Source organism: Rhizobium sp. 01T444, assembly GCF_056398305.1.
In genome coordinates, this window is record NZ_JBFTPD010000010.1 from 113,236 (window position 1) to 170,906 (window position 57,671).

50 protein-coding genes, 1 tRNA gene and 1 pseudogene (1 of these 52 running past the window's edge) are annotated in these 57,671 nt (G+C 60.1%); 25 read left to right on the top strand and 27 right to left on the bottom strand.

The genetic code is table 11. The features are described from left to right. Positions 1 to 1,220, bottom strand: partial view of an MFS transporter gene (locus AC1DTN_RS16050; RefSeq protein ID WP_477921684.1) — the 5' portion only. The gene continues 412 nt to the left of window position 1, outside the view; the window shows 1,220 of its 1,632 coding nt (coding positions 1–1,220); the start codon lies at positions 1,218 to 1,220; its stop codon lies beyond the left edge, outside the window. A gap of 246 nt (positions 1,221 to 1,466) precedes the next feature. Here AC1DTN_RS16050 and rimP point away from each other — a divergent pair, with 246 nt between their 5' ends. From rimP to AC1DTN_RS16100, 10 genes are all read left to right on the top strand, one after another. After that, positions 1,467 to 2,072 (top strand): ribosome maturation factor RimP, encoded by a 606-nt coding sequence (gene rimP / locus AC1DTN_RS16055; RefSeq protein ID WP_113320489.1) that lies wholly within the window; start codon positions 1,467 to 1,469, stop codon positions 2,070 to 2,072. 60 nt (positions 2,073 to 2,132) lie between these two features. Beyond that, a complete protein-coding gene (nusA, locus tag AC1DTN_RS16060; RefSeq protein WP_037100404.1) occupies positions 2,133 to 3,737 on the top strand; it encodes a transcription termination factor NusA in 1,605 nt (534 codons plus the stop codon). After that, entirely contained in the window at positions 3,737 to 4,423 is a 687-nt protein-coding gene (locus AC1DTN_RS16065) for an RNA-binding protein (protein ID WP_113320488.1), read from the top strand. Before nusA ends, AC1DTN_RS16065 begins: the two co-directional genes overlap by 1 nt. 102 nt (positions 4,424 to 4,525) lie before the next feature. After that, complete coding sequence (gene infB, locus AC1DTN_RS16070; RefSeq protein WP_477921686.1) at positions 4,526 to 7,291, top strand: translation initiation factor IF-2; 2,766 nt, start codon at positions 4,526 to 4,528, stop codon at positions 7,289 to 7,291. Positions 7,292 to 7,366: 75 nt separating this feature from the next. After that, positions 7,367 to 7,768, top strand: coding sequence for a 30S ribosome-binding factor RbfA (gene rbfA / locus AC1DTN_RS16075; RefSeq protein ID WP_113320486.1), 402 nt, complete (start codon positions 7,367 to 7,369; stop codon positions 7,766 to 7,768). 12 nt (positions 7,769 to 7,780) lie between these two features. Beyond that, positions 7,781 to 8,713 (top strand): tRNA pseudouridine(55) synthase TruB, encoded by a 933-nt coding sequence (truB, locus tag AC1DTN_RS16080; protein ID WP_113320485.1) that lies wholly within the window; start codon positions 7,781 to 7,783, stop codon positions 8,711 to 8,713. 84 nt (positions 8,714 to 8,797) lie between these two features. Then, entirely contained in the window at positions 8,798 to 9,649 is an 852-nt protein-coding gene (locus AC1DTN_RS16085; protein ID WP_477921688.1) for an alpha/beta fold hydrolase, read from the top strand. 150 nt (positions 9,650 to 9,799) lie between these two features. Next, positions 9,800 to 10,069: a 30S ribosomal protein S15 gene (rpsO, locus tag AC1DTN_RS16090; protein ID WP_477921690.1), complete on the top strand. Its 270-nt coding sequence runs from the start codon at positions 9,800 to 9,802 to the stop codon at positions 10,067 to 10,069. Positions 10,070 to 10,402: 333 nt separating this feature from the next. Next, entirely contained in the window at positions 10,403 to 12,553 is a 2,151-nt protein-coding gene (gene pnp / locus AC1DTN_RS16095; RefSeq protein ID WP_113320483.1) for a polyribonucleotide nucleotidyltransferase, read from the top strand. Between the two features lie 131 nt (positions 12,554 to 12,684). Next, complete coding sequence (locus AC1DTN_RS16100) at positions 12,685 to 13,701, top strand: class I SAM-dependent methyltransferase (RefSeq protein ID WP_477921691.1); 1,017 nt, start codon at positions 12,685 to 12,687, stop codon at positions 13,699 to 13,701. A 46-nt stretch (positions 13,702 to 13,747) separates the two neighbouring features. Here the strand turns inward: AC1DTN_RS16100 and fabI are convergent, their stop codons facing one another. Genes fabI through fabA form a run of 3 tightly spaced genes read right to left on the bottom strand, consistent with a single transcriptional unit; the run spans position 13,748 to position 16,354 of the window. Next, entirely contained in the window at positions 13,748 to 14,554 is an 807-nt protein-coding gene (gene fabI / locus AC1DTN_RS16105; RefSeq protein ID WP_113320481.1) for an enoyl-ACP reductase FabI, read from the bottom strand. Between the two features lie 5 nt (positions 14,555 to 14,559). Next, a complete protein-coding gene (gene fabB, locus AC1DTN_RS16110; RefSeq protein ID WP_477921693.1) occupies positions 14,560 to 15,792 on the bottom strand; it encodes a beta-ketoacyl-ACP synthase I in 1,233 nt (410 codons plus the stop codon). Positions 15,793 to 15,838: 46 nt separating this feature from the next. Beyond that, positions 15,839 to 16,354, bottom strand: coding sequence for a 3-hydroxyacyl-[acyl-carrier-protein] dehydratase FabA (fabA, locus tag AC1DTN_RS16115; protein WP_477921695.1), 516 nt, complete (start codon positions 16,352 to 16,354; stop codon positions 15,839 to 15,841). 303 nt (positions 16,355 to 16,657) lie between these two features. Here fabA and irrA point away from each other — a divergent pair, with 303 nt between their 5' ends. Continuing rightward, positions 16,658 to 17,077 carry an iron response transcriptional regulator IrrA gene (gene irrA / locus AC1DTN_RS16120; RefSeq protein ID WP_113320479.1) on the top strand — a complete coding sequence of 140 codons (420 nt, stop codon included), beginning with the start codon at positions 16,658 to 16,660 and terminating at the stop codon, positions 17,075 to 17,077. Positions 17,078 to 17,080: 3 nt separating this feature from the next. Here irrA and AC1DTN_RS16125 read toward each other — a convergent pair whose 3' ends face one another. Continuing rightward, the gene (locus AC1DTN_RS16125; protein WP_007814141.1) at positions 17,081 to 17,716 is read right to left on the bottom strand and encodes a trimeric intracellular cation channel family protein; all 636 of its coding nucleotides are present in this window, start codon (positions 17,714 to 17,716) and stop codon (positions 17,081 to 17,083) included. 113 nt (positions 17,717 to 17,829) lie between these two features. On the opposite strand from AC1DTN_RS16125, the gene AC1DTN_RS16130 reads away from it, so the two are divergent. Further along, positions 17,830 to 18,303, top strand: coding sequence for a hypothetical protein (locus AC1DTN_RS16130; protein WP_113320580.1), 474 nt, complete (start codon positions 17,830 to 17,832; stop codon positions 18,301 to 18,303). Positions 18,304 to 18,424: 121 nt separating this feature from the next. Here AC1DTN_RS16130 and AC1DTN_RS16135 read toward each other — a convergent pair whose 3' ends face one another. From AC1DTN_RS16135 to AC1DTN_RS16145, 3 genes are all read right to left on the bottom strand, one after another. Then, entirely contained in the window at positions 18,425 to 19,147 is a 723-nt protein-coding gene (locus tag AC1DTN_RS16135) for a YoaK family protein (protein ID WP_310379935.1), read from the bottom strand. 171 nt (positions 19,148 to 19,318) lie between these two features. Beyond that, positions 19,319 to 19,394 (bottom strand) — tRNA-Ala (locus tag AC1DTN_RS16140). 148 nt (positions 19,395 to 19,542) lie between these two features. Next, positions 19,543 to 19,923, bottom strand: a complete 381-nt coding sequence (locus AC1DTN_RS16145; RefSeq protein ID WP_113320477.1) for a TIGR02300 family protein — start codon at positions 19,921 to 19,923, stop codon at positions 19,543 to 19,545. A 275-nt stretch (positions 19,924 to 20,198) separates the two neighbouring features. Here AC1DTN_RS16145 and aroA point away from each other — a divergent pair, with 275 nt between their 5' ends. The 4 genes from aroA to rpsA all read left to right on the top strand — a co-directional run bounded on the left by aroA (position 20,199) and on the right by rpsA (position 24,388). Continuing rightward, on the top strand, positions 20,199 to 21,551 hold the full coding sequence (gene aroA / locus AC1DTN_RS16150; protein WP_477921697.1) for a 3-phosphoshikimate 1-carboxyvinyltransferase: 1,353 nt from the start codon (positions 20,199 to 20,201) through the stop codon (positions 21,549 to 21,551). A gap of 1 nt (position 21,552) precedes the next feature. Next, entirely contained in the window at positions 21,553 to 21,858 is a 306-nt protein-coding gene (locus AC1DTN_RS16155; RefSeq protein ID WP_477921698.1) for a hypothetical protein, read from the top strand. 4 nt (positions 21,859 to 21,862) lie between these two features. Further along, positions 21,863 to 22,507, top strand: a complete 645-nt coding sequence (cmk, locus tag AC1DTN_RS16160) for a (d)CMP kinase (RefSeq protein ID WP_439016982.1) — start codon at positions 21,863 to 21,865, stop codon at positions 22,505 to 22,507. A 177-nt stretch (positions 22,508 to 22,684) separates the two neighbouring features. After that, positions 22,685 to 24,388, top strand: a complete 1,704-nt coding sequence (rpsA, locus tag AC1DTN_RS16165; protein ID WP_037100373.1) for a 30S ribosomal protein S1 — start codon at positions 22,685 to 22,687, stop codon at positions 24,386 to 24,388. Positions 24,389 to 24,529: 141 nt separating this feature from the next. Here rpsA and AC1DTN_RS16170 read toward each other — a convergent pair whose 3' ends face one another. The 3 genes from AC1DTN_RS16170 to AC1DTN_RS16180 form a co-directional block, all read right to left on the bottom strand. Then, entirely contained in the window at positions 24,530 to 26,056 is a 1,527-nt protein-coding gene (locus AC1DTN_RS16170; protein ID WP_477921700.1) for a hypothetical protein, read from the bottom strand. Between the two features lie 218 nt (positions 26,057 to 26,274). Further along, positions 26,275 to 26,901, bottom strand: a complete 627-nt coding sequence (locus tag AC1DTN_RS16175; protein ID WP_007814121.1) for a ribonuclease D — start codon at positions 26,899 to 26,901, stop codon at positions 26,275 to 26,277. 122 nt (positions 26,902 to 27,023) lie between these two features. Further along, the gene (locus AC1DTN_RS16180; protein ID WP_113320472.1) at positions 27,024 to 27,233 is read right to left on the bottom strand and encodes a SlyX family protein; all 210 of its coding nucleotides are present in this window, start codon (positions 27,231 to 27,233) and stop codon (positions 27,024 to 27,026) included. A 170-nt stretch (positions 27,234 to 27,403) separates the two neighbouring features. Here AC1DTN_RS16180 and uxaC point away from each other — a divergent pair, with 170 nt between their 5' ends. Together uxaC and AC1DTN_RS16190 are read left to right on the top strand one after the other, a co-directional pair. Further along, entirely contained in the window at positions 27,404 to 28,819 is a 1,416-nt protein-coding gene (gene uxaC / locus AC1DTN_RS16185) for a glucuronate isomerase (protein WP_477921704.1), read from the top strand. Continuing rightward, positions 28,816 to 30,273 (top strand): mannitol dehydrogenase family protein, encoded by a 1,458-nt coding sequence (locus AC1DTN_RS16190; RefSeq protein WP_477921706.1) that lies wholly within the window; start codon positions 28,816 to 28,818, stop codon positions 30,271 to 30,273. The genes uxaC and AC1DTN_RS16190 overlap by 4 nt, the downstream gene beginning before the upstream one ends. 82 nt (positions 30,274 to 30,355) lie before the next feature. Here AC1DTN_RS16190 and AC1DTN_RS16195 read toward each other — a convergent pair whose 3' ends face one another. The 7 genes from AC1DTN_RS16195 to AC1DTN_RS16225 all read right to left on the bottom strand — a co-directional run bounded on the left by AC1DTN_RS16195 (position 30,356) and on the right by AC1DTN_RS16225 (position 39,086). Then, a complete protein-coding gene (locus tag AC1DTN_RS16195) occupies positions 30,356 to 32,806 on the bottom strand; it encodes a GcvT family protein (protein WP_477921708.1) in 2,451 nt (816 codons plus the stop codon). Further along, positions 32,807 to 33,682, bottom strand: a complete 876-nt coding sequence (locus AC1DTN_RS16200; RefSeq protein WP_477921710.1) for a phosphotransferase — start codon at positions 33,680 to 33,682, stop codon at positions 32,807 to 32,809. Positions 33,683 to 33,750: 68 nt separating this feature from the next. After that, positions 33,751 to 34,827 (bottom strand): ABC transporter ATP-binding protein, encoded by a 1,077-nt coding sequence (locus AC1DTN_RS16205; RefSeq protein WP_113320467.1) that lies wholly within the window; start codon positions 34,825 to 34,827, stop codon positions 33,751 to 33,753. Between the two features lie 16 nt (positions 34,828 to 34,843). Beyond that, a complete protein-coding gene (locus AC1DTN_RS16210) occupies positions 34,844 to 35,917 on the bottom strand; it encodes a Gfo/Idh/MocA family protein (RefSeq protein ID WP_477921712.1) in 1,074 nt (357 codons plus the stop codon). A 36-nt stretch (positions 35,918 to 35,953) separates the two neighbouring features. After that, positions 35,954 to 36,841, bottom strand: coding sequence for a carbohydrate ABC transporter permease (locus tag AC1DTN_RS16215; protein WP_376776552.1), 888 nt, complete (start codon positions 36,839 to 36,841; stop codon positions 35,954 to 35,956). Continuing rightward, positions 36,834 to 37,793 carry a carbohydrate ABC transporter permease gene (locus tag AC1DTN_RS16220; protein ID WP_007814102.1) on the bottom strand — a complete coding sequence of 320 codons (960 nt, stop codon included), beginning with the start codon at positions 37,791 to 37,793 and terminating at the stop codon, positions 36,834 to 36,836. The genes AC1DTN_RS16215 and AC1DTN_RS16220 overlap by 8 nt, the downstream gene beginning before the upstream one ends. 6 nt (positions 37,794 to 37,799) lie before the next feature. Next, positions 37,800 to 39,086 (bottom strand): ABC transporter substrate-binding protein, encoded by a 1,287-nt coding sequence (locus AC1DTN_RS16225; RefSeq protein WP_477921714.1) that lies wholly within the window; start codon positions 39,084 to 39,086, stop codon positions 37,800 to 37,802. Positions 39,087 to 39,293: 207 nt separating this feature from the next. Between AC1DTN_RS16225 and AC1DTN_RS16230 the strand changes: the two genes are divergently transcribed. From AC1DTN_RS16230 to AC1DTN_RS16250, 5 genes are all read left to right on the top strand, one after another. Then, positions 39,294 to 39,968 (top strand): TetR/AcrR family transcriptional regulator, encoded by a 675-nt coding sequence (locus AC1DTN_RS16230; protein ID WP_477921716.1) that lies wholly within the window; start codon positions 39,294 to 39,296, stop codon positions 39,966 to 39,968. A gap of 133 nt (positions 39,969 to 40,101) precedes the next feature. Then, positions 40,102 to 41,250, top strand: a complete 1,149-nt coding sequence (locus AC1DTN_RS16235; RefSeq protein WP_477921718.1) for a Gfo/Idh/MocA family protein — start codon at positions 40,102 to 40,104, stop codon at positions 41,248 to 41,250. 3 nt (positions 41,251 to 41,253) lie between these two features. Further along, the gene (locus tag AC1DTN_RS16240; protein WP_477921720.1) at positions 41,254 to 42,417 is read left to right on the top strand and encodes a dihydrodipicolinate synthase family protein; all 1,164 of its coding nucleotides are present in this window, start codon (positions 41,254 to 41,256) and stop codon (positions 42,415 to 42,417) included. Positions 42,418 to 42,447: 30 nt separating this feature from the next. After that, positions 42,448 to 43,278: a sugar phosphate isomerase/epimerase family protein gene (locus AC1DTN_RS16245; RefSeq protein WP_477921722.1), complete on the top strand. Its 831-nt coding sequence runs from the start codon at positions 42,448 to 42,450 to the stop codon at positions 43,276 to 43,278. A gap of 148 nt (positions 43,279 to 43,426) precedes the next feature. Continuing rightward, entirely contained in the window at positions 43,427 to 44,701 is a 1,275-nt protein-coding gene (locus AC1DTN_RS16250; protein ID WP_477921724.1) for a Gfo/Idh/MocA family protein, read from the top strand. Positions 44,702 to 44,707: 6 nt separating this feature from the next. On the opposite strand, the gene AC1DTN_RS16255 is transcribed toward AC1DTN_RS16250, so the two are convergent. The 3 genes from AC1DTN_RS16255 to AC1DTN_RS16265 are packed head-to-tail and all read right to left on the bottom strand — an operon-like array spanning position 44,708 to position 48,609. Then, complete coding sequence (locus tag AC1DTN_RS16255; protein WP_477921726.1) at positions 44,708 to 45,718, bottom strand: hydroxyacid dehydrogenase; 1,011 nt, start codon at positions 45,716 to 45,718, stop codon at positions 44,708 to 44,710. Further along, the gene (locus tag AC1DTN_RS16260; RefSeq protein ID WP_477921728.1) at positions 45,715 to 47,571 is read right to left on the bottom strand and encodes a DUF2264 domain-containing protein; all 1,857 of its coding nucleotides are present in this window, start codon (positions 47,569 to 47,571) and stop codon (positions 45,715 to 45,717) included. The genes AC1DTN_RS16255 and AC1DTN_RS16260 overlap by 4 nt, the downstream gene beginning before the upstream one ends. 9 nt (positions 47,572 to 47,580) lie before the next feature. Beyond that, entirely contained in the window at positions 47,581 to 48,609 is a 1,029-nt protein-coding gene (locus AC1DTN_RS16265) for a LacI family DNA-binding transcriptional regulator (protein ID WP_477921729.1), read from the bottom strand. A 159-nt stretch (positions 48,610 to 48,768) separates the two neighbouring features. Between AC1DTN_RS16265 and AC1DTN_RS16270 the strand changes: the two genes are divergently transcribed. Beyond that, a complete protein-coding gene (locus AC1DTN_RS16270) occupies positions 48,769 to 50,055 on the top strand; it encodes an ABC transporter substrate-binding protein (protein WP_477921731.1) in 1,287 nt (428 codons plus the stop codon). A 64-nt stretch (positions 50,056 to 50,119) separates the two neighbouring features. Here AC1DTN_RS16270 and AC1DTN_RS16275 read toward each other — a convergent pair whose 3' ends face one another. From AC1DTN_RS16275 to AC1DTN_RS16295, 5 genes and pseudogenes are all read right to left on the bottom strand, one after another. Further along, complete coding sequence (locus AC1DTN_RS16275) at positions 50,120 to 51,094, bottom strand: glycosyl hydrolase (RefSeq protein ID WP_113320456.1); 975 nt, start codon at positions 51,092 to 51,094, stop codon at positions 50,120 to 50,122. 7 nt (positions 51,095 to 51,101) lie between these two features. Next, positions 51,102 to 51,624: pseudogene (locus AC1DTN_RS16280) on the bottom strand (DUF995 domain-containing protein); the annotation flags it as partial. A gap of 10 nt (positions 51,625 to 51,634) precedes the next feature. Continuing rightward, the gene (locus AC1DTN_RS16285) at positions 51,635 to 53,518 is read right to left on the bottom strand and encodes a glycosyltransferase family 2 protein (protein ID WP_477921734.1); all 1,884 of its coding nucleotides are present in this window, start codon (positions 53,516 to 53,518) and stop codon (positions 51,635 to 51,637) included. Further along, complete coding sequence (gene galE / locus AC1DTN_RS16290; protein ID WP_477921736.1) at positions 53,515 to 54,498, bottom strand: UDP-glucose 4-epimerase GalE; 984 nt, start codon at positions 54,496 to 54,498, stop codon at positions 53,515 to 53,517. Before galE ends, AC1DTN_RS16285 begins: the two co-directional genes overlap by 4 nt. 1 nt (position 54,499) lies before the next feature. Beyond that, positions 54,500 to 55,519: a UDP-glucuronic acid decarboxylase family protein gene (locus AC1DTN_RS16295; RefSeq protein WP_477921738.1), complete on the bottom strand. Its 1,020-nt coding sequence runs from the start codon at positions 55,517 to 55,519 to the stop codon at positions 54,500 to 54,502. Positions 55,520 to 55,895: 376 nt separating this feature from the next. Between AC1DTN_RS16295 and AC1DTN_RS16300 the strand changes: the two genes are divergently transcribed. Further along, positions 55,896 to 56,216 carry a hypothetical protein gene (locus tag AC1DTN_RS16300; RefSeq protein ID WP_477921740.1) on the top strand — a complete coding sequence of 107 codons (321 nt, stop codon included), beginning with the start codon at positions 55,896 to 55,898 and terminating at the stop codon, positions 56,214 to 56,216. A gap of 4 nt (positions 56,217 to 56,220) precedes the next feature. Here the strand turns inward: AC1DTN_RS16300 and AC1DTN_RS16305 are convergent, their stop codons facing one another. Next, positions 56,221 to 57,003, bottom strand: coding sequence for a helix-turn-helix transcriptional regulator (locus AC1DTN_RS16305; RefSeq protein WP_007818235.1), 783 nt, complete (start codon positions 57,001 to 57,003; stop codon positions 56,221 to 56,223). Positions 57,004 to 57,671 lie beyond the last annotated feature (668 nt).

Sequence of the window (57,671 nt, forward strand, 5' to 3'; positions counted from 1 at the left end):
AGATTGAGCGAGGCGAAAGCCGGCATGGAAAAGCGCAGGCCGATCACGACTCCAAGCAGCAGGACCGCAGCCGACATCAGCAGTGCATTCGAAAGACCATACCGGTCGGCGGCAACACCCCAGAGCCAGCTTCCACCGGCAATACCGCCGAAGGTGACGGTCTGGTAGAGCGACAAAGCGCGCCCGACCACCCAGCGCGGCGTCGAAAGCTGGACGATGATATTGAAGAGCGAAAGCGCCGAAACCCAGCAGGCACCGGCTACAAGCAGCCCGGCCGAGGTGAGCACGGCACTTGGGCTGAGAGCTGCGATCACGGCGCTGAGTGCAAAGCCTGTAAAGGCCAAGCGGATGATCGTCTCACTGGAGAACATCTCGCGCAGACTGGTGCTCAGGATGGCGCCACCGATCGCGCCGACGCCGAAGGCGCCGAGCATGAAACCATAGGTCAGCGGCCCGCCAGAGACGAGATCGAGCGCGACGACCGGCAGCAGCGCCTGGATAGAACTTGCACCGATACCGAATATCAGCCCTCTGAGGAGGATCTTTTCGAGGTTGGGCGACATGGAGACATAACGCATGCCGGCAAAAATGGCGCTCCCGAGTGTTTCGCGCGGCAGCGTCAAGGCAGGCATGCTCGGCCGCCAGCGGAACAGCACATAAAGGAGCGCAATATAGCTCAACGCGTTCACTGCAAAGGCCGCGGCGGCACCGGCAGCGGCCACGATAGCGCCACCGATCGCCGGACCGACACTGCGGGTAATGTTGAAGCCCATACTGTTCAGCGTAACCGCGCCCGGCAAATCAGCGCGCGGTACCATGTCGCCAACAGAGGCCTGCCAGGAGGGATTGTTGAGCGCCGTGCCGCAGCCGATGAGAAACGTAAAGAAGAGCAGCAGTCCGGGTGTAATCCAGCCGAGAAAGGCGCAAGCCGTCAACACGATCGAGACCACGAACATCGCAGATTGCGCCGTCAGCATGATCCGGCGCCGATCATAATTGTCGGCGAGAGCGCCCGAGATCAGCGAGAACAGCATGATCGGCAGCGCCGTCGAGGTCTGGACCAGCGCGACCATGTCCTCGGACGAGGTGATGACCGTCATCATCCAGGCGGCACCGACAGCCTGAATCAGGCCACCGAAGTTCGAGGCGAGGCTTGCAAACCAGATGGTGCGGTAGGTCTCATGGCGCAAAGGCGCAAATGTCGAAGACGTATAGGCCACGCTTCCCCCCGCTTTTATCGTTGTGCCTCAATAGCAATATATGCGGAAGATGAGTGCTCGCCATAGGTTAGCTCGCACTTGCAGGGGTGGAAGAGGCGGAATCGGCGCCGACCTTGCAATTTCCAAAAAACGGGACTATATGGCACTCAAATTCTTGATCGTTCGATGAAGAGTGGGCCGCAAGGACCCGCTCTTTTTTATTAGCGCGATCACCCCGAATGCCAGAAATCGCAGGGAGCGCACCGCTTGTCGGATCTGACAAACGCAGACAATCAACATGAGCCGCGGCTGATTACCGAGACCGGGCTTGACCAGCGTCTTGCCGACATTATCGAACCCGTACTCGTCGACATCGGCTTCCGCCTCATTCGCGTTCGCATGCTCAACCAGAATGGCATGACGATGCAGGTCATGGCCGAGAAGAACGATGGCACGATGAGCGTCGAAGACTGCGAGCAGGTCTCCATGGCGATTTCTCCGGTGCTCGATGTGGAAGATCCGATCGATAAAGAGTATCATCTAGAAGTGTCTTCGCCGGGTATCGACCGCCCTCTGGTGCGGAAATCCGATTTCGTTCGTTGGCAGGGTCACCTCGTAAAGTGCGAAACGTCGATCATGATCGGCAATCGCAAACGCTTCCGCGGCAAGATCGTCGAAGCGGACGCCGACGGGTTTACGATCGAACGCGATCAGATTGCCTATGGCGAGGAGCAGAAGGTCGTCATCCCCTTCACTGCGCTCAGCGATGCCAAACTCATTCTGACCGACGATCTGATCCGGGATGCACTGCGCGCCGACAAGCTGGCAAAGGCGCAGGCTGCGAACCAGAACGAAGCGGACGACGAAGAATAACCGATCAACGCAAGCTCCAGGGACGGGAACCCGGGTAGTCAAGGACGGAGAAACACAACAATGGCAGTCAGTGCAAACCGGCTCGAACTTCTGCAGATCGCAGATGCAGTGGCGCGCGAAAAGGTCATCGACCGCGAGATCGTGCTTGCCGCGATGGCCGATGCCATCCAGAAGGCGGCGCGTTCCCGTTACGGTACCGAATCCAATATCCGCGCCGACATCAACCCGAAGACCGGCGAAATCCGTCTGCAGCGCCTGCTCGAAGTCGTCGAGAAGGCCGAAGATTATTCCACGCAGATCCCGCTGGAACTGGCCCGCGACCGCAACCCGGACGCCGCCATCGGCGACTTCATCGCCGATCCGCTGCCGCCGATGGATTTCGGCCGCATCGCCGCACAGTCGGCCAAGCAGGTTATCGTGCAGAAGGTGCGCGAAGCCGAGCGTGACCGCCAGTTCGACGAATTCAAGGATCGTGTCGGCGAAATCGTCAACGGAACGGTCAAGCGCGTCGAATATGGCAATGTCATCGTCGACCTCGGCCGCGGTGAAGGCATCATCCGCCGTGACGAAATGATCCCGCGCGAGAATGTTCGCTATGGCGATCGCGTCCGTGCGTACGTATATGATGTCCGTCGCGAGCAGCGCGGCCCGCAGATCTTCCTGTCGCGCACACATCCGCAGTTCATGGTGAAGCTCTTCACCATGGAAGTGCCGGAAATTTACGACGGCATCATCCAGGTGAAGTCGGTTGCCCGCGACCCGGGTTCGCGCGCCAAGATCGCCGTGATCTCGAACGACAGTTCGATCGATCCGGTCGGCGCCTGCGTCGGTATGCGTGGTTCGCGCGTCCAGGCCGTCGTCGGCGAGCTTCAGGGCGAGAAGATCGACATCATTCCCTGGTCGCAGGACCCGGCGACCTTCGTCGTCAATGCCCTGCAGCCGGCCGAAGTCGCAAAGGTCGTTCTCGACGAAGATGCTGAACGCATCGAAGTGGTCGTTCCGGATGAGCAGCTTTCGCTCGCCATCGGCCGCCGCGGCCAGAACGTCCGCCTCGCGTCGCAGCTGACGGGCTGGGACATCGACATCATGACGGAAGCCGAAGAGTCCGAGCGCCGTCAGAAGGAATTCAACGAGCGCACCAACCTCTTCATGGACGCGCTCGATGTCGACGAGATGGTCGGCCAGGTTCTGGCTTCGGAAGGTTTCGCCGCTGTCGAGGAACTGGCTTATGTCGATCTCGACGAAATCTCCTCGATCGACGGTTTCGACGAAGACACCGCGCAGGAAATCCAGACCCGCGCCCGCGAATTCCTCGAGAAGCTCGAGGCGGAAATGGACGAGAAGCGCAAGGCTCTCGGCGTTGCCGACGAACTGCGCCAGATCGACGGCATAACCGCCCAGATGATGGTGGCGCTCGGCGAAGACGGTATCAAGACGATCGAGGACTTCGCAGGCTGCGCAGCCGACGATCTCGTCGGCTGGACCGAACGCAAGAATGGCGAAACGAAGAAGTTCGAGGGCCTGTTCTCGAAGTTCGACATTTCGCGCGTCGAAGCCGAACAGATGGTTGTGCAGGCCCGCCTGCTCGCCGGCTGGATTACTGAAGAAGACCTTGCGAAGGACGCGGAAGCTGTCGAAGCCGATGCGACCGAGCAGGACGCATAATGACACTGACGCCGGACACATCTCCTGAGGACGATGATCTTGCAGGTTACGACGTGAACGGCCGCATGTGCATCGCAACACGCGAAAGCGGATCGCCGGATGAGCTGATCCGCTTCGTGGCCGCCCCTGACGGGACGGTGGTGCCGGATCTGAAGCGCACGCTGCCGGGACGCGGCTGCTGGGTGAAGATCGACCGGTCGCTGGTCGAGAGGGCGGTGGCGAAGAAGCTCTTCGCCCGCGCCCTCAAGGCCGATGTCAAGGCAGCCGACGACCTCGCCGAGCGGGTGGAGCGGCTGTTTCTGCAGCAGCTTCTGCAGATGATGAATATGGCGCGCAAGGCGGGCCAGCTCGTCACTGGCTCGGCCAAGGTGGATGCCGCAATACGCAGCGGGGCTGCGCTTGCAGTGTTCCATTCGACGGATGCAGCCGCCGATGGCGTGAGAAAAATAGACCAGGCTCGCAAGGCCTGGCACCTCGGAATGGAAACCGAGGAAGAAATACCTTCCTTCCGTCTCTTCTCGGAGAGCGAAATGGAAGGGGTGATGGGCCAGAATGCTTTTATCCATGCCGCAGTGCTTGCAGGGCAGGCGGGTGAAGGTGTAGTGAAGCGCGCAAAGATGCTCGAACAGTACCGTAACGGCGGTCAGTCCCGGGCACCGGGCGGCGCTGGCCAGCAAAAACAATGATGCGGTCACCGGCGGAAGCCGGCCGCAATATCATTGATCGATTGTATGTGATTGACAGGGTCTGATGGCTTCATCGTTCCCTGTCCGAAGGAACGGGAACGAATGACCGACAGCAACGACGACAAGACAATCAGCGCAACGGGGAAGAAAACCCTCACCCTGAAACCATCAGGAATGAGCCAGGGTACCGTTCGCCAGGATATGGGTCGCGGTCGCACCAAGGCGGTCGTCGTCGAGACCCGCAAGCGGCGCCCGATGCGCCCTGAAGACGAAAAGCCGATGACACCTGCTCCCGTAGCTCCGGTGCGCGCGCCTGAACCGGCGCCGGCGCCTGTGCAGGCGCGCCCGCAGCAGTCGGCTCCGGCCCCGCGCATTCAACAGCCTGGTGGCCAGAACAACCAGCGCCCGCAGCAGACAAACCAGCGTCCGCAGCAATCCTACCAGCCGCAGCGTCAGCAGGATCGTCCACGTCCCGTGGTGCTGAACCACCTTTCGCCTGAGGAAATGGATGCCCGTCGCCGCGCGCTTGCCGACGCGCAAGCCCGTGACGCGCAGGACGCCATCCGTCGTGCTGAGGAAGAAAAGCGCCGCGCGGCAGAAGAGGCCGTACGCCAGGCCGCCGAAGCGGAGGAAGCCAAGCTGCGCGCCGCAGAAGAGGCCGTACGCCAGGCGGAGGCCGCAGCAGCAGCCCTGGCCGAACCACCTGCCGCTCCTGCAGTGGAAGCACGTGTTGAAACTCCTCGTCCGCAGCAGCCGGCACCGGCAGCCGCGCCGGCCGCTCGCCGTCCGGAAACCGCTCCGTCGCCCTCAACCGCCCGGCCTGCGCCAGGCGCACCGGCAGGTGTGCGTGGTCGCCGTAATGAAGGCGAAGAGGAAGACCGCGGTGCTTCGCGCAGCGGTCCGGTCCGTGGCCGCCCGGTTCGTCCGGAGCCCGCAAAGCCGGTGACAACCCGCCCGAAGAGCGAGGAAGACCGCCGCCGCGGCAAGCTGACCGTTACCACCGCAAACGTCGATGACGACGGCAATGCACGCGGGCGTTCGCTTTCGGCCATGCGCCGCCGGCAGGAAAAGTTCCGCCGCAGCCAGATGCAGGAGACGCGCGAGAAGATCACCCGCGAGGTCGTACTGCCCGAAACCATCACGATCCAGGAACTGTCGCAGCGCATGTCTGAACGTGCCGTTGACGTCATCAAGTACCTGATGAAGGAAGGCCAGATGATGAAGCCGGGCGACGTCATCGACGCCGACCTCGCTGAACTCATCGCCGGTGAATTCGGCCATACGGTCAGGCGCGTATCCGAATCCGACGTCGAACTCGGCATCTTCAATGTGTCCGACGAGCAGGGCGAACTGGTTTCGCGCCCGCCTGTCGTCACCATTATGGGCCACGTCGACCACGGCAAGACCTCGCTGCTCGACGCTATCCGCCATGCCAACGTGGTCTCCGGCGAAGCCGGTGGCATCACGCAGCATATCGGCGCCTATCAGGTGGAACAGAACGGCCAGAAGATCACCTTCATCGATACTCCCGGCCACGCAGCCTTTACGGCGATGCGTGCCCGCGGTGCGCAGGCTACCGATATCGCGATCCTTGTGGTCGCGGCTGACGATAGCGTGATGCCGCAGACGATCGAATCCATCAACCACGCCAAGGCGGCCGGTGTTCCGATCATCGTGGCGATCAACAAGGTCGACAAGCACGAGGCCGATCCGCAGAAAGTTCGCAACCAGCTTCTGCAGCACGAAGTCTTCGTCGAATCCATGGGCGGTGAAGTGCTCGACGTCGAAGTTTCGGCCAAGACGGGCAAGAACCTCGATAAGCTGCTCGAAGCGATCCTGCTGCAGGCCGAAATTCTCGACCTCAAGGCCAATCCGAACAGGACGGCTGAGGGTACTGTCATCGAAGCCCAGCTCGACCGCGGTCGTGGTGCGGTTGCGACAGTGCTTGTCCAGAAGGGCACACTGCGTCCGGGTCAGATCATCGTTGCCGGTGACGTCTGGGGCCGCGTGCGCGCCCTGGTCACCGATAAGGGCGACCATGTGAAGGAAGCCAGTCCCGCGACCCCGGTCGAGGTTCTCGGTCTTTCCGGCACGCCGCAGGCAGGTGACAAGTTTGCCGTCGTCGAGAATGAAAGCCGCGCCCGCGAAATCTCGGAGTATCGTCAGCGTCTCGCACGCGACAAGGCAGCTGCCCGCCTGTCGGGACAGCGCGGCTCGCTGGAACAGATGATGACGCAGCTCCAGACCACCGGCGTGAAGGAATTCCCGCTGGTCATCAAGGGCGACGTGCAGGGCTCGATCGAAGCGATTGCCGGCGCATTGGACAAGCTCGGTACCGACGAGGTTCGTGCCCGCATCGTTCATTCGGGCGCAGGCGGCATCACCGAGTCCGACATCTCGCTTGCCGAAGCATCGAACGCTGCCATCATCGGCTTCAACGTGCGTGCGAATGCGCAGGCACGCCAGTTCGCCGAACGTGAGGGGATCGAGATCCGCTACTACAACATCATCTACGACCTCGTGGATGACGTGAAGGCGGCTATGTCGGGTCTTCTTTCGCCGGAACGTCGCGAGACCTTCATCGGCAATGCCGAGATCCTGGAGGTGTTCAACATCACCAAGGTCGGCAAGGTCGCGGGTTGCCGCGTCGTCGAAGGCAAGGTCGAGCGTGGCGCGGGTGTCCGCCTCATCCGCGACAACGTCGTCGTGCACGAAGGCAAGCTCAAGACCCTCAAGCGCTTCAAGGACGAAGTCTCTGAAGTACCGATGGGCCAGGAGTGCGGTATGGCCTTCGAGAACTACGAAGACATGCGTGTCGGCGACGTCATCGAGTGCTTCCGCGTCGAGCACATCACGCGCACGCTCTGATCGGGCGACGATTGAAATCTTGGACGGGCGCCGGATCATCCAGTCCGGCGCCCGATCCTTTTGGGATAAAGAACAATGGCAACAAGACCTACATCCTCGGCACCGTCGCAGCGCATGCTGCGCGTCGGCGAGCAGGTTCGCGCAGCAATCACCCAGGTGCTGCAGCGCGGCGAAGTGCGCGACGACATCATCGAGGCGACCGTGATCTCGATCTCCGAGGTGCGCATGTCGCCCGACTTGAAGATCGCGACGGCCTATGTGACGCCGCTCGGCGTTTCCGACCACACGATCGTCATCGACGCGCTGAACCGTAAAGCGAAGTTCATCCGTGGCCGGCTCGGACCGCAGCTCCGGCAGATGAAATACATGCCGGAAGTGCGCTTCCGCGACGATACCAGCTTCGACAATTATAAGAAGATCGACGACCTGCTGCGCTCGCCCGAGGTGAGCCGCGATCTCGACAATGACGACGAATAACAGAAGAGACTGATGTCCAAACCACGCAAACCCAAGGGCCGCCCGATTTCCGGTTGGCTGATCCTCGACAAGCCGGTGGATTTCGGCTCGACGGAAGCCGTTTCCAAGATCAAGTGGCTCTTCAAGGCGCAGAAGTGCGGCCATGCAGGCACACTCGATCCATTGGCCTCGGGCATGCTGCCGATCGCGCTCGGCGATGCCACCAAGACCGTCCCCTATGTGATGGATGGCCGCAAGATCTACGAGTTCACGGTGAGCTGGGGCGAAGAGCGGGCAACCGACGACCTCGAGGGCGATGTTACGCAGAACTCCGACAAGCGCCCGAGCGAGCAGCAGATCCGCGATATCCTGCCGAAATATATCGGCACGATCAGCCAGGTTCCGCCGCAGTTTTCCGCCATCAAAATCGCCGGTGAACGCGCCTACGATCTGGCGCGCGACGGCGAGGCGGTCGAGATCCCCTCACGCGAGGTCGAGGTTCATCGTCTGACGCTTCTCGCCTGCCCGGATGCCAATACCGCGCATTTCGAGGTGGAATGCGGCAAGGGCACCTACGTGCGGGCGCTTGCCCGCGATTTCGGCCGCGAACTCGGCTGCTACGGTCATGTTTCCGGCCTGCGCAGAACTTTCGTCGCGCCCTTTGCAGAAGAGACGATGGTGCCGCTTGCAAAGCTCACGGCGCTCGAAGAGATCGAGGACATGGATGAGCGTCTTGCCGCCCTCGACGCACTACTGATCGATACCTGCGAGGCGTTATCAACCCTGCCGCACCTTGTTGTCAGTGATGATCAGGCGCACCGGCTGAAAATGGGCAACCCTATCCTGGTGCGCGGCCGCGACGCGCCGGTTGCCGAAAGCGAGGCCTATGCGACGGCCCGCGGCAGGCTGATCGCGATCGGCGAGATCGGACAGGGTGAATTCCGGCCGAAGCGTGTTTTCGCCTGACAGTTGCAAATAGCGGCATTGCCAGAAATAGGCGATGCGATATGTTTCCCGGCGGGCCATAACGGCCCGTCATAGGGGAAAAATATGCGCAAAATCGCTTTGGGAATACTGACGTTCTTTTCGTTGTTTCTCACGGTTACGATCGCTCAATCTGGCGAGCGCTGGGCCGAACTTCCGGCCTTTCCTTCCATGTCGGCGCCGAAGGCGAGCGGCATGGCTGAAGTCAACGACATCAAGATGTATTACGCCGAATATGGCGAGGGCGACCCGATCCTCTTCATCCACGGCGGGCTTGGAAATGCCGATGTCTGGGGCCATCAGGTCGCCGATTTCGCTAGAGATCACCTCGTCATCGTTGCCGACAGCCGCGGGCATGGGCGCTCCACGCGCAGCCAGCAGCCCTTCGGCTATGATCTGATGACATCGGATTATGCAGCGCTTCTCGACTATCTGAAAATCGGCAAGGTGACGCTGGTTGGCTGGTCGGACGGCGGCATCATCGGCATCGACATGGCGATGAAACATCCGGAAAAGCTCACGCGCGTCATCGCCCAGGCGGCAAATGTCACGACCGACGGCGTTAAGTCCGACGTCATGAGCAACAAGACCTTCAACGACTACATCAATGTTGCCGGCGAATATTACAAAAAGCTGTCGCCGACGCCGAACGAATACGACGCCTTCGTCAAACAAATCTCGGAAATGTGGGCGACACAGCCTGCCTGGACGGCAGCGGATCTCGGAAAGATCACGGTGCCGGTCACTCTCGCCATCGGCGATCATGACGAGGCCGTAAAGCTCGATCATACAGAGATGATGGCGAAGGAAATTCCAGGCGCAAAACTCGTCATCCTGAAGGATGCCAGCCATTTCGCCATGCTACAGGATCCCGAAGGATACGATGCGATGATCCGGGACGCCATGGCGGGGCGCTGAAACCGCTACGAGTGCCCCTCTTTCCAACGCTGCTTATTTGGTTTATAGGCAGCGCCAGCATCAGGGTATCCCCGATTGCATTCGCGGCCAAGGCTGGACGACATCCCGGCTTTTGGCGACTTAAACTCCTCTCAACGAAAGGATTGTCCGATGTCGATTACTGCTGAGCGCAAGGCTGCGCTGATCAAGGAATATGCGACCACCGAGGGCGACACTGGTTCGCCGGAAGTACAGGTTGCGATCCTCACCGAGCGCATCAACAACCTGACCGAACACTTCAAGGACCACAAGAAGGATAACCATTCCCGCCGTGGTCTGCTGACGCTCGTTTCCAGCCGCCGCTCGCTTCTTGACTATCTCAAGAAGAAGGACGAAGGCCGCTACGCCAAGCTGATCAACGGCCTGGGTATCCGCCGATAATGATTTTTCGGCGGGCGAAGCACTTCGCCCGCCGAATGTTTTTTCGGGAGTGCGTCTCCCGATGACATTTTCCAAGCGCGCGCTATCTGTGTGAATGGAAAGACGGCAGTTCCGGATGGGCCGGATCTGCCAGACCAACCGTTGACCTGTCATGGGGCAGGATTGCCGGATGCTTTCGGCCAGAGTTTCACAAGAGCTTTGGCCCGATTTCCCGAGGGAAATCGTCCGCTCGAAGCTTCCCGTTGTCTTGCCCGTGATGCGTCACACTGATTGTGGTCGACGCTGTGCTGCTCCTCACGGAGACGGCGCGTTGGCCGCATTGAAGGACAAGACATGTTCGATACACATAAAGTAGAAATCGAGTGGGCAGGCCGCCCGCTCAAGCTCGAGACCGGCAAGATCGCCCGTCAGGCTGACGGTGCTGTGCTCGCCACCTACGGCGAAACCGTGGTTCTTGCGACCGTCGTTTCCGCCAAGGCACCGAAGCCCGGCCAGGACTTCTTCCCGCTGACGGTCAACTATCAGGAAAAGACCTATGCAGCCGGCAAGATCCCCGGCGGCTACTTCAAGCGCGAAGGTCGCCCGAGCGAAAACGAAACCCTCGTTTCCCGCCTGATCGACCGCCCGATCCGCCCGCTCTTCCCGGAAGGCTACAAGAACGACACCCAGGTCGTTGTCACCGTCATCCAGCACGACCTCGAGAACAACCCGGACATCCTGTCCATGGTTGCAACGTCTGCGGCATTGACGCTTTCCGGCGTTCCCTTCATGGGCCCGGTCGGCGGCGCACGCGTCGGCTACATCAATGGCGAATACGTTCTCAACCCGCATCTCGACGAGATGGATGAATCGAGCCTCGATCTCGTCGTTGCCGGCACCTACGATGCCGTCCTGATGGTCGAATCCGAAGCCAAGGAGCTTCCGGAAGACGTCATGCTCGGCGCCGTCATGTTCGGCCACAAGGGCTTCCAGCCGGTTCTCGACGCGATCATCAAGCTCGCCGAAGTTGCCGCCAAGGAACCGCGTGACTTCCAGCCGGAAGACTATTCCGCTCTCGAATCCGAAATGCTCGGCCTTGCCGAAGGCGAACTTCGCGAAGCCTACAAGATCACCCAGAAGGCCGACCGCTACGCAGCTGTCGACGCCGTCAAGGCCAAGGTGAAGGCGCACTTCCTCCCCGAGGAAGGCGAAGCCAAGTACACGGCCGAAGAAGTCGGCGCGATCTTCAAGCACCTGCAGGCCAAGATCGTCCGCTGGAACATCCTCGACACCAAGAGCCGCATCGATGGTCGCGACCTGGAAACCGTTCGTCCGATCGTATCGGAAGTCGGCCTTCTGCCGCGCACGCATGGTTCGGCGCTCTTTACCCGCGGTGAAACGCAGGCGATCGTGGTTGCCACCCTCGGCACCGGCGAAGACGAGCAGTATGTCGACAGCCTGACGGGCATGTACAAGGAGCGCTTCCTGCTCCATTACAACTTCCCTCCCTACTCGGTCGGCGAGACCGGCCGCATGGGCTCCCCGGGTCGCCGTGAAATCGGTCATGGCAAGCTCGCATGGCGCGCCATTCGCCCGATGCTGCCTTCGGCCGAACAGTTCCCCTATACGCTGCGCGTCGTCTCCGAGATCACCGAGTCGAATGGCTCGTCCTCGATGGCTACCGTCTGCGGCACCTCGCTCGCTCTGATGGATGCAGGTGTACCGCTCGCAAAGCCGGTTGCCGGTATCGCCATGGGTCTGATCCTTGAAGGCGATCGCTTCGCCGTCCTCTCCGACATTCTCGGTGACGAAGATCACCTCGGCGACATGGACTTCAAGGTGGCAGGTACTGCCGACGGCATCACCTCGCTGCAGATGGACATCAAGATCGCCGGTATCACCGAAGAGATCATGAAGGTCGCTCTTGGCCAGGCCCAGGGTGGTCGCGCCCACATTCTCGGCGAAATGGCGAAGGCCATCACCGAAAGCCGTGGCCAGCTCGGCGAATTCGCTCCGCGCATCGAAGTCATGAACATTCCGGTCGACAAGATCCGCGAAGTCATCGGCTCCGGCGGCAAGGTCATCCGCGAAATCGTCGAAAAGACCGGCGCGAAGATCAACATCGAGGACGACGGCACCGTCAAGATCGCCTCCTCCTCGGGCAAGGAAATCGAAGCGGCCCGCAAGTGGATCCACTCGATCGTCGCCGAGCCGGAAATCGGCCAGATCTACGAAGGCACTGTTGTCAAGACCGCCGACTTCGGCGCCTTCGTCAACTTCTTCGGCGCCCGTGACGGCCTCGTCCACATCTCGCAGCTTGCTTCCGAGCGTGTCGCGAAGACCCAGGACGTCGTCAAGGAAGGCGACAAGGTCTGGGTCAAGCTGCTCGGCTTCGACGAGCGCGGCAAGGTTCGCCTGTCCATGAAGGTCGTCGACCAGGCCACCGGCCAGGAAATCCCAGCTGCCGAAAAGGGCGACAAGAAGAAGGATGAAGCGGCCGAATAAGCCGCGCCTTCTCCGCTGATATCCGGGCGCGGGACTGTTTCCGCGCCCTTTTTGTATTCGACCTTTGCGCAATTGCGGACGAAAACCGCTGCGCAGTTTCCTGGAATTGCTCCAGATGACGGGACCAGATCATGAGCCGCGAGACGCTGAAGACCCTTTTCCACCCCTTTGCCAGCGAAACCGTCACGCCGCCAGGCGAAGGCGAGCGTGTGCTCTTCCTTGGCGCAGAGGCAGGCTTCGCCCTACCCGAGGGCTTTACCGCGTCCCTGGAGGCCGTACAGGGCTTCAAGCCGCTCTACAGGCAGCTTCTGGCGCAGCGCATCGAGGCGAAGCCGGAGATAGACGGTGAAGACTATGATGCAGCGCTGGTGCTCTGCACCAAGCACAAGGGCGAAAACGAAGCCAATATCGCCGCTGCCCTTTCCCGCGTAAAGGCCGGTGGGCTGATCGTCGTCGCCGGCGGCAAGGAAGACGGCATCCAGCCGCTGCGCAAGCGTGTGGAAGGCTTCGGCCTCGATACCGAGCATATGCCGAAATATCATGGCGTCGCCTTCTGGTTCGGCCGGCCGGCCGATGTCAGCGAGATCGTTGCGAAGTTCGGCAAGTCGCCGGTTCGGGTCGACGGCCGCTTCATTGCCTCGCCCGGCATGTTTTCGCATGACCGGCTCGACGCCGGTTCGCAGCTTCTCGCCTCACGCCTGCCGACCGATTTTACCGGCGATGCGGCCGATTTCGGCGCCGGCTGGGGCTATCTCTCCGCCGAACTTGCACAGAAGTCTCCTAACCTTGCCCGCCTTGACCTCTACGAGGCCAACTACGAGGCCCTGGAGGCCGCCAAGGCCAATCTGGCGGAGAACTGCCCGGACGCGCCTGTGCGCTTCTTCTGGCACGATCTGGCGGGCGAGCAGGTGCGGGACAAATACGATCTCGTCATCATGAACCCGCCCTTCCATGAGGGCCATGCGGCTGAGCCTTCACTTGGACAGGCAATGATCAAGACGGCGGCCTCTTCGCTGCGCGGCGGCGGGCGGCTGATGCTGGTGGCCAATCGCGGCCTGCCTTATGAGCCGGTGCTTGCAGAGCATTTCAAGGATAGCGGCGAAACCTGCCGCAATGCCCGCTTCAAAGTGTTGTGGGCACGTAAATAAAAAAGGCGGCCGATGGCCGCCTTTTCTTTTTAAGCCTTGTCCGGCCTTACTCGACGTCTGCCTTGCGCAGCGTCTCCAGTGCCGGCATGGAGGTGATGTTGTAACCGGCATCCACGAAGTGGATTTCGCCCGTCACGCCCATCGAGAGATCCGAAAGCAGGTACAGCGCGGAGCTGCCGACGTGATCGATGGTGACGGTCTTGCGCAGCGGCGCATTGCGCTGGTTCCACGACAGGATGGCGCGGGCATCGGAAATGCCTGCGCCGGCGAGCGTGCGGATCGGGCCTGCCGAGATAGCGTTGACGCGGATGCCGCGCGGACCGTAATCGGCCGCCAGATAGCGCACGGAAGCTTCCAGAGCAGCCTTGGCAACGCCCATGACGTTATAGTTCGGGATCACGCGCGTGGAGCCGTTATAGGTCAGCGTCAGCATGGTGCCGCCATCTTCCATCAACGGCGCACAGCGCTTGGCGATCTCCGTGAAGGAGAAGCAGGAGATGACCATGGTGCGGCTGAAGTTCTCGCGCGTCGTATCGGCGTAGAGGCCCTTCAGCTCGTTCTTGTCGGAAAAGCCGATCGCATGGACGATGAAATCCAGCTTGCCCCAGCGCTCCTTGATCGTGTCGATGACCGTGTCGACCGACGCGATGTCCTCAACATCGCAGGGCAGAAGAAAATCGGAATTGACTTCGGCTGCAAGTGGCTTGACGCGCTTGCCGAGCGCATCACCCTGGAAAGTGAAAGCCAGTTCTGCGCCCTGGGCAGCGAGCGCCTTCGAAATTCCCCAGGCGATAGAATGGTTGTTTGCGACGCCCATGATAAGGCCGCGCTTACCCTGCATGATTCCGGTCATTGTTATTATCCGTTGTAGCTCTGGAACACGAGCGTGGCGTTGGTGCCGCCGAAGCCGAAGGAATTGGAGAGGGCAATGTCGATCTTGGCATTGTCGATGCGCTTGCGGACGATCGGCACGCCTTCGAATTCCGGATCGAGTTCCTTGATATGCGCGCTTTCGCCGATGAAACCTTCCTGCATCATCAGCAGCGAATAGATCGATTCCTGCACACCGGCGGCACCGAGCGAATGGCCCGTCAGCGACTTGGTGGACTGGATATGCGGCAGCTTCTCGCCGAAAACCGCACGGATGGCGCCGATTTCCTTGCTGTCGCCGACCGGTGTCGAGGTGCCGTGCGTGTTGATGTAATCGACATCACCCTTCACGGTCGCCAGCGCCTGACGCATGCAACGGATAGCACCCTCGCCCGAGGGAGCGACCATGTCATAGCCATCGGAGGTTGCGCCGTAGCCAATGATTTCAGCATAGATCTTGGCGCCCCGTGCCTTGGCATGTTCCAGTTCCTCGAGGACGAGCACACCAGCGCCGCCAGCGATGACGAAGCCGTCACGGCTGACGTCATAGGCTCGGGAAGCGGTATCCGGCGTATCGTTGTACTTGGAGGACATGGCGCCCATGGCGTCGAAGAGGTTCGACATGGTCCAGTCGAGATCTTCGTGGCCGCCGGCAAACATCATGTCCTGCTTGCCCCACTGGATCATTTCAACGGCATTGCCGATGCAGTGCGCGGAGGTCGAGCAGGCAGACGAGATAGAATAGTTGACGCCGTGGATCTTGAACCAGGTGGCAAGCGTTGCGGACGCTGTAGACGACATGGCCTTCGGCACGGCGAAGGGGCCGATGCGCTTCGGGCTGTTGTTCTTGACGGTGATCTCGGCTGCTTCGATGAGCGTGCGCGTAGACGGACCGCCGGAACCCATGATGATGCCGACGCGCTCGTTTTCGCTGTAGTCCTTGTCTTCCAGGCCGGAATCGGCGATCGCCTGCTTCATGGCGACATGATTCCAGGCGCCGCCTTGCGACAGGAAGCGCATGGCGCGGCGATCGACCAGTTCGGCGAGCTTGTCGGCGCCGAGCTTGGGGCTGCCCCAGACCTGGCACTTGAAGCCGTGTTCGGCGAAATCGCTGGAGAAGGAAATACCGGACTTTGCCTGGCGCAGGGATTCGGTGACTTCGGCCGCGTCGTTTCCGATCGAAGACACGACACCTAGACCCGTGACAACTACCCGTCTCATCTGATCAAACCCTTGTTGTTTTCATGAGCCGCTCGAAATGCGGTTTTCACGCCGTCTTGTCTTTCGAGAGACCGACGCGAAGATCGGTCGCCTGATAAATGGTTTCGCCATCCGCCTTCAGCCAGCCGTCGGCAGTGCCGAGCACCAGACGGCCGCGCATGACGCGCTTAAAGTCGATACCGTATTCAATCAGCTTCGTGTGCGGGCGGACCATGCCCTTGAACTTCACTTCGCCGGTCGAGAGCGCCATGCCGCGGCCCTGTTCACCGAGCCAACCCAGATAGAAGCCGGTCAGCTGCCACATGCCGTCAAGGCCRAGGCAGCCSGGCATGATCGGRTTGCCTTCGAARTGGCAGGGGAAATACCAGTCGTCAGGGCGAACATCGTATTCGGCCCGCAGATAGCCCTTGTCGAAGGYGCCRCCYGTTTCAGARATRTCCGTGATSCGATGAACCATCAGCATRGGCGGCAAAGGCAGCTGCGCATTGCCAGGCCCGAACAGCTCGCCATGTGCGCAGGCGATAAGTTCTTCATACGAGTAGCTGGACTGTCTGGTCGTCATAAATCTCTGTTTCCCCCCGCGTTCTTGGCGATGGATGTGTGTCTTTAGTCCAAGTTCACCAGAAAATGAAGCGCAAGCATGGCGGCTTCATTTCTTCGTTCCGGACCGGGTCTGAGCCAGTATTTGGTGGTCGCATACAGGAAGGCCAAGGCCGCGACCAGACCTAATTGCGTCAAAAGCCCGTTTTTGCGGCCTTTCGAAGGCTCTTGTCCCCATTGAACTATTGAAAGGCTTTTGCGCAAAAGTTATATCGCTTTGAACAAACATGATTGCTTTTCGCCAGAATAACCGGAGTTGGTGTTAATGACGGGTGAAACCCCGATCGCCATTGAGGTCAGGCTGCGTAGTGCAGGCCTACGTCCCACCCGCCAGCGCGTCGCGCTTGGCGACCTCCTGTTTGCCAAGGGCGACCGGCACTTGACCGTCGAGGAACTGCACGAGGAAGCAGTCACCGCTGGCGTGCCGGTTTCGCTCGCGACGGTCTACAACACGCTGCATCAGTTCACAGAAGCCGGCCTTATCCGCGTTCTCGCCGTCGAGAGTGCCAAAACCTATTTCGACACCAATGTCTCCGATCACCATCACTTTTTCGTCGAAGGCGAAAACGAGGTGCTCGATATTCCGATCAGCAATCTGACCATCGCCAATCTGCCGTCGCCGCCCGAGGGCATGGAAATCGCCCATGTCGACGTGGTGATCCGACTACGGCAGAAGCAAGGCTGACTTTTACATCACATCGTCAGGATGTCGGCCAGGCATGTGCTTGTAGGTCGGGAATGTCCAGCCGAACCACAGGGCGCCGCCGCGCACTGCGAAGGCTGCCGCGACCCCGCAAGCCGATGCGATATAGAGCTCGGCGCCAAGCGCATTGACGCCGGTAAAGACGCCCGATCCCACCAGGGCCGCCGTCACGTAAATTTCCGGGCGCAGCAGCACGGATGGTTCGTTTGCCAGCAGATCGCGCAGGATGCCGCCGAAGGTTGCCGTCAGCGCACCAGTGACAATGGCGATCGTCGGCGAGCCGGTCGCGGCCAGCCCCTTGGCGGCGCCGAGCACGCAATAGGCGGCAAGACCGACCGCATCGAGCCAGATCAGCAGGCGATAGCGCGATTCCAGGAGATGGGCGGTAAAGAAGACGACGACACCCGCAATGCAGCAGATGACGATATAGAACGGGTTCAACACCCAGAAGACCGGCACGCGGCCGAGAATGATATCGCGCACCGTGCCGCCGCCCGTCCCCGTCACGATCGCGAAAAACAGGAAGCCGATCAGGTCGAGCTGCTTGCGCGAGGCGGCCAGCGCGCCGGTTGCGGCAAAGAGGGCAATGCCGGCGTAATCGAGATAGACGAGCAATGACATCGAGGCCTCCAGACCGGCGGAACGAGGCACACTGAATCATTGCGGCAAGGGCGGCGCAAGGCGGCGCATACAGAATGGAAGGCCAGAGAGCCTTTATCCATAAGAGGAAAGCCGTGAAGACGCTGTTGCCCGTACTCCTGAACATCGTTCTGCTGCTGGTCATGCCGGTCGCGGCTTTCGCACAGCAATCGCTGATCTCCGACCCGGAGATCTATGAGAAGAAGCATTTCCAGGAACAATGCACGGAAGCATCCTTCGGTGACGGTTTCCTCATCCGCCAGGATATCAACAATGACGGCCTCATGGACGTGGTCGTCAACGAGGGCGAACTCACCTGCGACGGCCAGAAGGGTCCGCAGTGCAACGAAGACGGCTGCACCTATAATTTTTATCTGCAGGTGGCCGAAGGCGGCTACTTCATGATCGCGACCGCGCAGATCTTTGGCTACGACTTCGTCCAGCGTTTCGGCAATATGGTGCTCGCCATGAAAATGAACCCGCGCTTCTGCGATCGCACCGGCGGCGACCCTTGCATCGTCACCACCCGCGTGCGGGGTACGAAATTCGTCACCATCTCCAAGAAATAAGCCTCAGATCGGAAAGAACGCCGAGGTGCGGCCGGCGAAGTAGTAGCCGGCAAGGCCGTACCGTTCGCGAAGAGCGGTCCCAGGTTCTCTGCGTTCAGGCTCGGCTGGGTGGTGACGGCGGTTATCTGGCACGCGCCGAATGCGGGCCGGAGGCTCCGATCTTTTGATTGAACCGACGCTGCAGGGGGCGCGGAATAAACAGGGCGACAATCGCCAGCGCCATCGCGAAGACGGAGACCAACCACAGCGCCTGCGCGCCCACAAGACGCGTCATGAGGGCTCCGCTGATGGCACCGAGCACCATGCCGCCCCATGGCACGATCTGGATGGTCCAGTCGAGGCGCCGGTCGCCAATGATCCAGCGGCCTATGCCGCGACCGAAACGCGACAGCGCGCCGGTCACATAGGTCAGGCCGATCGGCAGCCCTTCTATATGCTCGACCGCCGCATTCACCATGCCCATTGCGAGAACGATCGTATAGAAACGTGTCATCAACAGATCCTGCAGCGTCATCATAGAGGCTAGCGCCAGCATGAGGCTGACGCAGCAGAGCACGACGAAGATGCGCCGCTCCGCGCGATGCGCAACGACAATGCCGGCGGCATTGCCGAGCACGAAGACGATGATGGCCGACACAAGCACGGCGGCATGCCTGACATCGCCGCTGCTCAGCGCCAATGCCGCCCGCGTCGTATTGCCGGTCATGAAGGATACGAAGTCCCCGGTCAGAAGCAGGCCGGTCGCATCCGTCATTCCCGCAAGGAAGGAAATCGAGCCAACCAGCGCCAGTCCGGTCGCGGTCCTGCGGGTTCTGATGATGCGGCGGCGTCTTGCTCGTGTCATGGGTTCGTGTCCGGGAAGCGCCGAATCGGCTGGCCTCGACGCACGATATAAGAACCTGATTTCAGCCGTCTGCAAAAGTGGCAACCAGACAGCTTTTGACAAATGTCAGTTATGCTGACCTGAAGTGCTTACTGAACTGCATTTGGAGAGATTTGGTGATTTGGAGAGATTTGGTGGAGCTAAGCGGGATCGAACCGCTGACCTCTTGCATGCCATGCAAGCGCTCTCCCAGCTGAGCTATAGCCCCATCAGGGTGGTCCGGCTTGCGCCGGTCCTGGGATACTCCGAAGGCGTTCCCGCTGGAGTGGCGGCTTATTACTTGCGGTTTTCGCAGATGGCAAGCCTAAAAAATCCGGCCCGGGAAATTTTTGTCATCCGGGCCGGTATTCGTTCGCTCAGACTTCGTCTTCGTCACCGGTGACGCCGATGATGTCGCTCATGTCGTCATCCTCGTCATCTTCATCAACTTCGAGGAAGGTATCGTCGTCATCGCCTTCGACTTCGACGTCGTCGTCGCCGATATCAGGGATATCGTCGCCGGAAGCGGCGTCATCGGCGTCTTCGAGCGAAACCAGTTCGACTTCGGTGTTTTCGGTATCGACTTCGGCAACCTCGTCCTCATCCTGAACTTCGGCGAGTGCCGAGGTTTCCTGGAAGAAGGACARAGGATAGGATTTGCCGGTATAAGGGGAGACGATCGGATCCCGGTTCAGATCGTAGAACTTCTTGCCGGTTTCCGGATCAGTGCGCTTTGTACCAAGTTCCGCTTTCGCCACTATAAGCCTCGTGAGAATGGCCGAATGAGAAATTCGGCAAATGCCGTCAAACCGGCGTTCTATTCGGAATTTATAAGCCGGTCCCCATAATCGCTACGGCTTCTCATGTCAAAGCTAAACTTCACGGGGCACTTCAGGCTTTTCACCGCCATTCCGGATGACCGTTCGGCAAGTTTGTGCTAACCAGCCGCGATTGCTGCAAGGCCCGCCGGAAAAACATCCCGGCACCGAGGCGTGAGCGGCCTGAATGTATTGCCTTTGCAAGGGATTAACCCATGTCGCAGGGTTCCGCATCGAAGCCGGCCGTCGCCCGCAGATCCTCCGGGCTTTCCGGAATCATCCGTATTCCCGGCGACAAGTCGATCTCGCATCGCGCGCTGATACTCGGCGGACTGGCATCGGGGGAAACGCGCGTTGCCGGGCTCCTCGAAGGTGAGGATGTGCTCAATACCGGCAAGGCAATGCAGGCCATGGGTGCCGTGATCCGCAAGGAGGGCGACGCGTGGATCATCAACGGAACAGGCAACGGCGCATTGCTTGCACCGGAGGTTCCGCTCGATTTTGGCAATTCCGGCACCGGCGCGCGCCTCATCATGGGCTTTGCCGGCGTCTATGATTTCGACACCGTCTTTACCGGCGACGCCTCGCTTTCCCGGCGGCCGATGGGCCGCGTGCTCGATCCGTTGCGCCGCATCGGCGTGCAGGTAAAAGCCATGGAGGGCGATCGCCTGCCGGTGATGCTGCGCGGGCCGGAAACGCCGGCCCCGATCCGCTACACCCTGCCCGTCGCCTCGGCGCAGGTAAAATCGGCGGTGCTGCTGGCCGGTCTCAATGTACCGGGTGTGACGACGGTTATCGAGCCGGCGATCACGCGTGACCATACCGAAAAGATGCTGGCTGGTTTCGGCGCGGAACTTTCGATCAAGACCGACAGGGACGGCACGCGGACGATCCGGCTGCAAGGCCGCGGCAAGCTGACCGGCCAGACGATCGACGTACCTGGCGATCCCTCCTCCGCCGCGTTCCCGCTGGTGGCGGCTTTGCTTGTGCCGAGCTCGGACGTCACCATTTCCAATGTGCTGATGAACCCGACGCGGACGGGACTGATCCTGACGCTGCAGGAGATGGGCGCCGATATCGAGATCCTCGATCCGCGGCTTGCGGGCGGCGAAGATGTCGCGGACCTGCGCGTGCGCCATTCGGAATTGACCGGTGTCACCGTTCCGACAGAGCGGGCACCGTCGATGATCGATGAATATCCGGTACTTGCCGTCGCCGCCGCCTTTGCCAAGGGCCGAACGGTGATGAACGGCCTGCAGGAGCTGCGGGTCAAGGAATCGGATCGGCTCTCAGCTGTCACGGAAGGGCTGAAGCTCAACGGCGTCGAATGCGAGGAAGGCAAGGACTCGCTTTCCGTCACCGGCCGGCCGGATGGAATGGGGCTTGGCAATGCTGCTGGCGAGCAGGTCATCACGCATCTCGACCATCGTATCGCCATGAGCTTCCTTGTCATGGGGCTGGCTTCGGAGCATCCTGTCGGTATCGACGACAGCAGTATGATTGCAACCAGCTTTCCGCAGTTCATGGATCTGATGAAGAGCCTCGGGGCGAAGATCGAACAGGCCTGACATGCACCAGCCACCACATTTCCGCGAAGACGATCTCAATGTGCAGCATGCGCTGATCCGTGCGCATCCGCTCGGGGGCCAGCGTGAGAAGCCATGGTCGGTCGGCGATGCGCCAGAGGAATTTATCCGTGCGCAGCTCAAGGGCATTATCGGCGTCGAAATGGCCGAGATCGAAGGCAAATGGAAGGTGAGCCAGAACCGGCCGGTCGCCGACCGCGAGGGTATTGCCAAGGGCCTCGACAAGATGGCAGAGCAAGCCGAAATGCAGGAACTGGTACGCCGTTACGGCGGCCTTGGCACGGAATGACTTCATGACCGGCAGCTTCATCATCGCCATCGACGGCCCTGCCGCGGCAGGCAAGGGCACGCTTTCGCGCAGGATCGCGGAGCAGTACGGCTTTCACCATCTCGACACCGGCCTCACCTACCGGGCGACCGCCAAGGCCCTGATCGATGCCGGGCTCCCGCTCAATGACGAGACGGTCGCTGAAAAGATGGCGCTCGAGGTTGAACTCGCGGGTCTCGATCGCGATATATTGTCGAGACATGAGATTGGCGAAGCCGCCTCGAAAATTGCCGTGATGCCGGCGGTTCGCCGGGCGCTCGTTGAGGCGCAGCGGCGGTTTTCCGAGAAGCTGCCGGGAACAGTTCTCGACGGGCGCGATATTGGCACTGTCGTCTGCCCCGCGGCACCTGTGAAGCTCTATGTGACGGCGTCGCCAGAAGTGCGCGCAACACGCCGTTACGACGAGATCATCAGCAAGGGCGGCGTAGCGGATTTCGAGGCGATTTTCGAAGACGTCAAGCGACGCGACGATCGCGACATGAACAGGGCGGACAGCCCGATGAAACCGGCAGTCGATGCGCACTTGCTTGACACGTCGGAAATGAGTATAGAGGCCGCGTTTCAAGCCGCTAAGTCGTTTATCGACGCCGCCTTGAGCCGAAATGCCTAATCAAGCGGTTTTCCGCGCTTCGTGCGCGGGACGCTCATGCGAAAGCAAGCCTGAAATTCCGTCCACGCGCCGGATTGCCTTCTTGAAAGAAGGCGGACTGGGTTCAGGCCCATTCAACTCGAACCAACCGGCGCATACGTGAGCCTTGAAGCTATCGAAGGCCACGCAGGAGATTTTATGTCAGTAGCTACTCCCTCTCGCGAGGATTTCGCGGCCCTTCTCGAAGAGTCCTTTGCCAAGAACGATCTGGCTGAAGGCTATGTTACCAAGGGTATCGTCACGGGCATCGAAAAGGATGTCGCCGTTGTTGACGTTGGCCTGAAGGTCGAAGGCCGTATCGCGCTCAAGGAATTCGGCGCACGTGCCAAGGACGGTTCGCTGAAGGTCGGCGACGAAGTCGAAGTATACGTCGAGCGCATCGAAAACGCGCTTGGCGAAGCTGTTCTGTCGCGCGAGAAGGCTCGCCGCGAAGAAAGCTGGATCAAGCTCGAAGCCAAGTTCGAAGCTGGCGAGCGCGTCGAAGGCGTTATCTTCAACCAGGTCAAGGGTGGCTTCACGGTCGACCTCGACGGTGCGATCGCCTTCCTTCCGCGTTCTCAGGTCGACATCCGTCCGATCCGCGACGTTACGCCCCTCATGCACAACCCGCAGCCCTTCGAAATCCTCAAGATGGACAAGCGCCGCGGCAACATCGTGGTTTCGCGCCGTACGGTTCTGGAAGAATCCCGTGCCGAGCAGCGTTCTGAAATCGTTCAGAACCTCGAAGAAGGCCAGGTTGTTGACGGCGTCGTCAAGAACATCACCGATTACGGTGCGTTCGTTGACCTCGGCGGCATCGACGGCCTGCTGCACGTCACCGACATGGCATGGCGCCGTGTGAACCATCCGTCGGAAATCCTGAACATCGGCCAGCAGGTCAAGGTTCAGATCATCCGCATCAACCAGGAAACCCACCGTATCTCACTTGGCATGAAGCAGCTCGAGTCCGATCCGTGGGATGGCATCCAGGCCAAGTATCCGGAAGGCAAGAAGATTTCCGGTACCGTTACGAACATCACCGACTACGGTGCGTTCGTCGAGCTGGAGCCGGGCATTGAAGGCCTGATCCACATCTCGGAAATGTCCTGGACCAAGAAGAACGTTCACCCCGGCAAGATCCTGTCCACGAGCCAGGAAGTCGAAGTCGTCGTTCTCGAAGTCGATCCGTCCAAGCGCCGTATTTCGCTCGGCCTCAAGCAGACGCTGGAAAACCCGTGGGCAGCATTCGCCCGCAGCCATCCGGCCGGCACTGAAGTAGAAGGCGAAGTCAAGAACAAGACCGAATTCGGCCTGTTCATCGGCCTCGACGGCGATGTCGACGGCATGGTTCACCTCTCTGACCTCGACTGGAACCGTCCGGGCGAACAGGTCATCGAGGAGTTCAACAAGGGTGACGTTGTCAAGGCAGTCGTTCTCGACGTCGACGTCGAGAAGGAACGCATCTCGCTCGGCATCAAGCAGCTCGGCAAGGATGCAGTCGGCGAAGCAGCAGCTTCCGGCGACCTGCGCAAGAATGCAGTCGTTTCCTGCGAAGTCATCGCGATCAACGACGGCGGTATCGAAGTGAAGCTCGTCAACCACGAGGACATCACTTCCTTCATCCGTCGCGCCGACCTCGCCCGCGACCGCGACGAGCAGCGTCCTGAGCGCTTCTCGGTCGGCCAGACCGTCGACGCCCGCGTTACCAACTTCTCCAAGAAGGACCGCAAGATCATGCTGTCCATCAAGGCTCTGGAAATCGCGGAAGAGAAGGAAGCCGTTGCTCAGTTCGGTTCGTCCGACTCGGGCGCTTCGCTCGGCGACATCCTCGGCGCGGCTCTGAAGAACCGCGGCGGCGAATAATCCTTCGCTGATGCATTGAAATGAAGAACCCGCCGGAGCGATCCGGCGGGTTCTTTCGTTTTGGGAGGTTTCTGGAGTTCTTTGTACCCAGGCAATTCCGGACGCAAAATCGTTGAGCACTTTTGCTGGAATTGCTCCTGACTATTCCCAGCCGACCATGCGCTGGTAGAGAGCATAGATCGGGTCGGCGACCGTTGCCGGAGCAGTAGACGGATCGGGATCAAACATTTTCGGCTGGCGCCGCTCCTCCCGCGGGGCTTCCTCTCCGCCGGCCTGCTGTTCATCGCCGCCCTGACCGGATTGCGCCTGCGGCTGTTTCTGCTGATCCTGCGAGCTGCCGTTTTCGTGATGGCGACGAGGGGGGTCATCGGCCTTGGTCGCCTTATATTCATCGCGGGCGAACTGGTAAGGCGTTTGCGCGTAGGGAAGCCCTTCCGGCATGCGGGCTGTGAGCGGAACATAGGAAGGCGTCTCGACAACCGGGATGGGAACCGGCTGCGGCTGTGCGGCGATTTCCCTGATGGGACGCGCCGTCTGGGCAACTGCGGTGATTTCAGCCTGGGACGGCCGAGAAGCCTGGGCGGCCTGGGCAGATGCAGGCTCGACCACATCTTCCGGGGTTGTGCGAACCAGGCTCTCCGTCGCCTCGCTGATGACGGCCTCGTCCAGGATAGCATCGATTTCAACGGCGGCTTCGACAGGCGTGTCCGTCAACAGGACAGTTGCCTCTTGTTCGCGGATGATCGTTGCGATCATCTGTGAAACCTGTTCGGTCATGGAGCTGGCGATGCCGGTCCAGTTGCGCGGGATAACCGGATCAGCCTTGGCGGAGATTGTCTGCTGCTCGAGAGCGGGTTCGGCCTGTTCCGGCTCGATCACTTCCTGTTCTGCCGGTGCGACCTGGACTTCCTCTGTCTCTCTCGGCGTAGTTGCCTGCGATGAAGCTTCATGCGCCGCTGCCGTGGGCTGACTGCCGGTCTTCTGATCCTCAACGGTTGGATCGGTCGCCACGACAACAGTCGCTTCGGCCGGAACGATTTCTTCGGCAGCAGGCATCGCTACATTTTCAGCCGTTTTTGCTGCGGACTGACGTGCAGTGGGCAGGTTTTCTCCCTGAAGCTTGATTTCCGGCCGCGGCTCGGTGCGCGGCAGCGGCGCGGCATCGTTCTGGCGATAAGAGCGGACAACGGCGCGGGCTGCGAGATCCCTGTCCTTGTAGCTGATAATCTCGAGATAGGCGATGACACGGGTGGCCTCCGGCCCGGTCGGGTCCTTGAGGGCTGCGGCGATCATTCTCAACGGGAGACTATGTCCGTCATCGGAAAGCTGGTGCTCGACCGCATCGATCTCGGCGTCGGGCATGCGACGGATGGCATCAGCGACACGGGCGGCAAAGGCCTGATCGGATTCACCTTCACCACGCTGCAGCGCGATGGTGCGTCCCGTAGCATTGATGATGTCGAGAAGCGCTTCAATCATGCGCTGGCGCGCGGCGATGAGCAGAATATTGAGCTTGCCGGCAATCGCGGCATTGAGGTCTGCTGCTTCAACTGCATTTACCGGGGTGGGGGCGACCACCGAACGGCCGAGGCCACCGGCAACGATCGCCGCCGTCTGACCCTGAGAAGAAAGGCTTGCATTGGACGCCGAACGAATGGGAGACAACACAGGCACGCTCCTTTCGCAAAGTGGCTATGAAAGCAGGTCGTACAACGAGACCGCGCTCATCCGGCCCCTTGCATCCCGGCAGATCCTCCTGTCCGCATCGGCGTATTTCGCGCCGTCGAATGCATAAAAATTAAGAATAATGTTACTGAAAATACCTTAACGAATAGCTAACGGCCGAAGACGCCCAGTCTACGACCTTGCCTGCATGTCCGATAACCTCAGCTATGGGCGAAGATATCCGCCTCTTCCCAGCCGAGAAGATCGAGCTTGGCGCGCGTCGGCAGGAATTCGAAACAGGCCGTCGCATGTTCCAGGCGGCCGTCGCGAATCAGGCGCTCATTTAGCTTGTCGCGCAACGCGTGCAGGTAGAGCACGTCGGAGGCGGCATATTCGAGCTGCGCCTGCGAGAGTGTTTCAGCAGCCCAGTCGGAAGATTGCTGCGTCTTGGAGATATCGACGTCGAGCATTTCCTTGAGATTATCCTTCAGGCCGTGGCGATCGGTGTAAGTACGGATGAGGCGCGAGGCGATCTTCGTGCAGAAGACCGGCGTCGCGGTGACGCCGAACGTATGGAAGAGTACGGCGATATCGAAGCGGCCGTAATGGAATATCTTCTGGCGCGACGGATCGGCGAGCAGCGCGGTAAGGTTCGGCGCTTCCTTCTGGCCGGCCGCAATGCGGATCACATCGGCAGAGCCGTCACCCGGCGAAAGCTGCACGACGCAAAGGCGGTCCCGGCGCGGCACAAGGCCCAGCGTTTCGGTATCGATCGCGATCGCGCCGGTGTAACGGGCGGCATCCGCCGCGGAAATATCGCCCTGGTGATAACGGATGGTGGCCGCCATGGGATGTCTCTCGTTCAGCTTCGTCTTTCCGGGCTATATCGCAAAGGGCGAAAGCGCGAAACCGCTTTCCTGCTGCAGGCAGCCTTCGGGCAGGGCTGCGCAGGGTTCGGCGGCATGGCCACTCAGTAGTGTGGCGGCTTGGTATTCGCCGGCGCTTCCAGCGATTGTTCCTCGAGACTCAGGAAGCGCTCGGTCAATCGGTCGAGCTTGGCGCGGGTCTGCTCCATGACCTTCCATTGTTCGGCAAGCTGATCGGAAAGCTCATCGATCGTCTTAGCCTGATGGGCCAGCATTTCTTCGAGCCTTGTAATGCGGGCTGCCTGGTCGGACATCGGTTTTCTCCCCTGATATCAGGTGGCATTCCAAAGCCGAAATAGGCGGGGGCGTCAATGGTTTCGAGCCCCCATAAAAACGATTCCGAAAGTGGACCGTCTGGTTACCAAAAGCCCTTGCCGCGTCTAATGATGTGGGGTAGGCCGTTATCCATCAGGGAGGAAAACTGATGGATGTAAGCAATGGCTTTCTTCATCCGGACCGGCTCTTTCCCGCCGATCCGGCAACGCGGACAATAGCGCGCGATCTCTATGAGACGGTGCGCGCTCTTCCGATCGTCAGCCCGCACGGGCACACCGAACCGTCCTGGTTCGCTGACGACAAGGCCTTCGAAGACGCCTCTTCGCTGCTTGTCATTCCCGATCATTATCTCTTCCGCATGTTACACAGCACCGGCACCAAGCTTGACCAGCTCGGTGTACCGCGTCTCGACGGCAAGATGGTTTCGAGCGGCCGCGATATCTGGCGTGCTTTCGCCGCCAAATACCATCTTTTCCGCGGAACCCCGTCGAGCCTTTGGGTCGATCATGCCATGTCAGCCGTGCTCGGCTGCACCGAGCCGCTGACGACTGATAACGCAGATGCGCTCTACGACCACATCAATGCGCAGCTCAAGCTTCCGGAGTTCCGGCCGCGGGCACTGCATCAGCGTTTCGGAATCGAAACAATTGCCACAACCGAAGGCGCGCTCGATCCGCTGCCGCATCACCAGAAGATGGCGGCGGACGGCTGGATCGGCAAGGTACGCACAACCTACCGGCCTGACGGCGTCACCGATCCCGATGCCGTTGGTTTCCGCGACAATCTGATCAAGTTCGGAGAGATCACCGGCTGCGACATCACCAAATGGGATGGCCTCATCGAGGCACATCGCAAGCGGCGCGCCTATTTCCGCCAGTTCGGAGCGACGGCGACCGACCACGGCGTGCCGACCGCCTTTACCGCCGATCTACCGCTTGCCGAGAAGCAAGCGGTGCTCGACAAGGCGCTGAATGGACCGCTTTCAGCCGCCGATGCTGAACTTTTCCGCGGGCAGATGATGACGGAAATGGCCGGTCTTTCTGCCGAGGACGGCATGGTGATGCAGATCCATGCCGGTTCGCGCCGCAATACCGACCGCGAGCTTTTCGAGACGCGTGGCCCGAATATGGGCGCCGATATTCCGACGCGTACCGACTGGGTTGGCGGCCTCAACGCGCTGCTGTCGAAATACGGCCATGCACCAAGCCTGCGCATCCTGCTCTTCACGCTCGACGAGACGACCTATACCCGGGAGCTCGCGCCGATGGCCGGCCATTGGGCCTGCCTGATGATCGGCCCGCCCTGGTGGTTCCACGACAGCCCGCTTGGCATCCGCCGTTACCTCGACCAAGTGGTGGAGACGGCTGGCTTTGCCAATCTCGCCGGCTTCAATGACGATACGCGTGCGCTGCTGTCGATCCCCGCCCGCCATGATGTCTGGCGCCGCGAGATCTGCCGTTTCCTGGCACAGCTCGCCGTCGAGCACCGGATTTCAAGGAAGGAAGCCGAGATCGTCGCGCGCGAACTTTCCTACGACAATGCGAAGAAGGCCTACAAGCTGTGAGCGACAAACTGCAGAACGTGACCGGCCTTGCGCCGACGGCGAAGCTCCCTGCCTATGACCGGAATGCGCTGAAGGCCGGCATCCTGCATCTTGGCCCCGGCGCCTTCTTCCGCGCGCATTTCGCGCCTTTCACGGATGGCGCTCTGGCTGCTGCCGGCGGTGACTGGGGCATCGAAGTGGCGAGCCTGCGCACCCCCGATGTCGCGGATAATCTGTCCGCCCAAAACGGGCTCTATACGGTGCTGATCCGCGACACCTCGGGCACGACGGCTCATGTCATCGGCTCGATCCTTGGGGCGTATGTAGCGCCGCGCGATCCGGCGGGCCTGCTGGCACGACTCGAAGACTCTGATATCCGCATCGTCAGCATGACAGTGACGGAAAAGGCCTATGGTTTCGATCCGGCAACCGGAGGGCTCGACCTCAAGCATCCCGATATCGTCGCCGACCTCGCCAACCGGCATGCGCCGCGCGGTGTCATCGGCTATCTCGTCGAGGGTCTGGCACGGCGCCGGCAGAAGGGCATAACACCCTTTACGCCGCTTAGCTGCGACAACCTGCCGAGCAACGGCGCGGTGCTGAAGCGTCTGGTGCTGGAATTCACTGCCCGCATCGATCCGGAACTGCATGGCTGGATCGAGGCGAACGTGCCCTTTCCTTCGACGATGGTCGACCGCATCACGCCGGCAAGCACCGATGCGACCTATGCCGATGCCAAGCGGCTGACGGGCCGCACGGACATGGCGGCAATCGAGACGGAACCCTTTACCCAATGGGTGATCGAGGACCATTTCGTCAACGGTCGTCCGGCCTGGGAGAAGGTTCACGGCGCGCTGATGGTCGAGGAAGTCTCGGCCTATGAAAAGATGAAACTGCGCATGTTGAACGGCGCGCATTCGCTGCTCGCCTATCTTGGCTATACAGCAGGCTATGAATTCATCCGCGACGTCATGGATGATGCGGGACTTTCAGCACTTGCGCGCCGGCACATGAATGCGGCGGCGGCAACGCTGGATCCGGTTCCCGGCATCGATCTCGACGCCTATGCGGACGAATTGATAGCACGCTTTGCAAACAAGGCGATCGCCCACCGCACCTATCAGATCGCCATGGACGGCACGCAGAAACTGCCGCAGCGTCTGCTGGAACCAGCAACGGAAGCGCTTGCCAAGGGCAGCAAGGCGGAGACCTATGCAATCGCCGTCGCCGCCTGGATGCGCTACGCTATCGGCATCGATCGCAATGGCGAACGCTACGAACTGCGTGACCCGCGGGCGGGAGAGATTGCAGCACTTCTCGACGGTGTGCCGCGCAATGGCGGAGCGGTTTCGGCAGCTCTGTTCGGCCTGCCAGGCTTGTTCCCGAAGGCGCTTACCGGGAATGCCGCCTGGACGGAAGATGTGGCGAACAAACTGGAGATCCTGATCCAGGACAACAGGCTGCCACTATATTGAAGGGTTAGCGAAACTTCCTCATCCCTATACCCGCACAGGGATGAGGAAACATCCGCGGAATTTGCTCACCGTCACAACCGTTCTAAGCCCTTATCCGCTGCATCTCGGGGTCATAGAGTGGTTTCAGGCTGACCTTGCAGGACACGCGCTCGCGCGCGACATCCAGTTCATAATTGCCGGAGAGGACAAAGTCATCCGTTACACCATCAGGGTTACGGACATAGCCGTAACCGATCGGCCTGCCGATGGTGTAGCCGAAGCCGCCGCTGGAGAGCCAGCCGACACGTTTACCGTCACGATAGATGGTTTCGCGGCCGAGCAGAACGACATCGGGATCGTCAGGCACGAAGCAGGCGAGCACCTTCTTTACGCCGCCTTCGAGCTGGCGCTCGATCGCCTCGCGCCCCTTGAAGGGCGTGTTCTTCCGCATTTTCACAGCCCAGCCAAGACCGGCTTCAACTGGCGTGTGGTCGGGGCCGATATCGGAGCCCCAGGCGCGGTAGCCCTTTTCCAGGCGGCAGCTTTCAATGGCGCGGTAACCGGCATTGACGAGGCCGAACTGCCCGTCCGCCGCCATCAGCGCGTCATAGACGGTCGTCGCATATTCGATCGGCACATGCAGTTCGTAGCCGAGTTCGCCGACATAGGTAATGCGCAGAGCCCGCACGGGGCAACCGGCAATGCCGATGGTCCTGACGCGGCCGAAGGGGAAGGCAGCGTTGGAGACGTCGCTGGTCGTGACCTTTTCCAGGATGACACGGGAATTCGGCCCCATCAGCGACAGCACGGTGTAGGCCGAGGTGACATCGACTAGTTCGGCGTGAAGGCCGTCGGGGATGTTGCGCGAGATCCAGTCGAAATCATGCGTGGCAAAGCCGGTGCCGGTGACGATGTAATATTCGTTCTCGGCGATGCGGGCGCAGGTGACGTCGCATTCAATGCCGCCCTTGTCGTTCAGCATCTGCGTGTAAATCAGCGATCCCTCGGGCCTTGCCACATCGTTGGCGGCAATCCATGACAATGCTGCTTCTGCATCCCTGCCCTTCAGCACGAATTTGGCGAAGGAGGTCTGGTCGAAGATGACCGCTGCCTCGCGCACGGCCTTGTGCTCGCGGCCAACGGCATCAAACCAGTTCTGGCGGCCGTAGGTATAGATATCCTTCGGCTCTTCATTGGCGAAGAGATCGGCAAACCAGTTCGGCCGCTCCCAGCCGAGCTTTTCGCCGAAACACGCGCCCTGCGCCTTTAACCGTTCATAAAGCGGCGACTTCCGGCAAGGGCGGCCGCTCGAGTATTCCTCGAAGGGGAAAGCCAGCGTGTAGTGTTTGCCATAGGCCTCCAGCGTTCTCGTTCGAACCCAGTCCGTATCGAAATGCGGGCGGCCGAAGCGGCGGATATCGACCGGCCAGAGATCGTAGGGCGGCTCGCCCTTCGTTACCCATTCGGCAAGCGCCATGCCGGCGCCGCCGGCCGAGGCGATACCGAAAGCGTTGAAGCCGGCGCCGACGAAGAAATTCTTCAACTCCGGTGCCTCGCCGAGAATGAAGTTGCCGTCGGGCGTAAAACTCTCAGGCCCGTTCAGAAGCTGCTTGATGCCAGCATTTTCGAGCGCCGGGACGCGGCCGAGCGCGTGCTCCATGATCTGCTCGAAATGATCGAAATTGCTGTCGAGCAGCGTGTAGTGGAAACCATCAGGGATGCCGTCCAGCGCCCAGCCGATGGGGTTCGGCTCGTAGCCGCCCATGACCATGCCGCCGACCTCCTCCTTGTAATAGGTGAGGCGATCAGGATCGCGCAGGGTCGGAAGATTGGAGGGCACGCCGAAGGATTCGGTGATGATATATTGATGCTCGACGGAGACGAGCGGGACATTGACGCCGAAGCGGGCGGCGAAACTGCGGGTCCATTGGCCAGCGCAGACCACGACCCGCTCGCATTCGATGCGGCCTTGTCCGGTGATGACGGCGCGGATCCTGCCCCTGTCGATTTCGAGATCGAGAACTTCAGTGTCCTCGAAGATAGAGACGCCGGCCATGCGGGCGCCTTTTGCCAGCGCCTGAGTGATGTCGGAGGGATTGGCCTGACCATCCGTCGGCAGATAGGCGGCGCCGACGAGATCGTCTGTCGTCATCAGCGGCCAGAGATCGAAAGCTTCCTGCGGGTTCAGGAGATGCATTTCGAGGCCGAAGGACTGAGCCGTGGTCGCCTGACGCTTGACCTCCGTCCAGCGCTCCTCGTTACAGGCAAGCCGCAGGCCGCCATTCATCTTCCAGCCGGTGCCGAGACCTGTCTCGGCTTCGAGCTTCTTATAGAGATCGACGGAATATCCCAGAAGCTGGGTGATGTTGGCGCTGGTGCGCAATTGACCGACGAGGCCAGCGGCGTGGAATGTCGTGCCTGACGTCAGCTTCTTGCGCTCAAGGAGCACCGTATCGGTCCAGCCGAGCTTGGCCAGATGATAGGCGGTCGAGCAGCCGATGATGCCGCCGCCGATGACCACGGCCTTTGCCGTCTTCGGTAATTGCTTCGTCATTCAATGATCCTGTTCAAATGCCCGATAGGCGCGCTCGAAGCGGGCGAGATTTTCGGCGGTATAGGCAGCGTAGTCGAAATCGATGGTGGAATGGATCTCGGAGATCATACTCCAGAGCGTCTCGCGCAGTAGCGAGGCGCATTTCATGGCCCGATAGCAGCGGCTGAGATCATCCGTCAGCGGTCGATCGAAATAAGTCTCCAGCATGAGGCGCTCCGCCTCGCCCGAAAACTCGCTGTTGGAGGCAAGACCACCGAGATCGAAGAGCGGCGTGTTGAAGCCCGCATAATCCCAGTCGATCAGCCAGAGCCGCCGGCCATCGTCGAGGAAATTAGTGGCCAGAAGATCATTGTGGCCGAAGGCGATTTCGAAGGGACCTGCCGCCTGCTCGAGACGCTCCTCCTTCTGAAGCAGGCCATTCAGCAACGGCACATACGGACTGTTTGCGGACCTCAGGTTCGCTACATAATCCCTGATCACATGGAAGACCCAGAAGATCATCGCCTGACCACGGAAATGGCGGGCCATGTCGTGATGGCAGGCACGGATCAACGGAACGACACGAGCAAGCGTTTCCGGCTTGCGGATGTCTTCGGGCGACAGCGGCGCGGCATCGATGAAATCGAGAACCAGCACACCTGGCACGTGATGGATAACGGCGGGCGAGATGCCGGCCGCATGGGCGGCGCGGCTCGCCGCAAGCTCGTTCTGCCTGCTGATATGATGGACCGGAATATCATCGCCCAGACGTACGACGCGCCGCAGCGCGCCATCTCTCACCAAGTAGTTCCGGTTGGTGAGGCCGCCGGTGATCGGGGTTATGTCGATCGGGCCTTGCCAGATGCCAAGCGCATGAATCCTCTCTTCAGGCGTCACGCGTATCCCCCTCTTAGCCCTCAATGAAATGATGGGCTTGTGAGGGATCGGCTGTCAAGCCGGGCTAATTAGATCGTCTTGCCGGCGTCATCAAAGACGTGACAGCGCGCCGGATCGAAGGAGGCCTTCACATTGGTGCCGCGTTCGACCTTTTGCTGGCCATCGAGTGCGATGGTGAGCGGCTGATTGTCCGGCGTCGTGGCATATAGCATCGTGGCACCGCCGAGATTTTCGACCAGATCGACATTGACGGTCGAAAGGACGGCGCCGCCCTCCGCCAAGGAAAGATGCTCGGGGCGGATGCCGAAGGTGACGTTCTGGCCAGCCTGACCGGCAAGCCTGCGACCGAGCTGAATGGAATTGCCGCACACATTGACGGTCGAGCCAGTGTCCGTGGCGCTCTCGATCTTTGCACTCAGGAAATTCATCTTCGGGCTGCCGATGAAGCCGGCGACGAAGCGGTTGGCCGGGTTGTTATAGAGATCGAGCGGGGCGCCGACCTGTTCGATGCGGCCGGAGTTCAGCACGACGATCTTGTCGGCCATGGTCATGGCCTCCACCTGATCGTGGGTGACATAGATCATCGTGTTGCCGAGGCTGCGGTGCAGGCGGGAAATCTCCACGCGCATCTGCACGCGCAGTTCGGCATCGAGGTTAGACAGCGGCTCGTCGAACAGGAAGATGCGCGGCTCGCGCACGATGGCGCGGCCGATCGCAACGCGTTGGCGCTGGCCGCCTGACAGTGCCTTCGGCTTGCGTTCGAGCAGCTTCTCGATCTGCAGAATCTGCGCGGCGCGGCGCACCTTCGGTTCGATCTCGGCCTTCTTGTAGCCCGCGGTTTCCAGGCCGAAAGCGAGGTTCTTATAGACCGACATATGCGGATAGAGCGCATAGGACTGGAAGACCATGGCGATCCCGCGCTTGGCGGGCGTCACTTCGTTCATGCGCTCATTGTCGAGCAGCAGCGCGCCGCCGGAGATTTCCTCGAGGCCGGCGATCATGCGCAGCAGCGTGGACTTGCCACAACCCGAAGGGCCGACGAAGACGGCGAATTCGCCGGGATCGATCGTCAGGTCGATGCCGTGAATAACGTCGAGTTGGCCATAGCGCTTCTCGACTTTCTGAAGAACGACACTCGTTGCCATGTTCCGAAATCCCCTCTTATTTGGTTCTTGCACGCCAGTCGGCGTATTTCGGGCTGTCAGGACCGATCGGCAGGGCGACATCGGCGCCGCTATCGGAGGATTGATAGATGGCCGTGACCAGTTCCAGCGCGCGTCTTGCATCCGCACTCGTCACGGGAAGCGGTCCTCTGCCCATCAGGTAATCGTGGAAGCGCAGCATCTGCGTGTTGAAGCGCAGCGGCACGGGCTGCCAGTCGGCGATGACGGTATCGATCTTCGCCTGTACTTCATCGTCGGCAGCGATGATCTGCCAGGGGTCTTGGCCGGGCGCATAGGCCTCATGATTGCTTTCGAAGGTGATATTTTCGAAGTGAAGCCTGAGCCGGCTGATTTCGTTCTGCGAACCGAGCGTGCAGGACAGCGAGACGAAGGCACCGTTCTGCATCTGCAGGCTGACTGAGGCGCAATCTTCCACTTCGATCTCGTTGACACGGGTTGCCACGCGGCCGAAGACGCGGGTTGCCGGGCCGGCAAGATAAAAAAGCATGTCGTGCAGATGGAGCGCATGGGTGACGAGGACGCCACCGAGTTCAGTTGCCCATTTGCCGCGCCAGGGCACCGCATAATATTCCGGTTTGCGGCGCCAGAAGGTCTCGACGGAGCCCATGTAGAACTTGCCGGCGAGACCCGCGTCGATGATGCGCTTGGCCTTCTCGACGCCATCGCCATAGCGATACTGGAAGATCGGCATCAGCGTACCCTTGGCAGTCTTTTCTGCCGCGATGATTTCGTCGGCACTGGCGAGCGAGCCGGTGAGCGGCTTTTCACAGACCACATGCTTGCCGGCGGCCAGAGCGGCTATGACCTGCTCCTTATGGATGCCCGGCGGCGTGCAGATATCGATGATCTCGATGCTGTCATCGGCAAGCAGTTCATCGAAGGAGGTTGTGCGCCGTTCGATGCCGAATTCGTCGCCGATCGTCTTCAGGCGCTCCTCGTTCAGGTCGCAGATCGCCGCGACCTTGAACTTGTCCGGATGCGGCAGATAACCCTCGACGATGTGAGAGCGGCCGATACCGCAGCCGATGATCGCGACTGTCTTGATGCTCATGTCATTCTTCCCTGTCTGGCTTTCCTGCCCGATCCATCAACGCTTCATGCCGGTCGTGGCGATGCCTTCGATCAGCAGGCGCTGGAAGAACAGGAAGAAGAAGAACACGGGCACGAGGGTCAGCGTCGACATGGCGAACAATCCACCCCAGTCCGATGCGCTGGTGGAGTCCACGAAAGTGCGCAAGCCGAGCTGGATCGTGTAGGTGTTCATGTCGTTGAGGTAGATCAGCGGACCGAAGAAATCGTCCCAGGTCCAGATGAATGAGAAGATGGCGGCCGTCGCCAGAACCGGGAGCGACAGCGGCAGCATGATCTTCCAATAGATGCGCCAGGCGCTGCAGCCGTCCATCATCGCCGCTTCATCGAGTTCACGCGGGATGCCGCGGAAGAACTGCACCATGAGGAAGATGAAGAATGCGTCGCTTGCCAGGAACTTCGGCACGACCAGCGGCAGGATGGTGTTGACCCAGCCGAGGTCGAGGAAGAGCACATATTGCGGGATGAGCGTCACGTGATAGGGGATCATCAGCGTGCCGAGCATGATCGCGAACCAGAAATTTCGGCCGGCAAAACGCAGCCGTGCGAAGGCGAATGCCGTCAGCGAGCAGGCGATGACATTGCCCGCCACGACCAGCAGCGAGATGACAAGCGAATTCCAGAAGAACCGGCCGAAGGTGATGTCGAGTCCGGTCCAGCCGCGCACATAGGAGGAGAAATCGACCGACGACGGGATGAGCGAGGTCGACGAGAAGATTTCATTTTCCGGCCTGACCGATGCCGACACCATCCACAGGAGCGGATAGAGCATCAGCAGTGAGGCGGCGATCAGCAGCGCATGGATGATGATCGAAGCCGGGAGGCTGCGTTTGGTGATGTCCGATGGCGGCCTGGCCGCGGTGACGGAAGCGGTCATCTCAGTCATCGTAGTGCACCCAGTAGCGCGAGGTCAGGAAGGAGAAGGCGGTGAAAATCGCGATGATCACCACGAGGATCCAGGCGAGCGCCGAGGCGTAGCCCATGCGGAAATTGCCGAAGGCTTCCTGATAAAGATAGAGCGTGTAGAAGAGCGTCGAATTGATCGGGCCGCCCGTACCGCCGGATATGATGAAGGCCGGCGTAAAGGCCTTGAACGCGTCGATCGTCTGCACGACGGCGTTGAAGAAGATCACCGGCGTGAGAAGCGGCAGGGTGATCTTGTAGAACTGGCGGAATTTCGAAGCGCCATCGAGGCTTGCGGCCTCATACATATCCTGCGGGATCTGCCGCAGACCGGCCAGGAAAATGATCATCGGCGAGCCGAACTGCCAGACGGAGAGAGCCACCAGCGTATAGATCGAATAGCTTGGATGCGAGATCCAGCTCGGGCCGACGATGCCGAATTGTGCGAGCGCGGCGTTGACGAGGCCATCGCTGGCGAAGAGCTGGCGCCACAGCACGGCAATCGCAACGCTGCCGCCGAGAAGAGACGGAAGGTAGAAAATCGCGCGGTAGATCGGCAGCCCACGCAGACCCCTGTTCAATGCCAGAGCGACGAGCAGGGCGAAGGTCAGCTTGAACGGAACCGACAGCACGACATAGGTCAGCGTGACTGACATGGCCGATGCGAATTTCGGATCGGCCGTTGCGATGCGCACGTAATTTGCGGCCCCTACCCAACCCGGCGCCCTCAACATGTCGAAGTCAGTGAAGGAGAGGTAGAGCGAAATCAGGGCCGGGCCGAGCGTGAGGCCAAAGAAGCCTACCAGCCACGGCAGCAGAAAGAGATAGCCAGGAGCATTGGCATTCCACAGGCGCCGAAAGCGTCCGTCAGCCTTTACTCCCTGATATCTTTCCACGGTTACCGTCCCTGCGGACGTGCGCATCGCATTGGTCATATGAGATCAACCCCGCGCGAGAATTCGCGTGATTTCATCCACGAGTTGCTTGCCGGCATCGGCCGGCGTAAGCTGGCCGAAAGCTACCTGCTCCGAGATGGTGCGCAGCACGACCTGGCCTTCGCCGGCGCCGGTCGGCGGCGGGGGCGGAAGCGGACCGGCGAGATCGCCGAGACCGGCGACATATTCGAGCGGGATCTTGCCGGTTTCATCGAGCGTGCCGGCGACGACTTCGCGCATCGCCTTCGATTCCGGAATGCCGCGCTCGACATCGAGTATCTTGGCGGCATCGGGGTTCTTGACGAAGAAGTTGACGTAATCGACAGCCTGATCGATCACCTTCGACTGTGCAGAGACCGAGAAGAACATCGAAGGTTTGCGATAGTGGCCGCCCTTCGAGTCCGGCTTGATCCGCAGGTAGTTGCTGAGCATCAGCTTGTCCTTGACCATCGCCTGATAGCCAACGAACTGGTTGGAATGGGCATAATCGCAGGCAGCCTTACCAAGGGTCAGCGGGCTGGTGTCGATCGTATCCTTGTAAAGCGCCTGAATGTCAGGCGTTACGCAAGCTTTGGCTTCGCGGAACTTGGCCCACATGTCGAACCATTCCGCGGCGTCGTCCGCGCCGAAAGCGATCTTCGAATCGGCCGTGTACAGCGCCTTGCCGCGCTGGCGTACATAGTTTTCGAAGAGCGGTTCGCCGCCGCTGCCATCTGCAAAGCCGAAATAGCCCTTGCGCTTGCCGGCCTTGGTGATTTCGGCACCGATCTTGCCGAACTCTTCCCAGGTCGTCTTGTTGGTCGGCACATCGATGCCGGCTTCCTGGAAGGCGACGGTGTTGATGACCGTGGCCGCCGAATTCGCGCCGAGGCTGACGCCGTACAAGTGGCCATCGACCTTGCCACCTTCGATCTGTGCCGGATCGAAATCATCGATCTGCAGTTTCGACGGCATATAGGACTCCAGCGGGGCAAGAGCGCCGCGCCGGGCGTATTCGACGATATAGCGGTAGTCCATCTGGATGACGTCGGGGGCGTTGCGGCCAGCCACCTGCGTGGCGAGACGCGGCCAGTAATCAGCCCATCCGAGGAATTCGCCGGTGATCGAAACACCGCTGTTCTTCGTCTTGAAAAGGTCGGAGACCTTGTTGGTGCGGTCCGCGCGCGGCTGAGAGCCCCACCAGATGAGGCGCAGGCGGTTTTCCTGGGCAAAAGCGCTGTTTCCGAGCGCTGACAGCGAAAGGAGCGTTGCTCCACCCGCCATGAAATTACGTCTGCTTACACGAAAAGACATATTGGTTTTCCTCCTCCCAATAGGAAGCGCCTCCACACGCTTCCTAACTAGCTATCTTGCAACAAATAACTAATTGGTTACAAGCTATGTTCAAAGCCTCCGGGCTGTCAAGCGGTGTTGGTGGCCCGGTTGCGTTTGCAAAATCGGGTTTTTACATTCTTCCGCCTAAGCCTTATCAGCGCAACATGGGAAAATAGGGGAAATCTGATGAACGACACCGGGGAGAGCGCAAAAAAGAAAATCAAGCGCCCGTCCGCCGAGCGAACCGCCCAACGCGACCCGGAGCGTACCCGTGCGGCCATTCTTGAAGCCGCGACGCGGGAATTTGCCGAAAACGGCATGGGTGGTGCGCGTGTCGATTCCATCGCCGAGCGTGCCGGCACCAACAAGCGCATGCTCTACCACTATTTCGGCGACAAGGAGCAGCTTTATCTGCGTGTGCTGGAGGAGGCTTATGTCAGCATCCGCACTGCCGAACGCGCACTGAACATCGGCACCCGCAGCCCTGAGGAGGGCATTGGGGAACTTGCCCTCTTCACCTGGCGCTACTTCCTGCAGCATCCGGAGTTCCTCAGCCTGCTCGGCACGGAAAACCTGCACCGCGCCCGCTGGTTGCGCCAGTCCGTGCGGCTCAAGGAGTTGCATTCGCATCTGATCGGCGAGCTTTCACAGGTACTGGAAGAAGGCAAGAAGGTGGGTGTCTTCATCGAGACCGCCGACCCACTGCATGTCTATCTGACGATCGCCTCGCTCGGCTATTTCTACCTCTCCAACCAGTACACACTTTCGACGATCTTCGGCCGCGATCTCATTACGCCTGCCAATCTCGAAGCCTGGGAACGACATATCGTTCACGTCACGCTCGCCTCGATAAAGCGCTGATTTTCAAAAAACCGAATTGGCTATTGACAGCAATATTCCTCTTCTGCCATCAAGTAACTGTTTAGTTACCGGCTCGGGAGGGCCGGGCCCGACTGCCCGCTCCCGACGCATAAAAGCTTCCAGGGAGGGAAAAATGGCACGTTTGGGGATCATTTTGCACGGCGTTACTGGCCGTATGGGCTACAACCAGCACCTCGTTCGGTCGATCCTGGCCTTCCGCGATCAAGGCGGCATCACGCTGAAATCAGGCGAAAAACTGGAAATCGATCCCATCATCGTCGGCCGTAACGGCGCGAAGATGGAGGAGCTTGCCCGCAAGCATAATATCAAGCGCTGGTCGACCGATCTGGATGCCGCGCTCGCCAATCCCGATGACACCATCTTCTTCGATGCCGGCACGACGCTGATGCGCGCCGAGCTTCTCACCAAGGCGCTCGATGCCGGCAAGCATGTCTATTGCGAAAAGCCGATTTCCGACGATCTGCAGGTCGCGATCGACCTTGCGCGCGAGGCGCGTGCTTCGGGCCTCAAGCACGGCGTGGTACAGGACAAGCTGTTCCTGCCTGGCCTGCGCAAGCTGGCGCTGCTGCGCGATTCCGGCTTCTTCGGCAAGATCCTCTCAGTGCGCGGCGAATTCGGCTACTGGGTCTTCGAAGGCGACTGGGGCGTCCCGGCGCAGCGCCCGTCCTGGAATTATCGCAAGGCCGATGGCGGCGGCATCATACTCGATATGCTGTGCCACTGGCGCTATGTGCTCGACAATCTCTTCGGTGAGGTGAAGGCCGTTTCCTGCCTGGGCGCGACCCATATTCCCAGCCGTATCGACGAACAGGGCAAGCCCTATAATTGCGACACCGATGATGCCGCCTATGCGACCTTCGAGCTGGAAGGCGGCGCGATCGCGCAGATCAATTCCTCCTGGGCCGTACGCGTTCGTCGCGACGACCTCGTGACCTTCCAGGTGGACGGCACGCATGGCTCGGCCGTTGCCGGCCTCACCAAGTGCTGGAGCCAGCACCGCGTCAATACGCCGAAGCCTGTCTGGAATCCTGACCAGCCGCAGACCATCGACTTCTACAAGACCTGGGACGAAGTGCCGGATACGCAGGTCTTCGACAACGGCTTCAAGGCGCAGTGGGAAATGTTCATTCGCCACGTCGTCGAAGATGCTCCCTGGCCCTACGGCCTGGAAGCCGGCGCCAAGGGCGTGCAGCTTGCAGAACTCGGCCTGAAATCCTGGGCCGAGCGCCGCTGGCTCGACGTTCCCACGCTGGAGTTCTGAGCCGTGACGACGATCAATCTTCCCCTCGACGGCAAGATCGCTCCTTATACACTGACCGGCACGCCGATCGAACTCAAGAAGCGGGACGCCAAGAGCTTCCCGCGTATCGCCTTTGCCGCCGCCCATGTGGTGGCCGATCCGCTCGCCGACAATGATCCGTGGCTGACACCGGTGATCGACTGGGAACGGACGCTTGCCTTCCGCCATCGGCTTTGGGACCTCGGCCTCGGCGTGGCCGAGGCGATGGATACTGCACAGCGCGGCATGGGCCTCGGCTGGCCGGAAGCCCGTGAGCTGGTCCGCCGCGCGCTTGGCGAAGCAGCCGGACGCAAGGACGCGCTGATTGCCTGCGGCGCCGGCACCGACCATCTGACGCCCGGCCCCGACGTGACCATCGATACGATCATTAGGTCTTATGAAGAGCAGATCGAAACGGTGGAAGCTGCCGGCGGTCGCATCATCCTGATGGCAAGCCGGGCACTGGCCGCCGCCGCCAAGGGGCCGGATGACTATGTCAGGGTCTATGACCGCATTCTTCGCCAGGTAAAAGAACCTGTCATCATCCATTGGCTCGGCGAAATGTTCGACCCGGCGCTTCAGGGATATTGGGGCAATGGCGACCATCTGAAGGCGATGGAAACCTGCCTGCAGGTGATCGAAGCCAATGCCGCCAAGGTCGACGGTATCAAGATCTCGCTTCTTTCCAAGGAGAAGGAAGTCACGATGCGCCGGCAGCTGCCGAAGAGCGTGCGCATGTACACTGGCGATGATTTCAACTACGCCGAACTGATTGCCGGCGACGAGCAGGGCCATTCGGATGCGCTGCTCGGCATCTTTGACGCCATCGCGCCTGCGGCTTCGGCCGCACTCGACGCGCTTGGCCGTAAGAGCAACCACGAATTCTTCGATCTGCTCGACCCGACAGTTCCGCTGTCGCGCCACATCTTCAAAGCGCCGACCCGCTTTTACAAGACCGGCGTCGTCTTCCTCGCCTATCTCAACGGCTTGCAGGATCATTTCACAATGATCGGCGGCCAGCAGAGCACGCGCTCGCTCACGCATCTGGCGGAGCTTTTCCGCCTGGCCGACAAGGCCCGGGTTCTGGCCGATCCGGACCTTGCAACTGATCGCATGAAGCAGGTGCTTGCCGTCCACGGCGTTCACTGAACGTCAGCATGGCAATGGGAGGGGAATGACATGCAGGTCGAAGGACTTTCGATCAACCTTGCGACAATCCGCGAGCAATGTGGCTTTGCCGAAGCCGTCGATATCTGCCTGAAACACGGCATCACCTCGATCGCGCCCTGGCGCGATCAGGTCGCCAAGGCCGGCCTCGACGAGGCAGTGCGCATCGTCAAGTCGAACGGCATCAAGCTGACCGGGCTTTGCCGCGGCGGCTTCTTTCCGGCAGCGAACGAAGCCGAGTGGCAGAAGAACCTCGACGACAACAGACGCGCCATCGACGAGGCGGCAGCCTTTTCGGCCGATTGCCTCGTGCTCGTCGTCGGCGGTTTGCCTGATAGTTCGAAGGATATCGTCGCGGCCCGCCAGATGGTGTTCGACGGCATTGCCGCCGTGCTACCGCATGCGCAGGCCTCGGGCGTGAAGCTCGCGATCGAGCCATTGCATCCGATGTATGCGGCCGACCGGGCTTGTGTAAACACGCTCGGCCAGGCGCTCGATATGTGCGAGCAACTCGGCGAGGATGTCGGCGTCGCCGTCGATGTTTATCACGTCTGGTGGGATCCCGATCTGGCCAACCAGATCGCCCGCGCTGGACGGATGAAGCGCATCTTTGCCCATCACATCTGCGACTGGCTGGTGCCGACCAAGGACATGCTGCTTGACCGCGGCATGATGGGCGATGGCGTCATCGATCTCAAAGGCATAAGACGGATGGTGGAAGCCGCCGGCTTCTTCGGCGCGCAGGAGGTCGAAATCTTCTCGGCTGAGAACTGGTGGAAGCGTCCGGCCGACGAGGTGATCGCCACCTGCGTCGAGCGCTTCAGGAGCTGCTGCCAAGTCTGATTCTAGAGCATGTCCGTTTTTCTTCGAAACACGGACATGCTCTATCTCTTTGTTTTCACGCAATTCCGGACGCAAAACCGCTGCACACTTTTGCTGGAATTGCTCTAAAGTCCAATCGTTTCATCACGTATGAAGGAGGAATCATTCGATGGAGAAACGCCGTTTTGCCCTGATCGGCACCGGTAACCGCGGCACCACGATGTGGGGCAAGGAACTCTTGGCCGGCTGGCGCGAGCATGTCGACCTAACTGCGATCGTCGAGAAGAATTCTCTGCGCGGCGAGCGCGCCCGCACCATGATCGGCAGCAATGCACCGCTCTATGAAAACATCGATTCGATGCTCATAGAGCAGAAGCCGGATCTCGTTATCGTCTGTACGCCCGACCATACGCATGACGATATTGTGGTGCGGGCGTTGGAATCCGGCATCGACGTCATCACCGAAAAGCCGATGACCACCTCAGTCGAGAAGATTCGCCGGATTCTGGACGCCGAAAAGCGTACCGGCCGCCGGGTCGACGTCTCCTTCAACTATCGCTATGCGCCGACGGCAGCAAAGATCAAGGAGCTCCTGAATTCCGGCGAGATCGGCCGCGTCACCTCAGTCGACTTCCACTGGTATCTCAACACAAAGCATGGCGCCGACTATTTCCGCCGCTGGCATGCCTATACGGAAAATTCCGGCAGCCTCTTCGTTCACAAGGCGACGCATCATTTCGACCTTCTGAACTGGTATCTCGACAGCGATCCTGACGCCGTGACCTCTTTTGCCGACCTGCAGAATTACGGCCGCAAGGGTCCCTTTCGCGGCCCGCGCTGCAAGCTCTGTCCGCACACGCAGGAATGCGATTATTACCTCGACCTCGAAAAGGATCCCTTCCTCGACACGCTCTATGAGGATCCCTCAAGGATCGACGGCTATTTCCGCGACGGCTGTGTCTTCCGCGAAGACATCGACATTCCCGATACGATGGTCGCTTCGATCCGCTACCGAAACAATGTCCATGTCTCCTATTCACTGAACACGTTCCAGCCGATCGAGGGCCATCACCTCGCCTTCAACGGTACCAAGGGCCGTATCGAAATCCGCCAGTATGAAGCACAGCCCTGGGAAGAGCCGAAGGAAGATACGATCCTGCTGATCCGCAGCTTCCCGCATGGCAAGGAGGCCGTCGAGCGCATCACGGTGCCGCATTTCTCCGGCGGCCATTACGGCGGTGACGACCGGATGCGCAACATGATCTTCAAGCCCGACATGCAGGACAAGCTCGCGCAGCGGGCCGGCACCCGCGCCGGCGCCATATCCGTGCTCTGCGGCATCGCGGCGCTGACGAGCTCGCGCACCGGCAAGGTCGTCAATATCTCCGACCTGATGCCGGAGCTTGCCAACGACGGTTCGCCGAACTCACTGAAGGCGTCGTAAGACGCTTCAGGCGGTATTTTCCAGGTTTTCAAGGGTGAGCCGGTAGAGCAGAGGCTCGCCCTTGATGAAGCGTTCGGCTTCATCCGCTGCCATTTCACCAAGGCGAGTGCGCTCGAGGCCGACGGCACCGGCGATATGCGGTGTCAGGAAGACGTTGCGCAGGTCGTAAAACGCCGATTCCGATCCCGGTATTTCGGGATCGGTCACATCGATAATGGCGTCGATACGGCCGGTCTTTAACACGTCAAGCAAAGCGTCCTCATCGATCAGCGCGCCGCGCGCGGTATTGATCAGCGTCGCGCCATCCTTCATCAGCGCCAGTTTTGCGGCATCGATCATACGGTAGGTGGACGGCAGTGATGGCGCGTGGAGGGAGACGATATCCGAATGACGCATGAGATCGTCGAGCTCCACCTTGTACACGCCCATTCCGCGCGCCTGACCGGCATCGATGGTCGGATCGAAGAGCAGTACCTTGTAATCGAAGGGCTTCAGCAGATCGATGACGCGGCGACCGATGCGTGACGCACCGATGATGCCAACCGTGCGGCGATAATTGCCGATGGCCTCACGCTGCATCGGATGGGTGCGATCGCGATGGCGGTCGCCGACATAGAGGTCGCGGAAACGGAAGACATGTTTGCCGGCAAAGATGATTGCGGCGAGCGTGAATTCGGCGACCGGCACGGCATTGGCCTCGGCCGCATGACTGACGACGACGCCGGCCTCGAAAATGCCGGGATCGACGAGGCCCTTCACCGTTCCCGCCGCATGAACGACGAGCTTCAATTTCGGCGCAAGCGCCAGAACCTCGCGACCAACATAGGGTGCACCCCAGCCTGTAATTAGGATTTTCGCCTCGGAGAGCAGTCGCTTCGCCCGCTCGTCGTCGAAGTGCTGAAGCGGTTCGGCATCGAGCAGGCGCCCGATGCCATCCAGCCGGTGAAGGACCGCCTCGGGCAACACATGCTCCGTGCGGGAAGGCTGCATGGCGAGGACGATGGCAGCACGGCTCATGGCATATGTCCTGGCGCTTCGATGGCGCTGACGGACACGCCCTTCTCGCTGACCAGCTTCCGGAGCACAGCGATATCGGGTGCTTTCGGCGGCGCGGTCCATGCCCCCGATGCGGCAGCCGGATCGTTCAACGCGAGTACAGCCGCGACCAGAACTGTTTCGCCGGCCGGAATCTCACCGCGGAGCTGGGGCACGAGCGTCTTGGAAACGATCAAGTTGGTATTCGGCAGCGCCTTCTGAGCAAGGCCGTTTCGCTTGATCGAAGAACCGAGGTCGACGATGCCGGTGAAATCCACCTCGCCGATCGCATGAGCCGAGCCTTCAGCCGCTGAAAGCGTGTCCGCATCGAGATCGCGTTTGGCAATCGCGAAGCCGCCTTCCGCGGTCTGCAGCGGGCGTGGTGTTGTGATGCGGTGGACGCGGATATGCCACGGGGCCGATGGTACGAGCCAGGTTTCGACCTTCACGTCCTTGAAGGCTGACCATCTGGAGTAAAGGATGTTGCCGGCGATCTTCGCTTCTTCATTGGTTTCGCGGACGCGGTAATGCACGCCGTCATCGCTGAAGGCGAGTGCGGAATCGAAGGCGCCAAGTGCGAAGGCTCGCTCGTCAGCCTCGACGCTGAAACCGTAGCGGGCGGAATAGGCGAATTTTGCATATTTCTCCGTGCCGAAGCGCATCTGCAGATTTTCCTGACCAGACGAGAGCGCCACGACATCATTACCGGCACGCATGACCACCATGCCCGGATGACGCTGCGGAACGACCTCGGGGGTTTGCTCAGGCGCCTTTTCCTCTGCGGTCCAGAAGGGATGATCCTCGGCGATGGCGAGCGGTAGGAAGGCCTTGAAGGCCCAGTAGGGTGAGCCGGCAGAATTATAACTCTCTGACATCAAGAGGTTCGGGTAGCCGAAGCCAATGGAGAGAACGCCATCGTGGCTGGCGATCGGCTTGTCCCGCCACCAGCGCAGATGCTCGAGGCAGAGATGCTTGACCTCGCCCCAAGGCAACGCCTCCAGATCGGCGAAGGCGAGCGCCGACCAGAAACCGGCACAGGCGAAACGATAGGTGAGGCTGCGGCCGAAGGGGATTGTCGCGCCATCGGGCGCAAACCAATGGCGGAAATCCTTGGCGAAGAGGACGGCACGCTCGCGGTAGCGTTTGGCATAGTCGTCATCGACCAGCTTGGAATAGATCAAGCCGTAGAAATGCATTGCGAAGGGAATGTAGTGGTCGACGCGGCGGATATTGCCGTCACGGTACCAGCCGTCGCCAATGTAGAAACCTTCGAGTTCCTCAAGATATTGCTTGGTCAGGCTGCGGTCGAAATCGGCGCCGAGTCGGTCGAGAGCGATATCGACGAAGATCCGGAAGAACTTCCAGTTGTTGTCGGCATAGTCGAACTGCCGGACATGCTTGAAATAGGCGACGATATTGTCGCGAGCGCGCTTGTCGAGCGGCTCCCAGATCTTATCGGGTACCAGCGCCAGGGCAAAACCGAGGGCGGCGAGCTCCACCATGCGCTGGTCGCGTGCATTGACCGTGCCCCAATATTCAGGATGGGACGGATCGCAGCCATTGGCGAGCCCCTCGGCAAAGCGGTGCCAATGGGCGAAATCATTCTTGCCAGCGCCGAGCGGTGCAAGACCCCAGAGTGGACGTGCGAAACCTTCAAGATCAGCAGCGGCCCGGTCGAAATGAGCGCCGGCGCCATCGAGGCGAACACGGGCATTGCCATCGGAGAAGAATGGCAGCAGCGGATTGAAGAGATCGTTGACAGCGCGGATCATGTCGGCGCGGGTCTTCAGCGGATTGCCTGCAAGCGGATTGGCGCTGGCGGGATCATAGGTCATCGGCATCACTCACAGCTTGTCGGTATCAGGAACAGTGCCTCCGGCAACGGGGACGACCGCCTGGCAGATATGGCGGGCGGGAGCGGTCCTGTCGCGGTAGCGGGAGATCAGAAGGGAGACGGCCTCGCGGCCAAGCGCCGCGCGGTCGACGCGCATGGTGGAAAGCCTGGGATTGGTCATGACGGCACAGGGCAGGTCATCGAAGCCGACGATCGCGAAATCCTCGGGAACGCGAAGGCCTGCTTCGGTGACGGCTTCGAGCACGCCGACGGCAATGAAATCATTCATGCAGAAGGCCGCCGTATAGCCGGGATCTTCCGTGAGCATCGCGACCGTGCGCTCATGCGCCTCGCGGCTGGCGCTGCCTTGGAAGGTGAGCGGAACGAGCCGGCCTTCGGCACCGGGAACCGCGGCAATCGCCGCCTCGAAACCTCGCACACGTTCGCGGATCGTGTGGCGATGCGAGCCGGTGAGGTGCAGGATACGGCGATGACCGGCTTTGGTGAGCCGGCTCGTCGCCTCGTAGGCGCCGAAGAAATTGGAAGGGGAGACGCCATCGAGGCGCAGGCGCGGATCGGTGCCGTTGACGAGGACGGTTGGTGTTCCTGTCTCTTCCAGCCAGGCCCGCAACGTATCGCTGGGATCGATGCCGACGAGGAAAAGCCCTTCGGCTTCCGCCGTCTGCATATACTCGCCGACGACATCAGGCGTAGTGCGGTCTTCTCGCACGAGCCGCACTTCGAAAGGCATGCCGGCATCGGCGGCACCGGCGCGAAGGCCCTCAACGATCGATTCGTAAAAGACACTGAGGCCACCGGTTGCCCCGTCGCTGGCAATAAGGGCAAGCCCGCCTGGAACGCTTTCCGAAACAGTCTTCACCGGATAGCCATGTTCGGCAGCGACCTTTAAAATGTGCCGCCGCACGCTTTCGCTGATGCCCGGTTCATTGGCGAGCACCCGCGATACCGTGGAAACCGAAACACCGGCCAGACTGGCAATATCGGCCTGTCGCGGTCGCCTGCTCTTGATCTCATTCATTTTGATCTCGTTCATGTGGCAAACATTATGCAAATTGTGCAAATTTGCAAGATAATCATAAATTCTTGCAAAGAGAAATTTTTTGCGTACTCTAGCCTCCGGAACGCCTGGAAAGACCATTGGAGGATGGCACCGGGCATCGGACACAGGAGGAAATCAATGCAGGTCAATCGCCGTTCATTCTTGATGGGAACCGCGGGTGCCGCGGCCGGCCTTGCCTTTGGCGCCGGCAGCTCGATCCCCGCATTTGCCGAGGACGCTTCGCTTCGCGCCATGTGGTGGGGTTCCAACGACCGCGCCAAGCGCACGCTGGATGTTGCCAAGCTCTATCAGTCGAAGACACCGGGTGTCACTATTGTCGGCGAGTCGCTTTCGGGCGACGGCTACTGGACGAAGCTGGCCACGCAAATGGCGGGCCGCGCGATCGCCGACGTCTTCCAGCTCGAGCCGGGTACAATCTCCGACTATTCCAAGCGCGGTGCCTGCCTGCCGCTCGATGAATTCGTGCCTTCGACGCTCAAGGTCGACAACTTCGGCGCAGACATGCTGAAACTGACCACGGTTGACGGCAAGCTCTATGGTGTTGGCCTCGGCCTCAATTCCTTCGCGCTATTCTTCGACACCGTCGAATTCGAAAAGGCGGGTATTCCGCTACCGACGCCCGATCTCACCTGGGATGAGTATGCCAAGCTCGCCGTGGAACTCGGCAAAGCCTCCGGCAAGGGTGGCGGCCCCTATGCGGCGCGCTACAATTATGTCTTCGACGCCTGGCTGCGCCAGCGCGGCAAGAGCGTCTTCGCCAAGGAGAGCGTCGGTCTCGGCTTCACGGTCGACGATGCCAAGGAATGGTTCGACTACTGGGAAAAGCTGCGCAAGGCAGGCGGCACCGTCGCCGCCGACGTTCAGACGCTGGACCAGAACACCATCGACACCAACTGCCTCGGCCTTGGCAAATCGGTGATTGGCATGGCCTACTCCAACCAGATGGTCGGCTACCAGCTCATCATCAAGAACAAGCTGGGCATCACCATGCTGCCGCGCGAGAAGAAGGGCGGTCCATCAGGCCACTATTATCGCCCGGCACTGATCTGGAGCGTGGGTGCCACGACCAAGCAGGGGGAAGCCGCCGCAAAGTTCATCAGTTTCTTCGTCAACGATCCGGAAGCGGGCAAGATTCTCGGTGTGGAACGTGGCGTGCCGATGTCGCCGGCGGTTCGTGAAGCTATCCTGCCACAGCTCAACCCGACGGAGCAGGAAACAGTCAAGTACGTCAATCTGCTCAAGGATCAGGTCGGCGAATATCCGCGGCCGGTACCGATGGGCGCAACCGAATTCGACCAGCGTGTCCTTCGTCCGACCTGCGACGAGCTCGCATTCGAGCGCATCTCGGTAGCCGATGCCGCAACCAAGCTTGTCGAAATCGGCAAGGGCACCCTCAAGGGTTAATCATACTCAGTCTGAACAGGCAAAGGCCCGCCACCAGCGGGCCTTTCTCATTGGCGATATCGGCTCAGTTGCTGGCGTCGTCAATGACCCGCCAGTCGGGCCGCCCGAGATTGAACGGCCAGGCGTGCACGTCGCGGTCATTGAAGTAGACGACCTCCTGAAGGTCAGGAAAATCGCTCTGCTTGAGCGTCGCAGTCTCCATCCACGGCTTGATGTAGGCATCGCTGCCCTCATAGCCGAGTTCGGCCACCCAGATGGGTTTGCCGTATTGGGCGACAAGGTCGTAGCCTGGCTTCAATGCCTCGGTGAAGGTTCGCGGGCCGTTGTGAGCGATTTTGTCGTAGGGCTCCAGGCCGAAAACGGACAGGCCGACGAAATCGACATAGGTGTCGCCGGGGTAGTAGGCATTAAGGCCGGGTTTTCCCTTCGGCGACCACATGAGTTTCGCACCGGGCGCCTCCTGCCGCACGATATCCATCATGCGCCTGTAGGCGGCTATATATTCAGGAGGATTCCAGCCGGACCACGAAAAGCGGCCGGAGTCGTCTTCCATTTCCTGTCCCCAGCGGACGATGACCGGGCTTTTCAACTGGGCGATCATCCTGGCAATTGCCCGCATATTCGCATCGTAGTCGCCGTGAAACAGCTTCCAGCGAAGTGCATCTGACGTCAGCCGCCAGTCCACATCCCACGACCAGGGTTCCACCGTGATCAGCAGGTTGCGGCCTCTCGCCAGCGCATAGGCATCCGCCACACGCAGCGTTTCGAGATCGACGTCTTCCCATGGAAGAAAGAGGTGCTCTGTCGTCACGCTCTGCTGTGTGCCGAAATCGCCATGCGGGTCGTAAGCACCAAACTTGATGCCATCGGCATGAATGGCGGGCCGCTTGTCGGTGATCGTCTTGTCGGTGATCGTCTGGGCACCCGCATTCATGACGGCGGTGGCGTTCTGCGCCTCGCTTCGGTGCGACAAGTCGGCAACGCCGAGCAGAAGCATCGCGATTGTTGCCGTCGAGATTTTCTTCGCCAGGGTTTTCATAGTCTTTTCCTCCCCTTCGGCTATTTATCGGTCGCGAGAACCTGTTTCAGCTCTTTGGCTTTCAGGCTCACCGTGTCTGCCGGGACCAGCTTCCGGAACTCATCATCGGCTTTCGTGGAAGCGTGCCGGAACACGTACCAGTCCCCGCTCGGCTGACGCCGCTGATAGATCGTGTTGCCGATCTTGCGGTGGCCGAAGCAGGTACTGGCACGTGCCGCCCCCTCATTATTGGTCCAGGTTGCGCGCATGCACAGCTGACCGAGATCATCGACGACCCAGCGGCCCTCTGCGAAAGATTGTTTGCCGCCATTGTCGACCCAGGCGACGAAATGCCTGCCCTCGCCAATGAAACGGCCGCCACCCGTATCCCAGGTCCAGGTCTTGTCGGCGTAGATCACGTAGAGTTCGCCGGCATTCAGTGGCGTCGGTATCGGTGTTTTCGTCTTTTCTGCTGCGAGTGCACCCGTCGGGAGGATGAGGCAGAGGCACAGAGCCAGCACTCCTCCCGTCGATCGTATTGTCATTCTCATTTTATCCTCCTCACGCATTTCTGCTCTCCCCAACATCCCTTCGTTCACGGCCGCCTTCGGCAAAGCCGTGCCATTTGAGACGGAATTTCACGATCCTGGTCTTGCCGCCGCCGAGCCCTGCACCCGCCACAGCAAATTGCGACTGGGTAAAGGTGACGAAGGGCTGGCCGTGCGAAAGCGCTTCCATGGCAGCTAGCCCGTGGTTGCCGAGTTGCACCCCGCCGACCAGGCAGGCGACGAGACCGCCGGCGGCGGCAAACCGCAGGCCGTATACTTGCGGCAAAAGGGACTGACCGTTCTCGACGGCGTGACGGACGACAACCAGGATTACGAGCGATACATAGATCAACAGGTTGAGCGCCGCGAAGATCTGGAAGCCACGCGCACCATCGCCATCGGCAGCAAAAACCATGGCCGCAGCACAAATGCCCAATAGTGCGATGTATGGTGCCATTATCCGCGCCGGCAATGTGCGCTGTCCCTGATCACCCTTCGGGGTGATGCGGAAATCCACGAAGGAACCGGTGACGTGATCGCGTGCGGCAGCGAGGGTGCCGGCAAGCGACCAAGGCCAGCGCAGCAGGATGAAGACCACCCCTTCCCAGCCGAAGAGCTTTGCATCGTATGGCCTGAATGTGCCTGACGCGCGCCAGAAGATGGCGAATACCGTCAGCACGATCGAAAGCGGCAGAGAATGCAGCAGGAATGCCGGATAGGTGACGTTGACGAAGACATGGCCGGTGAGCAGGGCTGCGACCGGCAGCAGGAACATCACCGCCATGAAAGTCGAAAACAGCGGATACCAGAGCTGCGAAAACAGGAACTGGAACTTCAACTTCAGCGGCAGCCGGGCGACATGCCGGCGAGAATGCTGCAAGAGGATGGTGACCAGGCTGCGCGACCACTGGAACTCCTGCACCACCAGATCGGCAAAGGTCGCCGGCCCGTCGCCATGGGCGATGGCATTGACCGCATGGACCCCGCGCCAGCCGCCCGCATTCATCATCAGCGTGGTCGAATGATCTTCCGCGAGCTCGGGACCGAGCCCGCCGATCTTCCTCAAGGCCGCTGTGCGAACGGCATAGTGCGAGCCGATGCAGAGCGGCGCCCAGCCATTATTGTATCCCGCCTGCAGCGAACCATGCAGGCTCGCTTCGGCATAGAGCCTGCCGCGGGCGGCCCAGCTTTCGGCAGCATTGGCATCGCAGATGCTGGGTGCCGAGACATAGCCGACTTCGGGATCGGAGAAGGGGCGCAGGACCTCGCAAAGATAAGTCGGCGTCGGCACATGATCGGCATCGAACTGGGCGACGAAATCATAGCGCTCATAGCCGAAGTGATCATAGAAATAGGCGAGATTGCCTTCCTTGCAGCGCGTGCGGCGCGGCCAGACGGGACGGTGATATTCGCTGACGCCCTTGCGAGTTGAGATCAAGACGCCATGCTGCCCGCACCATCTCTTGGCCTCATCGGACGGATCTTCATCGGCGAGCCAGACATCGAACTCGACACCCTTCTGATCGAGCATCGCAAGAAGCGTCTTGCGCACGACGGCGAAAGGTTCGGACGGCGCCTTGGTGACCACCATGGCGACGCGGCCCTTCGGCAGGTCGGCGGATGAGCTGACCTGCCTTGCATCCAGAAAGATCAGGATGAAATAGGCCGGCATCAGGGTGACCCAGGCGAGGATGACGGTGACGAGCAGGAATGCCGGCCATGAAACGACGTGAGTGGGCTCAGCCCACCAGAGCCAGAAGTAAGCGAGTGCTGCCAGCCAGCAGGCGATGCCAAGACCATAGGCGGCTCGATTCCAGCCGGTAAAGACGGGCTCGAACATCTCGGGTTTGGCGGCAGAAGACTGATGTACGCGGTCGATTTCGGCGCTGGTGCTCATGCGATCACTTCCAGTCCGAAAGTCGGGCCGGCCGTGCGAATGATCGTATCGATATCCGAAAGCGCCGGCATGAAGTCCAGCTCAAGGCGGGCCCTTTTCGTATCGGCGAAAAGCACAGGCGGATCGCCAGCGCGGCGCGGCTGACAACGGATCGGCACCCTGTGGCCGGTCTTTCGTTTGACGGCATTAAGGATCTCGCCGACCGACGTGCCGCGGCCGGAACCCAGATTGAGGCTCAAGGAATTGCCGCCGACCAGAAGGTGACGAACCGCGGCGAGATGCGCCTGGGCAAGATCGCTGACATGGATGTAATCCCTGACGCAGGTGCCGTCATCCGTCGAATAATCGGTGCCGAAAATGTCGAGGCTCTCGATCCGGCCGCTTGCTGCGAGAAGAGCGCGCGGGATCAGATGGGTTTCGGGATAGTGCCGCTCGGCAAGCTGGCCTTCCGGATCGGCGCCGGCCGCATTGAAGTAACGGAGCGCGGCGAAGCGGATACCATAGGCGGCCGCATAATCCTCCAGTGCCATTTCGAAGATCAGCTTGGTCCTGCCATAAGGATTGACCGGCTGTTGCGGCGTCTTCTCGCCGATCGGCAGCATCTCGGGAATGCCGTAGGTCGCGCAGCTGCTGGAAAAGACGATCCTGTCGATACCGCAATCGAGACAGGCGTCCAGCAGCGACAGGCTGCCGATGACATTGTTGCGATAATAGATGCTCGGCTTTTCGACGGATTCACCGACATAGGCATTGGCACCGCAATGAATGACACAATCCGGCGAGTACTCGGCCATGACATGCCGCAACCTTGCGCCATCGGCGATATCCGCCTGGATCAGCGGCCCCCACCGGACGCTGTCGATATGTCCGGTGGAAAGATTATCATAGGTGACCGGAACCATGCCGGCACGCGCAAGCGCCTTGCAGATGTGGCTGCCGATGAAGCCGGCGCCACCCGTAACCAGGATGTAGCGTGGCATCTCATACGGCCTCCACCACTTCCTTGCGGGCAAGCAGCGCATCGAAATAGGCTATCGTACGCTTCAGCCCGGTCTTCAGCTCCGTCGTCGGCCACCAGTTCAACTCTTCTCTGGCTCTGGAAATATCCGGACGGCGCTGCTGCGGATCGTCTGCCACGGCCGGCAGGTAAATGATGCGCGAGCGCGAATTGGTCAGATCAAGGACGATTTCGGCCAGATCCCGCACAGTGATCTCCGCCGGATTGCCGAGATTGATCGGACCGACGCAGTGTTCGCCAGCATCAGCGAAACGCAGGAAACCAGCGACGAGATCGTCGACATAGCAGAAGGAGCGGGTCTGTCGGCCATCACCGTAGATCGTTATGTCGGTGTTGGAGAGCGCCTGGACGATGAAATTGGATACGACGCGTCCATCATCAAGGCGCATACGCGGACCATAGGTATTGAAGATCCGCCCAACCTTGATATCGACGCCATACTTGCGGTGATAATCGAAGAACAGGGTTTCGGCTGACCGCTTGCCCTCGTCGTAGCAGCCGCGCGGGCCGATCGGATTGACATTGCCGAAATAGGTTTCGCGCTGCGGATTCTCGTGCGGATCCCCATAGACTTCCGAAGTCGAGGATTGGACGACCGTTGCGCCGCTGCGGCGGGCTGCATCGAGCGTATTGACGGCTCCAAGCACATTGGTCAGCAAGGTGCCGACGGGATCACGCTGATAGTCCGGCGGCGAGGCTGGCGAAGCAAAGTTGAAGATGACGGAAGCCTCGACGTCATAGGGCTGGCGCACGTCATGTTCCAAAAGCCGAAAACGGGCATTCTGCAGCAGATGCTCGATATTGACGTGGCGGCCGGTGTAGAAATTGTCGAGACAGATGACCTGATGGCCGCGCTCGAGAAGTCGCTCGCAAAGATGGGAACCCAGGAAACCGGCGCCTCCGTTGACCAGCACGGTTTTTGACTGCTGGCGTGGCGATGCGAATGCAGATCCTGAATATCCTTCGGTGGGAATACTACGCACTACAAATTCCTTCCCATGTCGTGTGGTCTTCATAGACCCTTCTATACTTTAGGCTCCCTCTTGATCCGCCTCGATAACTTCAACGCGAAGTGGTATCTATGAAATAACCGGCTCGGTTATTCTTCGGATAATTGTACCTATGCTCAAAATGATAAGAGGATATCAGTGAAGGTCAACTTCAAAACACGGGAGCAATTCTAAATAGCTATAGTATTAAACTTCGGAATTTGCTTGATTAATCCCTCTCAATGACTATGGTGCCATGCTTTCTGTCCGGCCGCTCCAGCTTCAGTCAATGAAGCCAATATAAGGAGTGGCCAGCCACTGGTGTGCGAGGGCGCGTCGCTATTGCCCTGATGATAGAGAGGGTTTTTTAATGACGACTCATGATCGCATGCATGGCAGAGCGCCATGCAGCTTCAGCTCCCTAGCTTTGGCTGCGACGATCGTTCTCTCGGCCATTGGACCGATCTCATGTGCGGTCGTCGATACCGCGATCGTGGGAAGCACGGAGAAGAATGTCGTTGTGGCAAGCGTGCCACATACCGCGAAGGACTTCGCCTATGCTGCCGAACCGAAGACCGCTTCGGCTAAAGTGAGCGCCGCGGTCTATCCCGGTTCCGCGCCTTACATCTGTTCGCCGAGCGGTTTCGGCCAGAAATCACGCTGCTTTGCCCGCTCGTCCCGGATGGATTGATGGCCTAGTGCGGCCACCTGCCAGAGAGATCGCCACTGTCCGACGTATCGTTGAAGAAACGTGAGGCCGCTTCAGTGCGATTTCTCACATTCATCTTCTTATAGATATTGCGGACGTGAACCTTCACCGTGTTTTCGGACAGGTGAAGCTTGTCGGCGATGATCTTGTTCTGCGTGCCCTTACAGATGAGGTCGAGAATCTGTACCTCGCGTGTGGTCAGAGCCGCCATGCTGTTGCGGCGGAGCTTCAGCGCATTGGCGCGCGCTGCGTCGACGGACTTCGTCTGGTACAGCGAGGGCTCGAGCTGTGCTGTCGCCCGGTTGGACAGACGGCCTAGAAGCGCGGATGGAAAATGCTCGCCGCCCTTCATCAGCAGATCGATTGCCGCCATGAAGACATCCAGGCGCAGATTGAGCGGCAGGACACCATCGACGACGCGCGCCTCGACAAGACGGCTGATATAGGGCTCCATCATATCGATAGCTTCGACGACAAGGCCGATGGATGCGTCCGGACGGTTTTCACGAACGACCTGCAGCGCATCGTGCAACTCGGCGCCGGCGACATGATAGAACAGGACAAGCCGCATGTCGTGAATATCCTTCTCGGATATGGACTGCGCGCTCGATACGCTTACGACATCAAAATTCGGGAATTTCTTTGCCAGTGCCTCAACCATGCACTCGGAGAATAAGTCCGCCTTGGCGATTACCAGGACTGTTTCTCCATTCGGGCTCAGTCTTCTTGCCTGATCCGAATCTCCTACTTCCGACCCAACCATGAACATATACGCCTCCCCTAGCGCTACACTATACTCAAACTCGGAGCTTCTACTCCCATTGGCGCGATGACGGGTATTACATGCCGACGAACATTGCCCCTAGGCATGTGGCCGCCTTATCTTTTAGGCATTTCTTAATTATGGTAATATGGATTTCAAAGGAAAGAAATGGCCCAAATGGGTTAGTTGTCACGAAGTTATATTTATTTTTTGCCACTTTATGGTTGCATTTCCGACAAGAAACATACTAGTGGGCGGTATTTCAACTAGATCACGGTATAAAGCAGCATGTATTAGTTCGAGACATACAAAACCAACGTGGTAATGGGCAGACGATATTTCAAAATAAGACGGAGAACCTTTCGAACTTAACTTAGCGATATCGCAATCAGTCGAACCCTCCGAATTCCGAGGCACGGGACACGGTCCCGAATTCGCACACAGCCTTCTCCGAGCCCGCGATCCGGTATTGGCTTAACTGGAGTATTGAGCTGGACTTCAGATGCCTTAGCCCGAATTGATATCTATCGGGACCCAGTTTTTTCCATCAATCTGTAAGGGTTGCCAAAGTGGCGACGTGAAAATCAAGTATCAGCATGTGTTTTTGATACTTGGTCTTCTTTCGAGGGAACTCAAAAAGAAGTTCGACTGCCTTGCTCGCGCTCATATCGAGT

Coding starts and splice junctions, on each gene's coding strand:
- AC1DTN_RS16175 (WP_007814121.1), bottom strand. CDS start 26,901: ATGGCGGCCACCATCCGTTATCACCAGGGCGATATTTCCGCGGCGGAT.
- infB (WP_477921686.1), top strand. CDS start 4,526: ATGACCGACAGCAACGACGACAAGACAATCAGCGCAACGGGGAAGAAA.
- AC1DTN_RS16260 (WP_477921728.1), bottom strand. CDS start 47,571: ATGACCTATGATCCCGCCAGCGCCAATCCGCTTGCAGGCAATCCGCTG.
- fabI (WP_113320481.1), bottom strand. CDS start 14,554: ATGACCGGAATCATGCAGGGTAAGCGCGGCCTTATCATGGGCGTCGCA.
- aroA (WP_477921697.1), top strand. CDS start 20,199: ATGTCGCAGGGTTCCGCATCGAAGCCGGCCGTCGCCCGCAGATCCTCC.
- AC1DTN_RS16300 (WP_477921740.1), top strand. CDS start 55,896: ATGACGACTCATGATCGCATGCATGGCAGAGCGCCATGCAGCTTCAGC.
- AC1DTN_RS16155 (WP_477921698.1), top strand. CDS start 21,553: ATGCACCAGCCACCACATTTCCGCGAAGACGATCTCAATGTGCAGCAT.
- AC1DTN_RS16305 (WP_007818235.1), bottom strand. CDS start 57,003: ATGTTCATGGTTGGGTCGGAAGTAGGAGATTCGGATCAGGCAAGAAGA.
- truB (WP_113320485.1), top strand. CDS start 7,781: ATGTCCAAACCACGCAAACCCAAGGGCCGCCCGATTTCCGGTTGGCTG.
- AC1DTN_RS16085 (WP_477921688.1), top strand. CDS start 8,798: ATGCGCAAAATCGCTTTGGGAATACTGACGTTCTTTTCGTTGTTTCTC.
- AC1DTN_RS16270 (WP_477921731.1), top strand. CDS start 48,769: ATGCAGGTCAATCGCCGTTCATTCTTGATGGGAACCGCGGGTGCCGCG.
- AC1DTN_RS16215 (WP_376776552.1), bottom strand. CDS start 36,841: ATGACTGAGATGACCGCTTCCGTCACCGCGGCCAGGCCGCCATCGGAC.
- galE (WP_477921736.1), bottom strand. CDS start 54,498: ATGCCACGCTACATCCTGGTTACGGGTGGCGCCGGCTTCATCGGCAGC.
- rpsO (WP_477921690.1), top strand. CDS start 9,800: ATGTCGATTACTGCTGAGCGCAAGGCTGCGCTGATCAAGGAATATGCG.
- irrA (WP_113320479.1), top strand. CDS start 16,658: ATGACGGGTGAAACCCCGATCGCCATTGAGGTCAGGCTGCGTAGTGCA.
- AC1DTN_RS16065 (WP_113320488.1), top strand. CDS start 3,737: ATGACACTGACGCCGGACACATCTCCTGAGGACGATGATCTTGCAGGT.
- pnp (WP_113320483.1), top strand. CDS start 10,403: ATGTTCGATACACATAAAGTAGAAATCGAGTGGGCAGGCCGCCCGCTC.
- nusA (WP_037100404.1), top strand. CDS start 2,133: ATGGCAGTCAGTGCAAACCGGCTCGAACTTCTGCAGATCGCAGATGCA.
- cmk (WP_439016982.1), top strand. CDS start 21,863: ATGACCGGCAGCTTCATCATCGCCATCGACGGCCCTGCCGCGGCAGGC.
- AC1DTN_RS16285 (WP_477921734.1), bottom strand. CDS start 53,518: ATGAGCACCAGCGCCGAAATCGACCGCGTACATCAGTCTTCTGCCGCC.
- AC1DTN_RS16210 (WP_477921712.1), bottom strand. CDS start 35,917: ATGAGCATCAAGACAGTCGCGATCATCGGCTGCGGTATCGGCCGCTCT.
- fabB (WP_477921693.1), bottom strand. CDS start 15,792: ATGAGACGGGTAGTTGTCACGGGTCTAGGTGTCGTGTCTTCGATCGGA.
- AC1DTN_RS16205 (WP_113320467.1), bottom strand. CDS start 34,827: ATGGCAACGAGTGTCGTTCTTCAGAAAGTCGAGAAGCGCTATGGCCAA.
- AC1DTN_RS16225 (WP_477921714.1), bottom strand. CDS start 39,086: ATGTCTTTTCGTGTAAGCAGACGTAATTTCATGGCGGGTGGAGCAACG.
- uxaC (WP_477921704.1), top strand. CDS start 27,404: ATGGATGTAAGCAATGGCTTTCTTCATCCGGACCGGCTCTTTCCCGCC.
- AC1DTN_RS16265 (WP_477921729.1), bottom strand. CDS start 48,609: ATGAATGAGATCAAGAGCAGGCGACCGCGACAGGCCGATATTGCCAGT.
- AC1DTN_RS16250 (WP_477921724.1), top strand. CDS start 43,427: ATGGAGAAACGCCGTTTTGCCCTGATCGGCACCGGTAACCGCGGCACC.
- AC1DTN_RS16220 (WP_007814102.1), bottom strand. CDS start 37,793: ATGACCAATGCGATGCGCACGTCCGCAGGGACGGTAACCGTGGAAAGA.
- AC1DTN_RS16135 (WP_310379935.1), bottom strand. CDS start 19,147: ATGACACGAGCAAGACGCCGCCGCATCATCAGAACCCGCAGGACCGCG.
- AC1DTN_RS16180 (WP_113320472.1), bottom strand. CDS start 27,233: ATGTCCGACCAGGCAGCCCGCATTACAAGGCTCGAAGAAATGCTGGCC.
- rpsA (WP_037100373.1), top strand. CDS start 22,685: ATGTCAGTAGCTACTCCCTCTCGCGAGGATTTCGCGGCCCTTCTCGAA.
- AC1DTN_RS16125 (WP_007814141.1), bottom strand. CDS start 17,716: ATGTCATTGCTCGTCTATCTCGATTACGCCGGCATTGCCCTCTTTGCC.
- AC1DTN_RS16230 (WP_477921716.1), top strand. CDS start 39,294: ATGAACGACACCGGGGAGAGCGCAAAAAAGAAAATCAAGCGCCCGTCC.
- rbfA (WP_113320486.1), top strand. CDS start 7,367: ATGGCAACAAGACCTACATCCTCGGCACCGTCGCAGCGCATGCTGCGC.
- AC1DTN_RS16100 (WP_477921691.1), top strand. CDS start 12,685: ATGAGCCGCGAGACGCTGAAGACCCTTTTCCACCCCTTTGCCAGCGAA.
- AC1DTN_RS16235 (WP_477921718.1), top strand. CDS start 40,102: ATGGCACGTTTGGGGATCATTTTGCACGGCGTTACTGGCCGTATGGGC.
- AC1DTN_RS16275 (WP_113320456.1), bottom strand. CDS start 51,094: ATGAAAACCCTGGCGAAGAAAATCTCGACGGCAACAATCGCGATGCTT.
- AC1DTN_RS16255 (WP_477921726.1), bottom strand. CDS start 45,718: ATGAGCCGTGCTGCCATCGTCCTCGCCATGCAGCCTTCCCGCACGGAG.
- AC1DTN_RS16245 (WP_477921722.1), top strand. CDS start 42,448: ATGCAGGTCGAAGGACTTTCGATCAACCTTGCGACAATCCGCGAGCAA.
- AC1DTN_RS16195 (WP_477921708.1), bottom strand. CDS start 32,806: ATGACGAAGCAATTACCGAAGACGGCAAAGGCCGTGGTCATCGGCGGC.